We start from the raw sequence: 48,891 nt of genomic DNA on the forward strand, positions 1-48,891 counted from the left end.
TCTCGCCGGCATGTCAGGTACTACAGCCACGACTTACATATCGAGCTAAGATCGCGTCTATGGACGCACATCTGCCGGGGCATACAGCATCGACTGGTGCTGAGTGGGATGGCGCCGGAACCCATTACTGCGGATCTCCTGGCTTTCGACATCGGCGTTTGATGCGGGCCATTGGGCGGCATGCGGTGTTCATGGCGCCTCTAAGCGAATCATCGCCAGGCTCATATCCTGTTGTCTGTCACCGACCGGAAATTTCAGCCCATTCTGAACGGATTCATCCATCGAGCGCTGCGCGCCTTGGCGTTGAACGCAAAATGAAAAGCAGCGGCCTGTGGCCAATGAAGCGATTGCCCCGAGCCCCCAGGCCGATCTGCATCAGTTCCTTCGTTGCGACACGAGATCAGAAGCAAAACGGCACCGAAAAGCATGTGGCCAAGATTGCGGAAGAGACGGAAGAAATGAAGCGGCGCAGATCTCGCTTTTCTTTAGGTCTCAAATATAGAACTCCGTCTCGCAAAAAAAATTGACAGACCAAAACGGCGACTTATTTTTAAAATTGTGATGCATGTCACGTTTTTTCCTGATTTGGATGAAGTCGCAACTGTTATTGGCTCTGCGGTGACCTGGCCGATCGACATGCCCCGAGTTCTCGACTTAGCTCACCTACCTAGCCATTTGCGAATCACGTTGGCGTGATGCCGTGGCTGATGGCGACACTAGAAACCGTGGCGCCTGGTTGCAGGCATTCCTGCACGACCTGGGCCTTGAAGGGTTTAGGGTAAGAGCTTTGTTGGCGCATGGAAAACCTCGCGATCTGCGACTGTCGCGTACAGGTGCCACCCAATTGTTCATTGGGGTGTATGCCGGGACGGGGGTGGTGCTGCATGAAGAGGCATTTCTTTCACGCCCAGGTGAATCCATGACTCGGGCTCTGGCGTGGAGTGTGGGACGAGCACGATGCCTTGCAACCAATCAGCAACCTGCTGATCGGCAGGTTGCGTAAGGCTCGGTTGGATAGGTGGCGGCGACCTAGTGGCCGGCACCCAAGTGGTTCCACTCGCTATACGCCGACTTCAACATTTGTGGAAGGCAGGGAAGCTCACGCCTGATTTCGCTCAGTGCTTCAGGGCTTCGAATCCAGTCCGTCAGCCAGGCGATCAGCATCGGTCGAGTAGTGGGGCAGGGTGCTGCTTGCTGTTTAAGCTCGTCGGCTATGCACGAAATCGAGGCGGTAGTCTGATGAACGCAGACGAGCTACGTTCGCAAACGGAGTATCGCCGGAGCCGTGCTTTTGTGACGGAGAAATAGAGTGCACTTTATCGTGCTCTTGTATCATAGAATTATGGCCCGAACGGAGTTGCGCAGCGGAAAAACAGGTTGGGCACAGTATTGGTACGAAATGTGAATCCGAACTCGAAAGCCGAGGAAATCCTCGGCTTTTTGAACGACTCACGGATTTTCAAGTTGTATTACACTTCGCTAACCTTCTCCTGCAGGTGGGTATAGCTATCTACGAATCGTTTGTATTTATGCGCGCCACTTGTATAGGGAGCATATTTTTTAGGGGTGCTATCGCTGATACAGGTCGGCACTACGTCAACAATCGCATCGAAGTCTAGATCAATGAAAAAAGGCAGCGAGTAACGATCTACACCGCTGGTGTTGATGACTCGGTGCATTGTGGATATGTAGCGGTCGTTAGTAAAGGTTTGTACCAGATCGCCAATGTTGACGATGAATGTATCCGGTACGGGTGGGGCGCTGACCCACTCGCCGTCTCTATTCTGAACTTGCAAGCCGCCGTTGTTATCTTGCGACAAGATAGTAAGGAAGCCATAATCGGTGTGCGCGCCAATACCTATTTCTTTTAAGGTGACCTTTCCAAACTGCGGGGGGTAGTGCAGCAATCTCTGAATGGTAATCGGTTTTTTCTGCAGCTTCTCGAAATAGTCGGATGGCAGGCCAAGACTCAGTGCAATAGCGCTGATCAGCTTGCGTGCAAGTTTGAGCATCTCTGCATGATAGCGTTCCATCACTTGAGTGAATTCTTGGGGTGACTCTGGCATAAGGTTTGGGCCAAAGAATGGAGAAACTTTTTCTTCAGACTTTGCATAGTCGAAGCATTCTTTGAAGTCTTTAGTGTTTTTGGGGTCGACGTTCTCTCCGTACATGGGGATATACCCCCGCAACGTCGCTCCAGATTTCACGATGTTTAATTGGTTTTTGACCTCAAACGGTTGAGCGAAGAACTCCCGCGAAAGGCGATATGCGTTCTCGATTAGTGATGAGGGAACACCATGGTTCTTGATGTATAGAAAGCCAATGTTCTCACATATGTCACCGATCTGTCGCGCGACCGAGTCTACATCGCTTCCGTCGAGTAAGGGAGCGATGTCAACAATAGGGATCTCATGAAACGAAGTAGACTTGCTAGCCAAGCAGCTGTCGATAATTTGCGTCACGGTCTTTACCTCGAGCAATCGGAATTGGGTGACCGTTAGCTTCTACCTATGCGTACAGATGAGCTATAACAAAGGCGAAGAAATTTATAATTTTTTAGCGCTGCGTAAGCGGCTCGGAGAGACGCCATAGGCCTCACGAAAGCGCTTTGTGAAGTAGCTCTGGGAAGCAAATCCGGTTGCGTGGGCAATGCTGGAAATCGGTAGTGCTGTGTCTTCGAGCATCGTCCTCGCATGCCGTAGGCGCATCAGTAAATAATAATTGATCGGCGTGGTGTTCTCGTGCGTACGGAAAGCGTGTTCCAGCGTTCGCACTGTGGCACCGATCTTGTCTGCCAGGATCTCAATAGTAAGAGGTGTCTCGATGTTCGCCTCCATTATTTCGATGGCCGAGCCAAGGCAGGGTGACTTCATCCTCAGTTCCAGATAACGGCGTGCTGCCTGCACTTCATTGTGGTTTCTTATCCTGTCCTGAGAAAACTGGCGGGACACACTCAGAGCGAAATCAGCACCATGATCCTGGCCGATGATGTACAGCAACATATCTAGAGCGGTGGTGCCACCCTGACACGTGAAAACGTCATCATGTACGGTGAAGATACTCTCTGAAACCGTGATGGATGGGTAGAGCTCCTTGAAGGCTGACATCTGTTCACTGAATAAGGTACAAGCACCACTTCGCAATAGCCCAGCTTTTGCCAAAATGAAACTGCCACTAGAGAGAGACGCCAGCCTGCAGTCGGTTTTCTTTAGAGTGCGCAGTTTTGCGAGTAAAGCAGGATTGTTATAATTTGCGGCTTTCTTGTATGCGCAAATGAATAACAGATTGCACTCATCAAGTTCCCCAAGGCCGCGTGAAACTCTGATCGGAATGTGGTTTGAGGTTAGCACCTCGTTCGTGATCGGGTCGACGTCACCGCTGTAGAGATGGTAGTCATAAGCGGTGTATCCCAATAGAAGGTTGGATACGCTGAGTGCCTCGACCGCCAGTGAGAATGAGGTCAGAGCAAAACCCGGGAGCAGAATAAATCCAACGTGCCTTACTTGGGATTGGGCTTGAGGTTTATGCATGGGAGAAATTTCTCAGGCGCGGCGTTCAGATCAAGAGGGGATTTTATAAATACAGCTCACGCTGGTTGGATGCCAAGTTGACATTACTGCAAATATTTCTTATGAGCAAGGAGTTTGCCAGAGCTGGTCGCATAAGAGTATATCGGGCTTCCGCTTAAGCCAGCTACTCAGCTATAACGCTCCTTGGGACGTATGTGCTTAAACGCTATGGCATGCGGACGCTCAGTCTGGTACTCATCCGGCCCATGAGCCTGGCTCTCGTTAGTGGTGCTTCGTCATTGCATTCGCAGGTACAACATGCTTAAACGGCATGCATTCCTTTCACTTCAAGATCGTCGCTGAATCACCGTCAGCCATTCTACGGCTGTTGAGGCGCGCTGCTCAGACCTACCCCTTGCCGCATTCTGAGATGCCGATTCGCGAAGAAGTGCAGGTTTCAGTTTTAAATCTAAAGCAGCTCTGTCATCTAGCGGAGTTTTCTGCCAATGTTCGCTACGGCGCTGGTCTGAGCGTCGGATCATGTCGGGACGTTGCATGACAAACACAGAGGAAGGCAGCTCTAACCGTGGCTACCGACGGATCATTCCGTCGATGACCGCGCTTTTAGAGTTCGAAGCAGTCGCCCGTAACAGCAGCATAACCCTGGCTGCTCGGGAGCTAGGAGTGACCCAAGCTGCAGTGAGCAAACAGATTCGAATTCTTGAAGAAAACATCGGTGTTCAGCTATTCCAACGTCTTCCTCGAGGCGTGCGGATGACCAGTGAGGGGCAGACGTTGTTTGCAGTGATGTCTGAATCGCTGCAGAAGGTTGCTGCGGTGTTTGATCGCCTCTCCGAGGGCAGTGGTGAGCAGCAATTAGTGCTCAGCACCACCGCGACTTTTTCGCATCTGCGCGTTATGCCTCGTTTAAGCAGCCTCCAAGCTGCCATGCCTCATATACGCTTGCGGCTTGCCACACAGATGTTCACCGGTGATCTACGCAGCCATGATGTTGATTTGATGGTGCGCTATGGCAATGGCCGGTGGGCTGACGGTAGCGCTCTGCATCTGTTTGACGAAGAGGTCTTTCCGGTGTGCTCTCCGGCCTGGCTTGCTCGGAACTCAGTGCCGTCCTCAGTGGAGGAACTCTACGATGCGGATCTGCTCGATGCGGAGGCCACTACCGAGGGTTGGATGACATGGCCAACATGGTTCCGCGCGCTGGGTGCAAACCCTCCCAAGCTTCATTACCGACTGCACTGCCAGCTGTACACCGATACGATTCAAGCAGCGCTCCACGGGCACGGAGTTGCACTGGGCTGGGGTCGAATGCTCGATCATCTGTTAGCGTCGGGCGAGTTGGTGCGGTTGACGGATCTTGTGATAAAGCCCAAAGAAGCTTATTACTTGGTAGTACCCAAGGGGCGGGATACCACGAGAACGATTATGGGGCTTGCAGAATGGTTACGCAGCTAGCAAGCGCTGGGATCATTTGTCGGTGAGGGTTGCGTACTGCTGCCTGCGAAGTGTGTTGAACTCGATCAAAACTCCCGGTAGAGGCTCTGCGACAGGCGCCGCAGAGCTTCAGGACTAGTCGCGCAGGAAGCTACTATCGAAAGGATAGCGCGTCAGAAGCTCGTAGCCGGTTTCCGTCACCAATAGCTGGTTCTCCAATTTGATACCATCGCGTCCGCCGACCTCCCCGATATAGGCTTCGACGCAAAGCGCCATGCCTGGTTCAAGCACGCCTTCGTAACCATAGGACTCCAGATCTTCGGGATAGCGAATGCAGGGATATTCATCACAGAGCCCGACGCCATGGAACATAACGCCGTAACGCTGCTCTCTGCATGACTCAGGAAGTCGGTGGCCGTTAGCGGTAAGCTCGGTGAATTTGACACCCGGCTTGATCATCTCGATGTTATGAGTGATGTGCTCATGGGCAATCTGATACAACCGTTTTTGCTCAGCGGTTGGTGCCAGACCTCCGCAGATCCAGCTGCGTGACATGTCGACACACATGCCATACACCCCGATCAGGTCGGTATCGAAAGACAGCAGATCACCATCGTTCAGTACTCGCGGCCCTGATTCCTGGAACCAGGGGTTGGTGCGCGGCCCAGAGCTGAGAATCCGAGTTTCGATCCATTCACCCCCGCGACGTATATTGCCTGCATGGAGTACCGCCCAAACATCGTTCTCTGTCATTCCAGCGCGCATTGCCTGCTGCATTTCCGCTACGGCGGCTTCGCAAGAGGCCACTGCGCAGCGCATGGCTTTGATTTCATCCGGGCCTTTGATCACCCTGGCGAACTCAGTGACTTCCTGGCCGCTGAAGAGTTGTATCCCCAACGCGTCCAATGCTCGGACGCCAGCTAATTCTATTCGGTCTACAGCGAGGCGGCGATTGGATCCGGCGTGCTGACGTAGGATGTCGTCGAGCTGCAAAGCAAAGCGTCGTGCATGCTCATCAGTGCGATTCCCTGTTTCAAAATAGAAGAAAGAGGCCCCGCTGCGAAGCTCGTTTACGAGCGGCAAATGGGCGCTGAGATGATCACAGCCATGGAAGTCCCAGAGCACAACGTAGCCACTTGCGGCGATGAAGCAGGCACGAGCTGGGTTGTGAGTCGTCCACAGCTGCATGTTTGTAGTGTCGGTGGCGTAACGGATATTGAGTGGGTCGAACAGCAGTATCCCGCCCAAGTCGCGCGCGACAAGCTGTTCGCGAATGCGCTGCAGGCGGTACTCACGCATCGTCGGCAGATGCGGTGCTTCTAAACCCAGCGCGCTCCATTCTGCAAACGCTAGAGGAGTCGGGCCGATTTCAGTCCGGTCGTTATCGTTGACCGAGCCATCTGCCTTCAGAGCTGCGGTGTGTTGTTGAGCAGGGGCAATGCGTCTTTTATCAGGAGAGATAGAAAAGGGTGCCGACATCACAGTCTCCAAGCAATGTGTGTAGATTGCACGTGAGCGATTAAAATTCTCTTGGTGCAGAGCAAACAGAAGGCAGCCAGGCTGCCTTCTAATGTCTATTACTTGGTGGATTGTGTGGCAGCGGTTCGGGCTGCTTGAAGCCATTCGTCAAACTGTTGCCGGTGCTCAGCGATCCACTGGGTGGCATGACCACGGATAGCTTCAGGGCTTTTTTCGCCCTGCTGCATCTTCATGTTCTGGGCACTTTCATCTGCGGTGCTAATACTCATTACAGACAAGAATTTCAGTGCGGCTGGGTTTTCTTCAGCAAATTCTTTGTTCAGTACTGCACGCACGGTATCAACAGCGAAACCGAGATTTTTACCGTTGTATGTGGTGTTTACGTCATTGTTTCCGCCAGGAAGGTCAGTTCTCGGAACTTCTAGCCACACGACATCCTTATCTTCTACAAGGACGTTCGCAATCCATTGTGGTACCCATGTGAAATAGAGGATCGGCTTCCCTTCTTTATATCGAGTGATGGTATCAGCCATCAGTGCGAAATAGGAGCCCTGATTTACATGAACAGTTTTCTGTAGGTCGTATGCCTTAATTTGATGGTCAATGATAAGTTCGCAACCCCATCCTGGGTTGCAACCGGTTAGGTCTGCTTTTCCATCGCCATCCGCATCGAACAGTTTTGCGATTTCGGGCTTCTTTAGGTCGGTAATGTACTTGATGTTGTGCGCCTGGGCCGTCTTTTTGTCGATAAGATAGCCTTGCAGGACGCCCGGCATAATTTCACCGGTCTTGACCATCACATCGTCGCCCCCGGCTTGCGTGTAAAATTTCTCGTGCAAATTATCCCAAAGATGCACAGTGAAATCAGCATCGCCGTTGGCCAGCGCCATCATCATGACGCTATATTCAGTTTCTTTTGGCTCTTGGACTTTATACCCTAGTTCGCGCAATCCTTGCATGGCGATCTCGCCTCGAAAGCGCTCTTCAGCAATCGATGGGAAAATTGGAGTAATTTTCACGCCTTCACCGGGGGACTCAGGGGCAGCATTGGCGCAGATTGCGGCAGCGCCGAAAAAAAGAGCACTTACAAAATGCAGTATGGGGCGGGTAACAGTAATTGTGAACATTATGTAATCCTTAACTGAAAAGTTATGTTGTCGTTCGTGCCAATTATGCTGTTTTATGAGGGGCAGTCGGTTTTCGTTTGCTACAAATCCTAATTGCGAAGCCGATTGGGCCAGCGTTATACCATTTAAGGCTGGGATCTGAATGTGTACGGGCTCCAATAGCTTGGGTGAGACGATCCAGGAAGATGGCTAGCAACACCAGGCCAACACCTCCCACGGTGGCGAGGCCCATGTCGAGGCGACCAATCCCTCTCAGTACCATTTGCCCTAAGCCACCGACCGAAATCATGGATGCAATTACTACCATCGAAAGGGAAAGCATGAGTGTCTGGTTAAGCCCGGCCATGATGGTAGAACTCGCCAAAGGCAACTGCACCCGAACCAGCATTTGACGGGGAGTGCAGCCAAACGCGCGCGCCGCTTCGATTTTGTCCTCGGGAACCTGGCGAATACCTAGGTTTGTCAGACGCACCAGCGGGGGCAGTGCAAATACGATGGTTACCAAAACACCAGGAACATTACCAATGCCGAAAAGCATGACGACAGGGACGAGATAAACGAAAGCTGGCAGGGTTTGCATAGCGTCAAGCACTGGCCTTACCACTCGCTCAAGTCGGTCGCTTCGAGCGCACAGTATCCCAAGTGGAATGCCAATAACGGCACAGAAAAATACTGAAGTCAGAACCAAGGCGAGGGTCGTCATCGACTCTGACCAAACACCAATGAGTCCCAGTAACGTAAGGGTGATAAAGCAAAGCAAAGCCATCCGCTGTCCCGCCAGTTGCCAACCAAGCAGGCTGGACAGGAGAATGCCAATAGTGGGAGGTATGCTCTGCAGGCACCATTCAATACCGTTCAGCACATGATCGATTGGCCATCGAACGGCCCTGAAAAAATCCCTGAAGTTATGCACAAGAAAATTGAGGGTGCTGGTTACCCAGTCGCCAAGGGGGATAATGGTGGCCTGGAAGGGATCCAGAAAACTGAAATCGGACATTTCGACAATCCTCATAACGCATTTCGCCGCTGTAGCATTTGCGAGATTACATCTTTGATCGATTAATTCAGTGACTGCCCAATGTCTGCAGAAGCTGATTTTTTGAGAGAGTGCCTTTCAAGAATCCATTTCGATCCAGGACTGGTACGGGATACGGTAACGTTGCCGCGATACTTAGCACCTCATGCAAAGGTGTATCCAAGTACACGGGTTGCTGCTCATGCTGGGAATAGTGGGTGGTTAACCTGTCCGCGTCTACAACGCTTACCAACTGACCTTGATCATTCAACAAGTACCCGAATCCGATGCCCGGCTTGAACGCCTTTGGGCTTTCTATGTGGCAAGTCGCATCAGGATCAAGGCGAGCCAAGTCACCCGCTTTTAGTATCTTAGAGCTATCGAAGCCTTTGAAAAACGTTCTTACATAGTCATTGGCTGGTTGACTGATGAGTTCTTGCGGTGTGCCGATCTGAACAACCCTTCCACCTTCCATGATTGCAATACGGTGCCCAATACGGATCGCTTCTTCGATATCATGAGAAATGAAGATGATCGTACGCTTCTGCTCAGCCTGCAATTTAATCAGTTCACCCTGCATCTCACTACGGATGAGCGGATCAAGGGCTGAGAACGCTTCGTCCATCAAGAGAATTGTTGGGTCGTTAGCCAGCGCCCTAGCTAGGCCCACTCGTTGTTGCATGCCGCCGGAAAGCTGATGAGGGTAACTGTGCTCTTGCCCTGAAAGTCCAACTTGTTGCAGTGCCTCACGAGCGCGTCTCTGGCGCTCCGATTCGTTTACACCAGCAATTTCTAAACCGAAAGCGGTGTTTTCCAGGACACTCATGTGAGGCATCAAGGCAAAGGATTGAAAGACCATGCCCATTTCTTTTCGACGGACATCTATAAGCTCTTTATCAGTAAGGCCGGTAATTTCCCGGCCGTTCAGATAAATTTTGCCCGAGGTAGGTTCAATTAGACGATTGAATAGTCGAACCATTGTGGACTTTCCAGAGCCTGACAGGCCCATTATTACAAAAATTTCACCACGCTTTACTGAAAAAGTCGCGTCAAATACGCCGATAACTTGGCCAGTCTTTTCGAAGATTTCTTTCTTGCTAAGTCCGGCTTTGACCATTTTCATGGCCTCAGTCGGATGTGATCCAAATACCTTATAGATATTTTGGATTGAAAGAATTTCATCGGTATTGGTCATGACTTCCCTCCTAATTCGGTTTTAGGGGATACGGTGGCTTCGTGAGTCGAAGAACGTACAGAATTCGGGAGGCAGTACCAAAGGGGTGGCTTAGACATGGCGGCTTCCTGGGTTTTTTATTTTTGTGGCCCCAGATGGGCTTTCTTAGAATTTATGCCGTTCCGGCCTCAACGACCATCAACATTTACTCGCCGTAATGCATAACGTAGGGTTATCACTCAGTGGGAAAATTGTAGGAAGCATAGCAGTAGACGGCCGCGTCCTTGGCTAGCAGCGTATCAGTGCAACTATGTGGCCGAGCTAGGAGGAGCCCGCCGCCACCTGCGTGGGGTGGGGCGGGCGTGGTGGCGCTCCATCGGAGCAACACCGGTACTGCACTTTCAGGGCGTGCGCCCAGGTGATCTTAAAGCTTTGATCTTAATCGCTCAGGCATATCTCACGCGACCAGGACGCTTTGTCGCTTCGGCGAAACGGCGCCTCTGAACGCTCAGACAGACGCTCAGATAAAGTCGGATTCCGAATTTCATAATCGGTCTGATTATTGTCAGCCCGATGCGAGTTTTCGAAGGAGACTAATCATGAGCGTTCAGCCTGAAATTGTCCTGCCTGGACTGCTTGACGTTTCGTATTTGGAGCGGAGGTTTCGCTTAGCAGCTTGCCTTTAGTCTCAGGTGCGAGGAAATAAGTGACAATCAAACCGAATAGGCTTACGCCTCCGGCAATCAGCACCGTAGTGGTAACTCCATAGGTTTCCATGCTGATCGGGAGCAGGAAGGTGCCTGCCGCTGCGCCAACGCGTGAAGCAGCCGTAGCGAAGCCAACACCAACACCGCGAATTTCAGTTGGGAACACTTCGCCTGGATAGACGCCGGTGAGTGTTGTCGAAACCGCGTTCGCCAGAGAGAAGGTCAGGAAGCAGACAACTGTCACCACCGGCGACACGTTCCAGAAGAATGCGACAACGAACAGGGCGACGGTCGCAATGGCGAAAGGTGGGATTGCGAGTTTGCGGCGTCCCACTTTTTCGATCAGGGCCACCGCAATCAGGGTGCCACCCACGGCGATCGCATTGATAGCAAGGCCACCTGTAAGACCGTCTTTCAGGCCAAGGTGCTCCAGCACGGTAGGTACGAACGTACCGATGGCGAAGTAGGGTGTCACCAGGCAGATCCAAAATACGGAGACGAATATTGTCGCTTTGGCATATTCAGGAGAGAACAGGCTGGAAAACCCGAGTTTCTTGCCTTCGTGTTTCTTCCCAAGGTCAACCTTCTCATCGGGTGACATGTATTCCTCGGCCAGAGCGAGCGCCTCTTGTGTTCGCCCTTTGCTCATCAGCCAACGTGGAGATTCTGGAGTGCCCAGACGCGCAAGCAGAACGATCACGGTCGGGATCGTGCTTAGCCCCAGAATAACGTTCCAGTTGGCAGTGTTAGAGATCGTAAGGGCCCACCCGATGGCATACGATGCAAGATAGCCAACGTACCAGCCGACCTCTTGAATGCAGAGGAGCTTGCCACGCAGTCGCGCGGGCGCGAACTCGGCCAGCAGGGGCCAGCCGATGGCATAGTCGGCGCCGATGGCCACGCCCATAAGAAGGCGTACGGCAAAAAGTTGCCAAGCTTCAGTAACGAAGAATTGTAAGACCGACCCCACCAGAAAGATCGCGAGGTCAATCGTGAACATCGGCTTTCGGCCTATTTTGTCTGCCAGATAGCCGCCGAGGGGGCCACCCAAAAAGATGCCAATGAGAGCGGAGGCCCCTATCAAGCCTTGCCAGGCGAGCGAAAGCTCCAGGTCATTTGTGATCGCCGGCATGACAATGCCGATGGATCCCAGGATAAAGCCATCAATCAGCATGCCGCCTGAAATGAGGGTGGTAAGTTTTATGATGAACTTACGCTGTTTCTCGGACATAGCCTTCACAGGCTGTGCTGTGTGCTTGGACAAAACTACATCTCCACATTGTTTTTATCGTTGGATGATTTGAGCGCGGCTGCTTCAGCCGGCATTTATGATTTTCAGGCGCGTGGAATATTCGATGCGATGGTCGACCGGCGATGCCTTATTCACCAGAGCTGTCGCAAGCAAGGTCGCGCTAAACAGTTAGGTAAGGATCACCGCCTATGAAAGGCGGTGACCCTTAAGGTGCCGATCTCCGTCAGAACAGCACCGGTACTGCTCTTTTATGAAGCATTAATCCAAATGGTCTTGAGCTCGGTGTACTGGTCATGTGCCCAGATGGACTTGTCGCGTCCACCAAAACCAGACTCCTTGTAGCCACCGAACGGCGTGCTCACATCACCTTCACCGAAGCAGTTGACTGTTACCACTCCCGCGCGGATTTCACGCGACAGGCGCAGCGCGTTGCGCAAGCTCCCGGTGTATGCCGACGCGGCGAGACCGTAAACAGTGTCATTGGCAAGTTCGATCGCCTCGTCGATAGTCTCGAAGCTGGTCACGCTCAGTACCGGGCCGAAGATTTCCTCGACGAACAGCTTGTTGTCGCGGCCGACGTTGTCGACGATGGTCGGCTGCACGAACACGCCGTCCTCGGTCTCGCCACCCTGGACGATATTGAGCTTATGTTCGGCGGCGTATTCCAGGTACGACCTGACCTTCTCGAAGTGTGCTTTGCTGACCATGGCGCCAAGGCGGTTTTCCGGGTCGAGCGGATCGCCCAGCTTCCAGTCCTTCAGGTGCTTGGCGATCAGGCCCAGCAGCTCATCCTTGACGTCTTTGTGAACGATCAGGCGCGAGGAAGCGGAGCAGTTTTCGCCCATGTTCCAGAACGCACCGGCTGTGACGAACTGAGCCACTTCGTCGAGGTCTTCGCAGTCGTTCATGACCACGGCCGGGTTCTTGCCACCCAGCTCCAGGACGATGCGCTTGAGGTTGGACTCGGCGGCGTATTTCAGGAACAGGCGGCCGGTGTCGGTCGAGCCGGTGAAGCTGACCATCGGGATGTCCATGTGGCGGCCAATGGCCTCGCCCACTTCACGGCCACCGCCAGGTACCAGGTTGAACACGCCTGCAGGGATGCCCGCCTCATGGGCAAGTTCCGCCACGCGCAGGGCGCTGAGGGTAGTTTCCTTGGCTGGCTTTACCACGATCGAGCAACCGGCGGCCAGCGACGGGGCAATCTTCCAGGCCAGCATCAGCAGCGGGAAGTTCCACGGCAGCACCAGGCCGACCACACCAATGGCTTCACGCACCACCATGGTCACGGCAGCATTGCCGGTCGGGGCGGTGGCATCGTAGATCTTGTCGATCAGCTCGGCGTGCCAGCGGATGGTGTGGATGGTTTCCGGCACGTCGACGTTCTGGCACTCGCTTACTGGCTTGCCGCTGTCCAGCGCCTCCAGCACGGCCAGCTCGTGGGCGTTGTCTTCCAGTAGTTGGGCGAACTTAAGCAACACGTGCTTGCGGTCGTTCGGCTGCATCTTCGACCAGGTACCCTGTTCGAACACGCGCTTCGCGGCGGCCACGGCCACGTTCACGTCGTTGACGTCGCAGGCGGCGATTTCGGCCAGCTGCTTGCCGGTGGCCGGGTTGGTGGTGACGAAGGTGTTGCCCGAGATGGCATCACGGAATTCACCGTCGATGAACGCCTGGGTACGCAGTTGCAGTTCGGCGGCGAGGGCCGCGTATTGTTCCTTGCTCAGCAAATCGGCCATTTTCAGGCACCTCCAGTGATCTGTGTGATGTTGCGCTTGAGTTCGGTGACCACGCGCTGCAGCTCCTGCTTCTCGGCAGCATCCAGGTCATACAGCGGCTTGCGTACCCCACCGGTGCTCAGGCCGTTGAGGGCGCAGCCATACTTGATCGACTGGACGAACTTGCCGCCTTCGAGGAAGTCCATCAGCGGCATCATGGCGCCCATGATCTTGCGGCCTTTGTCAAAGTCCTTCTCGATCACACAGGCCTCGTACAGGGCCACGTGTTCACGCGGGATGAAGTTGGAGCCGGCGCACACCCAGCTCTTGGCGCCCCAGGCGAAGAACTCCAGGGCCTGGTCGTCCCAGCCGCACGACAGCTGGATGTTTGGGCGTTGGATGGCTAGGCGGTGCAGTTGGCCCATGTCACCAGAGCTTTCCTTGATGGCGACGATGTTCTTCACGTCGGCCACGGCGTCGAAGAACTCTTCACCCATGCTCACGCTCATGCGGCCCGGGTAGTTGTAAAGCATGATCGGCAGGCCGGCGGCGGCGTCGACGGCTTTGACGTGCAGGGCGATTTCCTGCTGGGTCGGCAGTGCGTACGGAGGGGTACCCACCAATAATGCGTCGGCCTTGATCTCCTTGGCGTGCTGGGCGAAAGCCACGGCATCTTCGGTGCGGATGCCACCGGTGCCGACGATCAGTGGCAGGCGGCCGGCCAGCACGTCCTTGGCCTGCGCGGCCAGGTCGATGCGCTCTTGGGTGGTGTGTGCGTAGTACTCGCCGGTGGAACCGCCAATGATGATGCCGTGAACCTTCGAATCGACCAGATACTCGAGTACTTCAGCGAACGCCGTCTTATCGATTGAGCCGTCCGAAGCGAGAGGGGTCACTGCAGGTGTGTATATGCCTTCGAATTTCATGATGCTGCTCCGATTGTTATCACCACAAAACACTCCATACCGGGCTGATCGCCAGGCATGAGTTAATTAGCCAAGCGATGCTGCCTGCTGGAGGTTCAGCGAGCGTGTTTCTGGGGCCAGCATCCAAGATAGGAGAAGGCCGAAAAAGGTAATGCCTGCGGCCACGTACATCGTCTGTGCAATGCCAAGTGATGCCAGCGACATTGGCACCAGGTAAGTGCCGACCGCTGCGCCAATGCGAGAGATCGAGGTGCCAGCCCCTACCGCAAATGCGCGGATTTCTGTTGGGAAAATCTCGTTTGGATAGACGAGGGTAAGAACCTGTGCGCCCCCGATGAACAATGCGTAGATAGCGAAGAATGCGAGGATCCACATCCCTGAGTTGTCATCGGACGCCCCCAGCCCAAGCAAGGCGAGGCCGGATACCGCGAAACTGTAAAGCAGCAAGTTGCGGCGTCCCACCACGTTGATGAGCCTGGTTGATACAAGGCAGCCTACAACGAAGAAGAGGGTAATCAGGATTGAACCGATCGAGATGCTTTCGCCTTTGACGTTCATCGCTGCCAGCACCTTGGGAGCGAAAGCGTAGACGGCAAAGAGAGGGACAATGCAGCACGTCCAAAAGACGATGATGAACAGCATGCGCTTGGCGTAGCCCGAGTAGATAAGGCTCCATACGCTGATCTTGTAGTTGGGGCTTTCTTCAGGAAGGTTCTTCAGAGAAAAATCATTGCCATAAACGCTTTTGACGACTTGTTCGGCCTCCTGAGTACGCCCCTTGTTCAACAGCCAGCGTGGTGACTCAGGTGTGCCTACGCGAACTATGAAAAGGGCCAGGCCAGCGACGGCCGAACTGGCCAATACCCAACGCCAGGCTTCCTCACTGCCTGTGCGCAATATCAACTCACCCATGATGTAGGCAGCCGCAGCGCCGGCAAACCATAAAATCGTGAGCATCGCGAGGCGCGGGCCGCGATACTTCTTTGGCATGAATTCCACCAGTAGCGATGTGGCGACGGGGTACTCTATGCCTACGGCAATGCCAATAACGAGTCGAAAAATAAAAATCGCTTCAGCTGAATCCGACCAAAACTGAGCGACGGAGGCGAGAATAAAAAGAATCGGGCCTACAAAAAACAGGCGCTTGCGGCCCAAGCGGTCAGTCAGCCAGCCGCCAAGAAACCCACCGAAAAAGATGCCGATAAGCGCTGAGGCAGCAATGAGACCTTCCCAAAAGCTGCTCAGGGAAAGCGATGTGGTTATTTGCGCAAGCGCCACACCGATGATGCTCAAGACGTAACCGTCGACGAAGGAACCACCGCCCGAACGTAAAGTGAGTAGCTTATGGAAGCTATTAAGCGGTACATCTTCTATTGAGATGCTAGGACTTGTCATTTTTCTCTCCTGATAAAAAACTTTTGAATGTTGGCAGCGCGACTCCGCGAGAATTGCAGTCGAGAACCATCTCAAAAATTCAGTGAGCGATGGCTTTAGTTATTGTTGTTATAATGCAAGGCTTGTCCTCGGAGCCTCAGCTTAAGCTTCAATGCCAGCTTTATATTGTCCCCACATAAGATTCAGGTTGACGCCAAGGGTTACGAATGGCTCCGGTGGGTTCGCGCAAGGGCCTGGTGACTTCAGCAGAAACTCAATAAGCTCGTTATTCTCACCCGCAAGCCAGTCAGCCATCAGTTTTCCTGTTGCCGTTCCACGCGTTACCCCTAATCCGTTGCAGCACAGAACTCCATATACGTTAGGAGCCAACTGGCCGAAGTAACCCTCATGGTTTCGAGACAACGCGAGCGCGCCACCCCAGGTGTATTGGAGGCTCACATGGGGAAGCATCGGGAACCGCCGCGTGAACGACTCACGGTGCCTTTTCACGAAGCGTGCGGCGTACTTGCTGTTGCTCCTACCGTCTGCATTGAAGCTGAAGCTATTACGAATCAGGATGCGATTGTCAGGTGTCCGTCGGACTGTTGTGCCGAACGGATCGGCTGGAATCACGCCCCAGTATGGTTTGCCGCCCAGCGCAGCCTGCTCTTCGTCGGACAAGGGGTGGGTGAGGCTGCCGTACGTGAAGACCGGGAGCATGCGGCCTTTCAGGAAACCGAAATGCATGCCAAACGCGTTGTTGCTGAGGATGAGTTTGCTGGCTGTGATAGAGCCGTTCTGGTGACGGAGAACAATCTTTTCCCCGTACTCGACATCGGTGATCGCGGTGTTTTCATACAAAACGACATTCGCTGGAAGGCATTCTGCTAGACCTTTGACGAGGGCCGAAGGCTGTATCAACGATGTCCCCGGTGTGAAAAGCGCTTTGCGGTAGAAGCGTGTGCCAATGTGTTCCGGCAATTCATCCGCTTCGATCATCTCGTAGGGTTGTCCCAGCTTATCAAGGCCGCTGCGGTATGCGTCCAACACTGCTATACCACGCGACTCAACGGCGGCTTGGTACTTGCCACAGTGCTTCATCTGACAGTCGATGTTGAACTGGCCAACCAGTTCTTTGAGAGAGTTCAGACCGAATTGATTGAGCTTCAGGGTGGTCTGCGCGATACCGATGTCGCCAATATAGTCATCCGCGCCAATATCGTGCGGCAGGTCGATGGCAAAACCTGCATTACGACCTGAAGAACCCAGCCCCACTTCTTGAGCCTCGATGAGCGCGATTTGATCACCAGGGAAATTCAGCGCGAGTTGTCGGGCTACGGCAAGACCGGTAAAGCCTGCGCCGACGACGGCCCAGCGCACGTTGGTAATGCCCTGATGGGCTGCGTGCACGCTGCGTCCTTTACTCAAGTGGTACCATCCGCAGGTAGCGTCATCCGCTGGTAATGAAGTGATTTTTGTCATTATGGGGATCCTGAAAGGTTGGCTTGAGCAAAACTCTGAAAATGATGATGGCGCAATCTCATTGAGCACTTTGAGCTAGCGTCGGCACAGCTCACCTATAAACACCGTTTTACAATCCTTAGCTGTGATAGCTAATACCTTTGTACAGTGGGTCACTTGTTAATTTCCCGCTGGCATTTCTGGTATTGCCAGCATGGTCTGCCTCATCTACATTCAACTGAACAATCCTGACTGGCTAAGTTGATAGCTAGATTTCATATCGGATCTCTTTGGACGGGGGGTGACCAAAGAAGGCTCTATATGACCGGCTGAAATGGGTGCAGGACACGAAGCCGCAGGCGATCGACACATCGAAGATCGATGCATTGGAATTCTGTATGAGTCGGCGAGCTTCAGTTATTCTGAGCTGGAAGTAATATTTCTGAGGTGTGGTGCTCAGCTGAGATTTAAATAGCCTCTGGATCTGTCGGGCTGAAAGTCCAACCAGTTGGCCAAGTTGTATCTGGCTTAATGGTTCCTCAAGGTTGGACTCCATCAGCATGATAACTTCCCGCAGCGGCTTACTCACCTTATGATGCTGATGTTTCTGAAAACTGCGATGTTTGCTCTGGTCTGAATCCAGGGTATCTAAGACCGCGTTTGCGAGTCCACTGGACGCGCCGTAACCTAACCAGCGAATCATCATGTCGAACGCACCATTCGGGGTAGCCGACGTCATTCGGTTTCGGTCGAGCTCCAAAGGTTCTTGGGATACGACGGCGTAGGGCGCGCGTTCAGCTAGAGCAGTGCGTTGCTCGGCATGTATAGCGCATCGGTAGCCATCAAGCAGCCCTGCAACGCCAAGATACCAAGCGCCGTTCCATAGGCCGCCAAGAGCGATGGGAAGCTTTGATAGCTTTTTAAGCAACGACGATAGCCAATTGGGTACAGTGCGGGCCGCCCGAAGCCCGCCACATATAACTATGAGATCCAGGTTGGACAGGCGGACGTCTGTGAGCGGAGTATCAGGACGGATTGGAATGCCCAAGTCGCTCATGACTTCAGCATGGTTGTGGCTAAACGTATGCACATGTACAGCACCTGGGCAGATTAGGTTGGCGGTTACCAACACATCCAATGCCTGGGTGAAGCAGGGCAACGAAAAATTTTCAAGTAGCAGAAAGCCCACGCGGGATGTCCTACGCTCGCTGAATTCTTGGGTAATAAAGCCCCAATTGCGATCGGCGAAGGTACGGCTGAATTCTCTTGTAATTGTTTTCATTAGGGCACCTAGCAACCCAAGCCCAACGCTTGACTAACTTATTGAACTAAAGCGCTTTGTGGTTAAAGCGGTTGATCATCACGTCGGCCTCTAGCTTATGAGCGCCCCATGACCGAGTCCAACGACATTTGTGAGCTTTTTTGGATAACTTCGCGTTATCGTTCCGAGCTGCCCCCCCCCACCTGAGACCCTTGATCTCTCGAGCCGATTGGTGCCTCTATGTTATGTCTCCGCAGGTTTCAGGGCAGGGGGCGTGCAGGGTTGTCTATGAGTTTTTCGCTGTTTTAACGTGCTTGGCGGTGGCTGGGGTTTGGTAAAAATGATCAAACATCGCATTCAGCATGAAAGTTGCACTGACGGCATCGCTACAGGCCATTCTATCCTCGTCGAACTGCCACGAGAGGTATCGCCTGCCATTTGAAATCGGGGGCTCGATGGAGAATCTACCGTCACCTGCGATAAGGCATTCATAACCGTCGGTGAGCCCAGCCGTTGCGAGATGATAGGCCCCGTTCCATATTCCTCCTAGGAGTCGGCCCACTTCAGCGGCGTTGATCAACTGCTGTGTTAGCTCCAGATTTGGTTTTAACGTGGCCTCAGAGCCGCCTATCAAAACGGTGACATCATATTCATTGAGGTGGGTATTGCTGAGCGTGATGCTAGGCGTTACCGAGATTCCTAGATTACTCATAGCTGATGAGTCCATGCCGATGGTTGTGCAGGAAACAGCATGTTCACCGAATGTTCGTTTGGCTGTTGATATAGCCTCCATTGTCGCGCCTAATGAGCCGAAATCAAATCCATCCAAGACAATTACCGCAATACTTAAATGCCTGGTTGGGCGGCAAGTGCTCCTTTTGATTGAGTCATTCATGGCAGTCAGGTCAACTCAAGTAATAATTCGAAAATTAGTTGGCGAAGATGTGCGTCAGTCCTCTGAAACTATTTTTTAACATACGGCCAGGATTGATTGATTGTCCAGCGAGGCTGATAAAATAATTGGCATAACTTTCAGTTATGTCATGGGTAATTTTTGTGCCGATGCAAGTTTTTCCGCGGCTGTGTATCATGTGGTGGAAGGCGTATGTGCAGTGGCTGAGTTGGGTTGAGGAGGGGTTAAAAGAATGTCGCAGAGGCACGTGGATCCAGATACCTTACTTCTCAAAATGCCCTCGTTGCGGGCAGTAAAAGCCTTTGTCGCTGCCGCCAAATACGAGAGCTTCACCCGCGCAGCAGAGGCCTTATGCGTATCTCAGGCGGCTATCAGCCGTCAGATCCGGGAGCTGGAGGAGTACCTTAATGCTCCATTGTTCGTTCGTGTTGGGCGAACGGTTGAGCTCACGCCTGCAGGCGCCGTTTTTTTCGATGCTTCACAGATTTCTTTCGTGAACATTGCCCAAGCTGCAGAGCGTATCAGAAATGCGCCGATCCAAAAGCACGTGCTGACGGTGGCCTGTTCACCCGCATTCTCGGCACTTTGGCTCTCGAACCATATTAAAGATTTTCGTGCTAAAAATCCGGATATTGAACTCAATCTGATTACAACTCAGAACTTCCACGCACGTGAGCCAGGTATCGAGCCAGACATCGTTATCTCAAAGTTAACTGATTTGGGCGAAGGGTATACTTTACACCCGCTGTGCCATGATATTATTTATCCGGTCTGTTCTCCTGCGTACCTGGAGCGTAACCCGGATATTACGACTTTGGAAGGATTGCGCAACTCAGATCTGTTGGATTTGAGTCCCTATGGCAGGTCGGGTGTGGCGGAACATGTCGATTGGAGTGTGTGGCTTGCTTTCCAAAACGTAGATATTGATGAACGACACTCAGGTAGTCCACCGCTTTTTCATGCGAACGACTATAACCTGATCATCAGTATGGCGCTCTCGGGTCAAGGTGTGGCTCTAGGTTGGGATCAGTTAGTTGGGCATATCGTTGAAAGTGGTCGTCTTGTACAGCCAGTCAAAGATCGGGTGACGTTGCGCAATAGTCTTCATTACTTGGCATGTCGCGAGAGTGCTATCGCAGGGGATGCTTGTGGGCGTGTCAAGGATTGGATCCTGTCGAAATTTTCCTGCTGGAAAGTCAAAGGCTGAAACTCATAACCTGTAATTATCAATTCGGCTTTGAAAATGTAGCTTGAGTGGTCGCTGGACATTGATCTAACCTTTAGCACAAGTTTTACGCTAGGTCACGCCTGCATCGCGAAGAAGTGTTGCACATATTGGCCAGCCTTCGAATGTGGCTATCTACAAGAATAATGTTTCAGTCATTTGTGTCCGTCGATAACGGCACGGTGCATGGAGGGTAATTATGAACAGCAACGAATCCGTCATTGGTCTGATCAAACAGCGCAAGCCTCGGCATGTTTTGCCTCGTGAACTGTATTTTGAGCCGGAAGTATATCGGCAGGATCTTGAACAGATTTGGCATAAAGACTGGGTCTTCGCAGGTCATACCTTTGAAATTCCAAAGGCAGGTCAGTATTTCACTCTACAGATCGGCGACTACCCTGTGGCCGTTGTACGAGGCAAAGACGGAGAGGTTCGAGCTTTCCATAACGCGTGTCGGCACCGTGGTGCGAAGGTCTGCGAGCATTCAACTGGCAAGGTGGCGAAGCTTGTGTGTCCATACCACAAATGGACGTTCGAACTCGATGGTAATTTGATCTACGCCGGCAATATGGGGGCTGATTTCGACCGCACCCAGTATAATCTCAAAACGGTGCATGTGGAGATCGTCCATACATACATCTACGTGTGTGTGGCAGAGAATGCACCGGACTTCTCCAATTTCCGTGCAGCCGTGTCGCCGTTCTTGGCTCCTCACTTCCTGGAAAATGCCAAGGTTGCATTCGAGTCCAACCTCATCGAAAAGGGCAACTGGAAGCTGGTATTCGAGAATAACCGTGAGTGCTATCACTGCGATGGTACTCACCCTGAGTTGCTCAATTCCTTCGTAGAGAACTTGTCGGTTGCAGGTGTAGGTGGCAATGATGATCCGGATCTAGTCGCGCACTGGGATCGTTGCGAGGCTGCGGGGATGCCGAGCCGGTTGAACATGGATCCGCAGGGCCGTTTCCGTATGACCCGTATCCCTCTGTCCGCCGGCGCTGTTAGCTATACAATGGACGGGAAACCTGCTGTGGCTGGTCGTCTCGACAAGAGCGGCGAACCTGATATTGGTGCCCTGCTGTACTTCAATTACCCTTCTACCTGGAACCATTTCTTGGGTGACCACGCTTTGAGCTTCCGTGTGCTGCCCATCGGCCCGGGTGAAACCCTGGTGACGACCAAATGGCTCGTACCGGAGTCTGCTGTCGAAGGTGTGGATTACGATCTGGATCGCCTCACCAAGGTCTGGTTGGCGACCAACGACCAGGATCGTCGCTTGGTTGAAGGAACCTTTGCCGGGGTCTCGTCACCGGCGTACGAGCCGGGGCCTTTCTCTGAAAACGCAGAAAACGGTGTCTGCCAGTTCGATGACTGGTATTGCTCGACCATGCTAGAGCGCCTGGAAGGACGTCCACAGTTGAAGTCGGTAGGCTAACTACACCTGCCCACAACGGCGCCTTGGCAGTCAGTGGGAAAGCACACTGATAGGCCCTCTACCAAACGCCTCGACTCGTTCGCGGCGTTTGTTCTTTTGTACTGAAAAGCAGGCTCTTAAGCCCATCAACTGCATCACCTTCTTGATGCCCAGTACCCTGATCGCCCGCTTGAGGTTGTACACAGTCAAGGTCAGTCTTATCAGCGACATCCAAAGTCAGCCAGGTGTTGGGCGAGACACTTGGGCTTGAAATGGCCATTCCTCTGGCGAGATCGGTAACAAACCGGTCTGGTTGTGTGACATCACCTCGTATGCAGGCCTTACGAACTAGCTCCGTATCTCTCGAAACGGAGCATTCTCTGCAAGGACTGGGTGGGTTGCTAGGTTCTAAAGAGGTTCGTTGGCGTCCATTTTTCAAAAGACGTTGATGGGAAGCTCAGTAATGAATCTAATCTCGTCGATGTCGAGGTAGCGATAGCCGCTAGTCGCGCGGTGGGTCGACTGTCTGAGTCGGAATGACATGTCTTTAGCAGGGCCCGACTGAATTACATAGCGGATGTCGAAGTTTCGCTCCCAGTGTTTATTGTCTTTGTCAGTGTCGTAGGTGTGTCGGGCGGTATAATAGGGATTGTTGCTGTGAGAATTGTCCATGTTGTCCCCCCTAACATACCTTGCCATAAACGACAGTCCCGGTATTCCTTGCGCTGCGAAGTCGTAGTCATAGCGAAGTTGCCAAGAACGTTCATTCGCTTCGGTAAAGGTGGCATATTGAACGGCGTTCCCGATTGTGCTGGTTCCACCCATGGTACCGAAGCCGATCCAGTCCAGAGGTTCGTCTCCGTTGATCTGCTGATGAATTAAGGAAAAAGTATGTGCCCCTTTAGTATAGGCGGTTGAAAGTGACCATGACGTATTGTTGATTGGGCCAGCAAGACTACGCCCATAATCCAAAGTGCGGTAGATGTTAAAGTCGAATGCAAAGCGTCTGCCTGGATCGATTGCATAGATGTATTTGGTGTTAGCGTAGTATTGGTGCCAGGCATCTTCAAGCTGCCCTGCATAGAGCGCAAATGACAAACTGTCGTTTTGGTAGCGGCCGCCAACGAAGCTCGCAGAATCGTAGGTGATCGCCGTACCACCTCTGCGAAGAGCATAGTCAGTTGTGAATCTGTCGTCGCTGTTGGATGAATCAACACCTGTCTGTTTAGTGTAGTGCCCGGCCTCAAAGGCGAAATGCTCGAGCTCATTGACGTTGAGTTGAAGTCCAGTGGCTGCGCTTGGGAACAGGCGCACCGTATTGATTGCCAGCACCGGCGTCATCGGCATCTGTTCACCATATTTCAACGTGCTATTGGAGGCGCGGAGCTTCACGACTCCCCCGATCCTTGAGTACACATTGCCTGGCCTCCCATCGCCGTCGATGGGTACCAAGCGCAGTCCTGCAGTACCTCCGCCGCCATCCAGTTTCAAGCCCAGTATTGCATTGGCATCGACTCCCAAGCCTATGAGGCCCGCTGTGTAGCCTGACTGGTAGTCCAGCAGAAATCCTTGGGCCCATTCCTGCGCATATCCTTTGCACCCTCGAAATGATTCTGTCCTTTTTAGCAGTGGCTAGCTGGGGCCTAGCGAGCAATCCTCCATCAGCCACCACCGATGCTATTCAGCTTAGCCGAGTGAAGCGGATGTGAGCGGCAGCAGCCTAAGCGGCATCAAGCCGCCTTCGGAAGATCACTAAATGAGAGACACCAAGCGGAGCGGGCAAGGCTGATGGAAGGTCGCCCCGCGGCAGAGACTTCAGCATACGACGATGGCTCGATTCACGAATGCCGGGCCTTGTTCTACAGTGCGTTCAACATCCGCTTCAGAGTTTGATGTTCCCACGTTGATAACAGAGCAACAGGATCCGCCCGACTACCTGGATCGACCCCCCAGCGCTGACCATCGGGACTCTCACAGCTCGCGCAGTAGTCCGGCTCATCTCCGTCATTGTAAATCGTGATCAGCCAGCCCTCTACATCGACCTGGCAATGACTGGCGTACAGCTGCTCTGTGAACAGGCGGCCTACCTTCGTCATTGTCCGGCGCCCGAACACCGCCTCTCGCAACACTTGGCAGACGTCCCGCGCCGTCAAAGCGCCTGACGGTACGTCGTGCTGGTTATGTTCAGTCATACGCTGCCTGTGTCTCTCAGTGATCAGCCATCGATAATACCCTGTGTCAAAGGGGCGCCGGAAAACACGCAGGGTAGGGGTGGTTAGTGTATGCAGTGACAGGAAGAGGTCGGAGTACAAATGTGCTCAACGGCGCTAGTGAAAGCTGTCTTGCTCCCCTCGTGCATCCAGCTGGCAGGTTGCGCTGCCTCCACGAAGGACGGTTCCGACAATGTGGCGATCTATCCCCCCTACGTGCAGCCTTTGAGTCAACTCCGGTGTCCTTCATGTATCGCCCCCGAGATCTTCGCTATGCATCCAACGACACCAGACGGACACTATTTTGTTGTCAAAGGTCAGCTCTGGCGCTGCACGAACCCTTCGCTGACTGAGCAAGAGCGGCAACGCCTTGTACATGACCTGATGAATGCTCGACGAGATGTCAAAAAGGCCAAGCGCGCTGAGGATTCGAGCATGCTCAAATCTGCGCGTGCGCGAGTGAATGCTGCCAAAGTGCGTCTGGGCGAGCGGGGCCCGTTTGGTGGGACGACGGCAGCCCGGACTACAATCGCTGTCGGGTAGACCTTTCGCCATACGCTGATTGGTACAACGCTTTGGATGCCACAAAGGGTGAGTAATGTACGTCGAAAAGACCTTCACACCTCATCAGCTATTTGAAATGGTGTGGGAGCGACCTGTTCTCATCATCGCAAAGGAAATAGGTGTCTCGGATGTGGGCTTGTCGAAGGCCTGCCGCAAAGCGGGGATCACTTTGCCTACCCGGGGGCATTGGGCCAAGCCAGTCTCAAAACGCCCGCGTCGTCCAAAGCCCCCAGCCTCCACCACGCCAATCACGTTTCACGTTCTAAATGTCGAGAAGGCTGCCAGGCTGAGGCCAGAAAATGTGATCAAAGACCCTAAAATCTTGATCGTGCCAACGGAGTTATCTGACCCCCATCCATTGGTAAAAAAATGGCTAAGTGCAGCGAGGAAGGCCAAAGAGCTCAACAATGCACTGGTATTCGACAAAACAAAGGTATTGAACTCGCACATCTCCCGGAATGAGGTGGATCGCTGCGCGCTTCTCTACGACAGCTTGATCAAAGCTAGTGAGTCGTCGGGGTACACCTGGGGTATTGGTAGTAACGGTAGCTTCGTGCAAGTCGACGGGGAGGAGCTACTGATCACGATCCAGGAACGGATAAGACGCTTCGATATTCCACCGCCTCCTTCGAAACCTTTCAAGCCTGGGCAGCAATGGAGGCCTGACGTTGCCGCGATGAGAGCGGCTCGCTTTGGGTGGGAGCCCACTGGTGTAATTTCCCTCATCGTCGACGCACGATCCGAGGTTCTCATTCAAAAAACTTGGACTGACAGCAAGACAGGGAAGCTTGAGTCGAAGCTCGGTCAGATCCTCACAGGTTTCGCTCGTATCGCTCTATCTGTGAAAGCCCAACGATCATCCGAAGAGGCTAGTCGCCGTCGATGGGCAGAGGAGGAGCGAGTGCGCACAGAGAGAATTGACCAGCAGCGTCGGTTGGACAAGCTGCGTTAAAATCTGATGAGAAATCTGGAAAGCTGGGAGCGCGCTCAGCGGTTGCGAGCATTCATCCAGGCGACAGTCGAAGCTTCGTCTAAGGATGAAGCAACTCAAATGGCATTGGCGATGTGGGTGAGCTGGGCTAGACAACAAGTTGAGCTGCTTGATCCATTAAAAATAGATATCCCGAAAGTTATTGACTTGTCCGTGGAGTTGCCGAGCTCAGAATACGGATACTGGCGCAGCAGTAAGCAAGTCGAGGACTGGTGGCCATGAATTTTTCATTTGGTTTTGAACTTCAACTGCGCTAGTCTTCTCTTAAGACTATCTACACATTACGGAGTATGCACATGTCGCGTTTGGCAGAGTTTCGTCAGCTTGAGCAAAAATTGGCAGCCCAGTTGGCTGAGCTGGAGGCTATGAAGGGCAGTAGTGAGCTTCAGAAGGAAATCGAGTTTGAGACAAAACTGCGTGATTTGCTGGCCAAGTATGGCTACAGCCTGCGTGACGTCATCAACCTGCTCGATCCTCAAGCAGGTCGACGCGCTGGCGCTCCCGTTGTCGCTGAAAAACAGGCGCGTCGTCCACGGCAAGTGAAAACTTATCGTAATCCGCATAACGGCGAAACCATTGAGACCAAAGGCGGCAACCACAGCGGTCTGAAGGCATGGAAGAAGCAGTATGGCGCTGAAGAGGTTGAGTCTTGGGTTTCCTGAGGATTGCTCATGACTTCTGAAAAACGGCCCAATGGGCCGTTTTTTTATGAAATTGGGAGATTTAGCGAACTGCACCATATTGTGCAAGCGCAATGATGGGCTTTGAAATGCTTTCTATATTAACGAGCACACAAACGGTCTCCAGGGCGAGCCCAAATTGCCCAGTATCCCCGCTTCGGTAGTCGACACTCAGGGCTTTGAGGTCACTGCTCTGGAGACAGTTCTCGCTCGCAACGTTTAACACAGGGAACCTTGGATGAATTTGCAGGCTCGTCTGCAAAGATTTGGGCACGGGAGTGTCTGAGCTGAATTGGTTAAGCGAATACTAGGTCTCTACTGAGTCGATGCGGTAACTAAGATGTTGAGGTTAAACAATTTGCTGTTGTCGATTTATTGGCGTCAGTATTTTGATTCTTATGGGTGAGATTTTTTGTGTAATGAGAAGATTTAGCAATCGATAGAGTAGAGATAGACTTGTACCATTTGAAATGGTCTGCTAGATTTGTACCCGCTTGTGGCATTTAGGTCACAAGGTGAATCACAGATTGTCAATCTCTAATTTGTGCGGCGTTAACGCCAGCCAGAGACAGAGAGCGACCGTGCGGAATCTCTTCATTGAGCACCTCCTAGCGTAATTATCATCGTGATCCTGACATTATAAGTCATCCCTAGCAGTTGCGGCCTAGTTCGTGTGACCTGTCGGTGTAAGCCGGTTGGTTTACGTGAGTGGATAGTGTGTGGAACATTAAGATTAGCCGGTGGGGTAGTTGTGGACTGCCGCCATCCTAGCCCCACCGGTTGGCTTACGTTTGGGTACAGGGATTCATGCCAAGTAGTAGCTGGTACAAAGCAAGGCGATACCTTCACTTTGATCGCCCCCTGGGAGAGAAAACTGCAACTGAATACGTCGGTAATCCCGCGAAGGTTCGTACGCATTCATTCTTTCCGTTCATTCGAAACTCCGCTCTGACCGTCAAAACGAAGTACGACGATGAAGCTAGTGTATTTCGGGATGTGAAGAAGGAGCGCCACATTTCCTACGCGGCCCACATGGATTCCCATATTTATGCGTATTACTCTTCAATTCTGAGTGCAGCCTACGAAATAAAGCTGTCGGATTATGGCTTGGATAGCTCTGTCTTGGCTTTCCGATCGCTTGAAGGCAAGAGTAATATTCACCATGCCCATGCGGCATTTGAGGAAATCAAGTCACGCAAGGACTGCAGTGTCCTTTGCTTTGACATTGAAAAATTTTTCGACAGGCTAGATCACAATTTAGTCAAAAAAGCGTGGAAGGAAGTTTTAGGGCTGGCAGATCTACCCGCCGACCACTACGCGGTCTTCAAAGCGATCACAAGGCACTCGTGGGTTGATCGGGAAAGTGCATTCAAGGCGCTTGGTGTATCTGTGCACAACCCTTCAGTGCAGAACAGCCGCTTATGTGAGGTGGCTGAATTTCGAAAACTCATTCGGGGCGATAAGCTTGTGTCCTCGAACCCTGATGCCTTTGGTATCCCGCAAGGATCGCCAATCAGCGCCATCATTTCCAATTTCTACATGCTAGAATTTGATCGTGCCATGCGCGCGTTCCTGTCGGCCTCAGGGTCTGTCTACTACCGCTATTGCGATGACATCATGGTCATCTGCCCTATCAGTCTGGAGGCAGAGGCAAAGAATTTCGTTGAGACCGAGATCAAAAAGCTTCGCTTGGACATCCAACATAAGAAAACGGATATCCAGCAATTTACCCGAAATTTCCGGGGAGAGTTGAGCGCTAAGAAAGCGATTCAGTACCTTGGTTTCATGTTTGATGGTGAGCGCACTTTCATTCGCCCGGCATCGCTTACACGCTACTACCGGAAGATGAAGGTTAAGATCAGGTTGGCCAAGAAATCGAGAGATCGAATCAATTTACTACGCAGAAAGCGCGGTGAGCCAGATCGCGATCTCTTTCTCAAGTCGATCTACAACGGCTACACCCACCTAGGTCGACGCAATTTCATTACCTACGGCTACCGAGCCGCCAGAATCATGGAATCAAAAACCATTCGCCAGCAACTGCGCTCTCACTGGAGGAAGATCCAGGCAGAAATTTCGCTCTAGCGAGAGGCTGGTGCAGACGGACACCATGACCGCGAGGCGGCTCTGCGCGTTGCTTCAGGCTAGCATGGGCGGTAGCAATGAAAGAGAGCTATGCCCGAGTATGACAGTTCAGGAGCTTGATTCCCCACAGCAGGGTAAGGGGGCTACTTCCACATCTCTATCGAGCAGCCACTGGAAGTCTCCCGCGAGCAGCATTGTTGATGTTCCGATGGGCAGGGGCGGGTGGTTATGCCGATTGGAGTTGTCTACATCATAACGAAGGTGTGAGCCTGTCCCCGGAACTACTTAAAGAAGGCTTTTGGGCAGCACAGCCACTAGGGATTCGTCAACTGAGGAGTTGCCTGAATCCTTGCAATGGGTAACGCCCAAGGGCCTCACCCATTGCAGTATTGGTTCAGCAGGAGGTCATTTAGGTCAGTGCAGGCTCGACCTTCGTGATCTGGGCTTTTAGGACTAGGTTCAGACTTAGCCGGCGTTTCGTAAGCGTCATGAAACGGCCACCCTGGACGGGGGCCGGCGATGCTGACCCCGGATTACATTTCCACATGCCTAGCACCACCACCTCATCACATGGGTTTATCCCCCTGAACCAGGCCCCTTGGGGTGCCCATACACTGACCTCTAATCCAATTCCATTATTAGCGTCATCGCCATCAATGCGGAACGGGTTCATCTGTAGGTTCATCACATTCTTTGTCGCATCGCCTTTGAGCTCAGTCCGAATGCTTTTTACCTCGCCTTCCAGTGCAATTGGGTGTTGGGTGCTGTTCTGTGAGATCGCGTGATACGCCTCCATGTGCCTGGCCGACTCGAAGTAAAATTGATCCCAACTCACCTTCACGTTGCCTTCAAAAATCAACTCCAGGTGCTGCTCGATGTCTTGATTGCTTTCGCACATGGCGCGAAGCTTCAGTGCTCGCGAGGCTGAGTTGATGTAGGCGGGGAGCAATCCAGGGTTTGAAGTGTAGGTACGCCCCGTCTGCGCCCTTGTACCATTGGGTTCTGGGTTCTTCGGAGTACCGCCCTCAAGAGCTTCCTTGATCATGACCAAACGCATCCGATACTTGTCCTGCTGGATGCTCTCGATGAGGCCTTCGGAGGACTTGGCGAGCTTATTGACCTCGTCATCCACGCCGAATGGGCAATTCGCTGCATGCGCGCCTTTGGGCAACAGCCGAAAATACCCCGGTACCAGCACGGGTTTGTCGTACATTTCCCGGGTGTGTGGGATGTTGAAGGTAACTGCCGTACTGCAATGAGAGCACTTCAAGGGTTCTGCGCCCATACCCTTTTGATAGGTATCAGCGTTCCACTCCACGCCGTTTTGGTCATTTGCGGTATTCATATTGATGCCCATACGTGCTCCTTTGGCGCGTGAAATTTCAGAAGGGGTGTTCTGCTCGGGATTGATCTTTGGTGATGGAGGCATTACGTCAGAGGACGATTTCAATGCACGCCTGGCATGTTGGAAGTTCTGGTAGCCGGACAGCCGAGAGGCCATTTCCAATGCTTCGCCGTGGGGGATGTTCAGCTCAGGGCGTCGTAAAACTGAGCTCTCTTTGTTGGGCTGTTAACGCTTGAATGGCCTGCTGCTTGCGAGGCGATGGGGCTGCAATGCCTCGCATCGCCATTTCCAGTCCTGGCAAACCTCCATCGCGCTCAAGACCTTCGATCTCTGCACGAAGGTGGTTGATGAGGTCAACTGCCGGTTTTCCGAGTTCCGCACTCAGGGTGAGCGTCATCAATGTCAGCGGGCATAGGCCCAATCGCTGACTGACCTGCTCAAGCTTGTCCAGGGTAATGCTGCTTTTGGCACCTTCAAGCTTGGAAAGGTAGGTACGACTGGTGTCTCCGAAGTCGCGTTGCGAAATATTTCGCTTGCTTCGAATAGCCTTGAGGACTGTGGCGAACGACGTTTTAAGCGTCATGTGCAGTACCTATGCTTACAGAAATGTCGTGCCCTCAGATGTCCGCGTATCAACCCAAGCTCTGCGAGGTGGTACCCGCATGCGCTTGCTAGCCCAGGCAGCGCTCAATCACATGACTTCGTACTCAAGGAGTTGTGGCTCTGCGCTACCAGGTATCTGAATGCGGAGGGCCTCTACGCATTCAAATACTGTTGGTGCATACAGTCTATACCGCTAAAATCGAAAGGAGAACATTTGTACTCCTTCCTGTCTATGAGTATTACGTGGGCATCGCCGAGCAGATGAACGCTTTGCTCGGCTTTCAGCGGAAGGCTGCTGGAGCAGCAGTGTCGGGGCTGGGCTGATGGGTAGTTCGCAGTCTAGTAAGGGAACGCTAATCTTAGGGATTTGAACCCTAGGAGAGTGCATCGAGATGGCAATACCTTACGAGCACTCGGGCGACATTCTTCTTGACGATACCTATGGCATTGCGCGAAAGCTGCATAACTCAGTTTTAAGAGGTTGTCGACGAGGGGCAGGCAGCTGGCGCTGTCAAACGCAGACGACCAGGCAAGGCTTAGAGCCATCAATCCGGTGTCGTATGCCTGCGAGAAGGACGCCCATGGACGGCTATCACCGACCGTGGAACACTCCCAGTGGCATAAAAGCGGCACGCTGAAGTGGGCTTCACCGTCGAGTGACGCGAGCAGATAAGTTGGCTGGGCATTGACTCTGGCTCACGTGACAATCGCTTTACGTGAAGCTGATACTGGGATCGAAGGAAAAATGATGAATAAGAACATTTTTGCCATCCTGGAACCGGGCAACCCGCTCATGACCCAGGCCCTTGATGCGATGAAGCGCTACTACGAAGCTCAGCAGGCCAAGCTACCCGATGAAGACGTCGAGCGCATGGCTGGAAGCCGAGGCGCTGTTCAGGACGGTAAACGAATTTCAGCAGCGGATGCTTGGGCGCCGCTTCGACACGTTGCTTTAGCGCCAATGCCCCCTTCCAGGGGGCTTCTCTAGGGGGGGCAATGGCAGGGTTTATGACAACCTATCAATTGATGCCGGCGCTTCCTTAGCTATGAAAGAGCTCGGGATTACGTTGAACCGTCTCGATGAGCGCATCTCCCGTTGTCAGGCCCGACCGGATCATTTCGGCGAATGCCTCCAAGGCGGGCAGCGACGTGTTCAAGTCCAACGTATCTCTCATGAATGCCGTTGCGATGCCTTCGAATCCGCCTGCCGATTCAGATCGGCCGCTCAGTCGTTCAAACATCTTCAGGACAGCTGCGCCACTGGAGTACTCATTGATCCCGAAGTGTTCATTAAATACCATGCCCAACGTGCCAGCGATGTGGGCCTGCTGTCGATTCCAGTCGCTCCTCAGCTCGCCTTTCTTCTCAGCGATCTCCAGCTGTTTCCGAATCTTGCCAGGAATAGTGGCCGTAGCTCGGTGATCGGTGTAATAAGACCGTGTGGATAATGCTGCTGCATCACGTGCCACCTTCCACATGATGTACCACATTTGAGCGACGCTATGCGTGCGCAACCCATGGCGGATGACGTCTTGGATTTTGACGAAATCCTCAGGGAGAATTTCCCGATTGTGAAGGTCGCACTGATCCATCAGGTACCAGGTGACATCGTCACACGCATAATCGAGCCATAGGTTGGTCAATGCCTCGGAGTTAGTGAATTGACGATCCATCATCAAGTCGAAAATTTCCTCACCGCAGCCCATGTCAGCATCTGGCGGTAGGAACAGTTTTGCTTGGTTCAGCCTGATGCGCAGTCTTCCCTCGTGAAGGAAATAGGTGTTGGGGCGAGTCCCTTCTGGTATGTCGCCTAGCACACCTTTTCCGTACAGCCCGTTGATGAAGTCACCAGGGTTGTAGGGCGTCAGGCCCGAGCAAGTCTCATGGGTGAAGCTGCCGTTCCAAAGTCGCGGCCCCACAGCGTCAAACAATGCACGTAGCAGCAGTACCACATCGTCTTCGAGTTCCAGATAGACGATGGTTTTACGTTTCATCCAATCGATGTGCGAGGCCAGTTGCACGTCCAGCTCGGCCTTTTCGGCAGCCGCGCGAGCTTGCTGCTCCCGCTGCTGCGCCTGAACGCATAGCTCACAAGGGTAGTGGGACTGGCGGGGTACCTTTTTTACGTCCGAACGCCCATCTGCCCGCATCAGGTTGCCACACTTGCAAGCGTGGTTCAGGTCGTGTGCGATGCATATTTTACGGACGTACTTAGCCAGTTGCGCGGGCTGCTTAAGCTCTCGAAACGGGAGAAGCTCTTTCAGAACTTCCAAGAATTCCCCGTGCTCGTTCATTGCCCAGTAGCGGTTGGCCAGTTCGATCTCTTCCGGATCTGTAGTCAGAAACTCAAGCTTTACTGCCATGTAAAAGCAACCTAAATGAGTTGATGGTGAGACAGTCTTCAGTGGCGTGCTGTCGGCTCTGGATTGCCTGGAAGCCCCACCTTCCGGCGTATCCGCGTCGTCAGCATTTCGTCCAGCGAACGATCAAAACACCCCCCAATTTATGCAAAACTCGACACCTAGGAAAGCGTGCAAACCAAAGATATTGTGACTTTTGGTTTTTCCCTTCTGGTGGGTTGGCACGCAAGCGTGTGTACTAAAGCCTGCTGTGCAGTCCGTCTTGACAGCTCGCCATTGGAAGGGCACATTCAGCCATCGGTAGAGCGGCTGCCGTCAGTCCTAGTTCTGTAAAACAATCGTACCGTTGCTGTGATGCTTCACCCTTCTTTAGCCATTCTTTTATAGCAGGGACTAGGACACTGCTTACCTGAAGGATTGGCCACCATGAAAAGCTCGACTTCTCCTCTCCTGCAGCACCTGCGCCATTTGGCAAAGTGTCGCCAGCGCGACCCCAAACTCCCCGAAACGCCTGAAGCTCTGGGCTTACTGGCTCACTATGGGCAGGGGCCTCTGAAACACAGCCACTGGCTTCAGCTGGTCGCTCGTGATCTCAAATTGGATTACAACGAGGTTTCCCGGGAGAGTAGGCTCTTCGAGCGCTTTTGCGATTTCAACGTGAAGCAAAAGCTTTGGCCTGCGCCTGTCAATTTCATGTACGAGCCGCTGGTCTTCGAGCGGCAGCTGGCTGCGTTGGTCGATGCAGGCAAGAACGCCATCAGCGTTTCAGAGGCCGCTACGCACCATCATGTGACTTTCGAGCGTTTTGACTTCAGCAACATGGTGCTCAGGTACGTGTTGGAGCGCACCGGCCCTGTCATGTTCTGCCTGGATGGCCTCTACGCACCTGACAGCGTGATGTGGGGCGTCTGGGGCAGTTACTGCTCTTCCTACGAGGGAGCGGATCTACGGCGTTGCAAATTCATTTCGCTCTACGTGGATCCAACCATCCTTCCTGGGGCGAACATCTTTGAGGCCAAATTCGCAAAGGCGAACCTGGAGGGCGCAGACCTGCGGCTGGCGTATCTGCGTGGCTCGGATTTCTTCATGGCCAATCTGACCAATGCCGATCTGCGAAATACAACCATCACAAGCTGCCGTTTCACTGGAGCCAGGGGGCCCGTTGTGACAGGGGATGTGGACACGGATTCTTGGATGATGCCTTGCTAACTCAGTAGAGCGAACCGTCCGAGGAGTACGGAGCAGGGAAGCTCCGTATCCCGAGATGTGGCTCCTTTTTTGAGCCCTTCTATCAAGAGAGTGCGAGGGTGCGAAGGATTGCAAGCGAGGATGGTGGCGGATAGCCATGCTGGCAATGTAGGATCCACGTTTCGTCACGGACATGGATAGCTGCGCATGGAGCTTCTAGCAATAGTTGCAGGGATAACTGCCCTCGCATTCTTCGTTCAAAGCATCAGGGCCAAGGGCCAAATCGACCAACTGAGAGCAGAGTTGGCGGCCAGGCAGAACGATCTCAAGCTCACCGAGGAAGAATCAGAGTCGTTCAAGTCGAAACTTGATCAGACGCTCATTGAGCTTGAGCGTTTCAGGAGCGTCCTCGATGCCGAAGCAGAAGCTGCGAGGATCCTGGGGGAAGCTCGATCGGAACGGAGCCAGCTCCTGCAGCAAGCCCAGGCAAAGGTGCAGGAAGCTGAAAGTCGTCTCAAGCAAGCCATTCTAAATGCAGAAGCGGAAAGGTCTCAGATCCTAAGCAAAACGAAGCTGGAGCGGGATCAGATCTTGAATCACGCCCAGTCCAGGGTGAACCAAGCCGAGACCCGGTTGCAGCAAGCCGTTGCAGATGCCGCGAAGATTGTTGCCGATGCTCAAGCGCGTGCTGAGCAGGTGGCAGGGGATGCCCTGGCTGCAATGGGCAAAGCCAAGCATTTCACTGATGCAGCCCAGGCCATGAAGAACGTGGTGGAGGGCTACGGCGACGCGTACATCGTGCCGACCTACAACCTCCTGGATGACCTCGCAGAAGAGTTTGGTTTTACCGAAGCTGGCCAGAAACTCAAGGCCGCCCGGGACTACACGCGCTTCATGGTCAAGGCGGGTAGGGCTGCGACATGTGATTATGTGGAAGCAAACCGTCGCGACACTGCAGTGCGATTCGTGGTGGATGCCTTCAATGGCAAGGTCGACTCCATCCTCTCCCGCTCCAAATCCGATAACCACGGCAAGCTTGAGCAAGAGATTCGCGACGCTGCGGCCCTGGTCAACCTCAATGGTGCTTCATTCCGCAATGCGCGGATCGCCGAGGAATACATGAACTCCCGCCTGGAAGAGCTGCGATGGGCGGTAACGGCGAAGCTGCTCAAAGACCAGGAGCGCGAGGAACAACGCCAACTGCGCGAACAAATTCGCGAGGAAGAGAAGGCGCGTCGTGAGTTCGAGCGAGCGATCAAGGAGGCCGCCAAAGAAGAGGCCACATTGCGCAAGGCGTTGGAAAAAGCCCAGGAGCAAGTTGCTGCAGCTAGTGCTGCTGAGCGAGCCGAGTTCGAAGCGCGCCTGGCGCTTCTGCAAGAGCAACTGCAAGCCGCCGAGGACAAGAACCAGCGCGCGATTTCCATGGCTCAACAGACGCGAGCGGGCCATGTTTACGTCATCTCCAATATCGGTTCGTTCGGTGAGGAGGTCTTCAAGATCGGCATGACCCGCCGACTCGAACCGCTGGATCGGGTGCGTGAGCTGGGTGATGCAAGCGTGCCGTTTGAGTTCGACGTTCACGCGATGATCTTCAGTGACGACGCCCCTGGACTGGAGAAGCAGCTCCATCGTCACTTCCTTCGAGAGCAGGTGAACAAGGTCAACCCGCGCAAGGAGTTCTTCCGTATCGGCCTTCCTGCCATCCGCGCGGAGCTCGAACAGCTGGGCGTTGAAACGCAATGGACAATGAGCGCCAAGGCCCTTGAGTTCAAAGAGACCCTGCGCATCGAGCAGCAGATCATCGAGAACCCTGCCATCGCTGCTGAGTGGACGCGCCATCAGCTTGAGGTGGAGGAAGCCATCGAGCAGTCGGAAGAAGAGGCCTTGGCCTCTGCTTAAGCGCTCTTCGATTGTGTGAATCAGTTTTCCAAGAAAGCCGAACTGGCGATGCCGCTGGTTTGGCCCCTATCTACAGGAGTTGTAAGTGGCTAAGTTTTTCTGGGTTGTCACCATCATCATGTCGCTCTTCGGCGGGCTGTTTGCGATTGTTGGTATCCATGCTGCAAATGGGGCTCCGCAAGAAGCCGCTTCGGCAGCCATTGGGCTCGCCTGCGCCGTGATCCCTTACTGCATCGCTCGGGCAATCGGTGAGATGCGCTCGCTCGATTGATAAGTAGGGCAGAGACCTTGGCGCTGAGGAGCCGCGTGAAGCTGAATTGGAAGTACTCACGTCTAAACCTCAGATTTGTCTATGCCGCATTCTTTTCAAAGGCGCCAGTGAATGAGCTCGTTGGTCAGCCGCCGTATCTCTCTGGCAGCATGGGACTTAGGTGCATAGTCCATGATCGAGTCGAAATAGCAGAAGTGCAGCGGGCTCTCATGCGCGAGTTCATTCCTTTCGTTGGCGATGCGATGCGCACCGGACAGCTCTGTACTGAGCTGTGGGAAATCAAGCGCATCGATCATTTCAAGTACGCGTTCTCGGTGCTCGCAAAAGCGGTGCCTTGCATCGACCAACCTCTGACGTTCTTCCTCGTTGATCTCAACGTAGTCACCGATGAACTCTTCCAGCTCATGACTCACGCCACCGACGTCGCAGTTGGTTAACAAGCCAAAGAGACTTGGCATAGCTTCTCGGCACTTGATTTCCCGGAGCGCAGCGACATATTTTTCAGCGGCACGCACAGACATCCAACAGTAGGTGTCGACGATCACGGCAACGAGGCTGGCGTGCCGACGAACTATCTCTGACGCGTAGTTGAGGTCGAACAGCACGTAGTCGTAACGGGCAATCAGTTCCTCCAGCGTCTCGGTCGCACGCTCTTTTCGCTCCAGAGCCTTTCTCTCTCTCTGCAGCGAGTGCGCATAAATCTCCGCTTCGTGGGGAGGTAAACTGGCGAGGAGCTCGCGCATGGCCTTACGCTGTTGCCTGACCTCCCCAGGGAAACAGATGAGATCGTGTGTTTCGTAGTAGTGAACCTGACTGACCAAGCTACCAAGTGACGGCTTCATGCCGTCATCCAGAGCGCGTTGGTAGAAAGCATCGTTGGTGACGATCGCCACCCTAAAATTTTGCTCGGCGAGGCAAGCTGCAACATTTAACGTAATCGGCGTTTTACCGACTCCACCCTTCAGTGTTGAGATTGAGAAGGCCTCGCCGCGCGGTGGCAGTTTTCCTGCTGAATCGAAGCTTGGCATCTTCAGCCCTGAGCGCGCAAAAAAACACCACAGTGCAGCCGGTGAAGGCGATCGGGCGGTCTCATTGTCTTCCCCCGTCTCCCACGCCCGCCACGTGCGGGGCTCTACCTGAGCCAGCTTCGCGGCAACCGTCACGCTGATATTTGCTTCAAGGCGTGCATTTCTAAGCTGCTTGCGCTCTTTGTTGTTCATCCTGGATCACCTGTCAGATCAGCTATGCCAAAAGGTTACCCAAAGCATGGGTGCGAAGAAATTATGAGCATTGCTCCGCTCGAATCTCCGTCAAGGACGGCTACGGAAGACCATTTCCCTAGCTCTCTTCGGCATGGTTCGGCGCGCTCTATAACCTCTCGTGCTTGCAATAAGGCTCAGTGCCACGTCAAAGCCAAGCAGAGCACGCTGCTCAAGGAGCGTGATTATGAGGTTGCCATAGAACCCTGCAACCGGCTGATGACCCAGGCGATCGGCGCACTCAGGCGCAGGCAACCTAGCACCCAGCATACGAAGTAGAGCGTTTACGATCTAAAGCAGAAGGCGTGTTCCCAGCGCGAGTGTCGCTTCACAGCATCAGGGCACCTTGTGACGGATGACGAAAGCATGAGGCGTGGATGTCGCCTCGGTAGCCGGTGAGGCCTAGGTGTGCGGGCTCCAGGAATTAGGCCAACGAACAGGTTCGCTCCAAAAAAAAGGTGCAGACTCTATACACGCTCCTGGCACGCCGGAGTCGCGGCTTGTCGTTCAGGTGCTTGGGTGTCTGGATCATCCTGAGCCATTCGTCGAATGAACGTCGCTTTGTGACCAGTACAGTTGGGTGACCGATTAGATGTAACTCATTGATGCGTGGGCAGTACAGCTGACATGTAGGGTAATCTTATTATATATATTGAGAACTTGGCGAGGGTCGTGAGGGTTTAATGGTGGCTGATGCGGTGGATTAGTTGAGGTCTCTCCGCTACGATAAGCGAAATGCAGATGGTGTGATTGCGTCTTCTAGAGTGATAGTTACCTGTGCCGCTTGGCCTTTTAATAGTGTCATTTAGCGCGGGCTCTGTGCCGTCTGTTGCTTTGCTCGAATATTGGATGTCGATCTTGGTTGGTGTCTTGAATAAGCTGGGGGGCATAGCTCATTTATATCTGCACGATGTTCGGAGTGCTGGGCTATCTGTATGTTGCTCTATTTGTTGGTGGTCAGTTCTTCACGAGGGACTAGTTCTTCGAACATAGAAATACGGAGGGCGACTCTCATGGCGATATTTTTTGAATACTCGCATCGTGAATATAGACCAGTTGTCGGTGACTCTACGAAGCTAAGAGTGGTGCTTCCGATCATTGTCACTGACCAAGGAGTGCTGCATCAATTGGTTCGTTATCTTTACCTTAGGCAGCGTAAAAGCCATACGTGGAAAGATAATTGTGTTTTTGCAGTTCAGTTGCTTCTTGATTATGTCGCCGTCAATCATGGGGCCTTTAAAAGACCGAAAGATCTTTTCACGGCATTTGCTAATGCTCTCTACACAGGCACGATCCAAGATCACCGCGACGCTTCCGGACTTTGCTGGGAGCCCCGGCAAAATGATGCTCGATGGATAATTTGGCATATTACCCAATTCACAGAATGGTTATCTAAAGTTAATGACGACGCCAATCTAAAACTCAATCCCTGGCGCGAGGCGACTCGTCATGAACAACGGCTGAACTGGGCGGCCCGGTCGCAACGCAAAGACAAGGCATTTCTCGCACATCTATTCGTAGATCGAGGTGAGTCTAATAAATCCAGAGAGGTTCGTTTCGAGTATTTACCTACTGAAAATCAAACTCCAGCCAAAGCGTTTCCGGAGGAAAAGCGGGATGAATTGCTGATTAATGGTTTTCGGCGGAGCCGAAGAGATGGGCGCGGCCAAATTGATCTTCGTAACGTGCTGATCACCATTTTGATGCACTATGGGAGCTTGCGCTTATCCGAGGCTCTCTCTCTGTGGAGCGATGATGTAACCGTTGAGGGTGGAGAGGTTATCGTACGGATTTATCACCCAGAGGCCGGGCTCGCACCTGATATGAAAACCTCTCGGGCGGCATACTTGCAGCGCCGTTACGGTCTGGAGCCTCGCAACAGGCTTGTGAAAGCAATAAACCCACTTTATCTAGGTTGGAAAAACCCCCTCATCACCGATCCCCATCGCAAGTGCTTCGGGGTTACCTTCTTTCCGACTGTGGCTGGAGAACATTTTGTCCGCCTCTGGCAGGATTACCACTTAATGCAAAGGGTAAAGCCTCAGCCTGGTGTGGAACATCCATATGCGTTTACGAACAAAAATGGACAGCCCTACACCCATCGTATGTTTCGAAAAGCACACAAACTTGCTATAGAAAGGATAGGCCTGATTTCCGGTAAGATGTTGGGCACGACTCCTCATGGCCATCGGCACGCGTATGGTCAGCGGTTCGCTGCTGCAGGCGCCACGAAGATAACAATTAAAACGGCTATGCATCATGCGTCAATTTCGTCGAGTGATGTTTACACGCAGCCAACATCTTCAGACTTCCGAAAATCAATGGTAGATTTGGAGACTAAACTTTCCGAGAAGCATTTTCCCACTGTATTTCAATGCTTAACTAGTCGAGATGAGTCATGACAGTTCCTCGTACTAATACATACTCATACCAGGAGGCAGAGACTGCAGTCATTAGGCTAGGGATAAAAAACCAAAAACAATATCGCATTCGTTATCGCGAAGATCCCATGCTGCCTTCTACCCCAGCTATATTTTATCAACATAAGGGATGGGTTAACTGGTTTGTGTTTGTAGGCAGAAGGAAGCGTATTCCACTATATCCCACGTATCAGGAAGCTCATGCTGCCGTATTAAGAATGGGCTTAGAAAAGCGTCGAGATTACATGCGGCGCCGCGGAGAGGATCCCCGTTTGCCTGCTGATCCATCTAGTGCCTATGCAAAAAAAGGATGGCCAGGTAGCTGGCATGTTTTTCTCGGGGTCAAGAGATATACCTACGAAGAAGCCAAGGCGGCATGTTTAAAACTTAAGATTAAAACAATAAATGAATATGTTAGTCGCTATCGGGAAGATCCATTGCTCCCTTCAGTTCCTTGGGTTGTGTATAGAAACGAAGGGTGGGTGGATTCGTATAGCTTTTTTGATAAGAGAAAGGGGCCGACCTATACTTACGAAGAAGCGCAGGCAGCATGCCGCCGTTTGAAGATAACTAAGACTGCAGAATACTTTATTCGCTATAAAGAGGATCCCGGCCTGCCGTATGCTCCTCATGAGGTTTATTCGGACAGAGGTTGGGTAGATTGGTATCATTATCTAGGGAAGAGACGCTTTCCGTGGTATTCATATAATGAGGCTAAGCGCGTATGTCGAGAGCTTAATATTAGATCAAACAATGATTACTGTGCTCGCTATCGCGAAGATAAAAGGCTTCCGTCTGCTCCGGAGAGGGTATACTTGGGTATTGGATGGGTGGATTGGTATGAATTTATTGGCACTAGAAAAGCTGAAGATTTTAGCTTGGACTATCCGAATATATTGGCGGATGCGGAGCGGTGGATCAAGACACAAACCTCAATACCCATCAAGCGGACAGCATTAAGATTCTTTTTAAATGGGTATGTTAAGCCGCTAGGCTTGCCTGATGAAAGTTTGTATGTGCTGCACAGAAGCAATTCCTTTGACGTGTCCTTGTATAGTTCTTTGATTGAGGAGCTAGCACCTACAGCGAAACAGTCATATAACGGTGCCCTAGTAACATTTTTTGAGTGGTTGCTGCACGAATATTGTACCGACGAGGAGGGAGATGAGCGGGTCGTGCTTCCAGAGTTTCGCAACCCTCTTTTAATAGGCATGGCAGGATACTTTGATGGGCTAGAGCGCTTGCGCCCTTCGCAGTCAGTCAAGCCAGTACTGGGCTATGAGTATATTTTGAGAGCTCGGAACTATCTGGTGCCAAATTGCGAAGCCTCTTTATTAGTAAGGCCTACTTTAAAATCTTTGGCTCATTTGCAAGGTGACTTTGACTCAAGCTCTGACTGGCTTGATGTCGATAGAAATGTAGTCGACGAGAATGATGAAAACTGCGTTTGGCGCGAGATTTCTAAATTTTATCGGAATGATGATGGATCTTCTGGCTATGTGCAGCAGTGCCAAGTCTGGTCTCCGGTGCGTTTTGTTGCACTCTACACTCTGTTACGTTTTCCGTTGCGTGGTCAACAAATACTATGGCTCGACAGTGGTGAAGCAGATCAAGAAATCGCAGTTCTCGGTGCCAATGGCGCTATTCTCTGGGAAAAAAATCAGAGCAAACTAGTATCTAAGAGGCGGCGGACTCGCCGTCCTCAAGGTGTACTGCAGCACGGAGAACACGGCGCCTTAAAGTGCTATGTGACAACCAATAAGACGGGAAGGAAGGTTGGCGGTTATGAGGTTGACTGGATACCTGATGACTTGGCATATTGGTTGATACTCTTGCGAGACTGGCAGCGCAAATATAATCCTATTTCTAAACCAACAGCCTGGACTGATATCAAGCTTCCAGCTGAAACCAATGAGAACATTTTAGAGGCTCGCGAAAGTCAATGCTTCTTGTTTCGTGTTAACGGGTCTGGTCAGCCGTTAGATATTAAGAAATGTTTTCCATTAACGCTGCCTATGATTCTTTATAAAATTCAGCGGGATTCCGAGGATCTTGCTACGTTTGAAGGTGGGAGGCGCCGCTATACCAGTAAGTATACGCCGCACAGTCTGCGCGTGAGCTTAATTACAGCTTATATTGCCGATGGGGACGCGCCGCTTCATCTTATATCGAAGCTCGTTGGTCATGCTTCGTTAGTGATGACCATATATTACACTAAGTTGAACGGTGATCAGATCCGACGTCCTATGGGTGAGGTCGAGAAGCAAGCTGCGCAGCGTTCGGCGGAACGCACACTAAACTCGATCAGGCTAAATGGGCTCTCTGCTGTCAAAGGACAGTTGATTGCAACTGACGGGAATCGTGCTCTTCTTGAATTTGGCGTCCCTAAGACGGCATGCGTTGTGTTTGATTGCGGGATCTGCCCGATGTCTGCTGCTGGTTGTCATATCGGTGGAGAAGTAATTGTCGAGCGGCAGAAGGAAGAGTACTACAGCCCTGTGGAGGCAGGATACTTAGGTCAAAAAAATTGCACTCGCTGTAGATTTTTTATTACGGGGGTTCCGTTTCTTGGTGGGTTGGTTGCACTAGCAAATGAGATCTCGCTTGAGATTAATGCCGAGAGCGCTCGTTATGTTCGTTACACTGATGAATTGAATAAACTGGAGCAGGAGTTTTACGATGCTTGTCGCGATGGCGGTCAGTTTATGCGTGAGTTGGAACGCAAGCAAGCTGTGGCAAATCAGGAGTTGAGTGCTGGGAAACTTGAAGTTTTATTGCGTGACTACGCTGCTCTCAATACTCATGTTCAAGGTTGTCTTAAACTCATTAGCCATGGAGAAGAAAACGGTGGTGGAAATGTCAGATTGATTGCTTCTGGTGAAGTGCGTGAAATTGGACTTGCATTTCAGGAGTCAGAGTCGTCATATCATTTGCTTGCTGAGATCTGTCAGAATGCGACAATCTATAAATTTTCCAATCCCTCTCGTGCCATTCCATTGATCTCTCAGGTAATTGATCGGATGGCTGAAAATAATGGGTTGCCTGCAAGCATGTTCAGGCTTACTGATGAGCAGAAGCTCGTGGTCGCTAATGAGTTGACCAATCTGTTGGTTCAACGACTGGGGTCATGGGATAGAATCGACGAGCTCTTCACAGGTAAACTTATGCTGCTCGATGTAGACGCTGAAGAACCATGCGCGGAGTGCATCTCTAGCCAGGTACAGGAAGTTCTTGCACGCCCGCATAAGAGTAAGCTGCAGGCTCTAGATCAGAGGGCTGTTCAAGGTGCCTGATCAAGCGCTATCGCCGGATGATACGTACGAACGGCTGATTAATGAAGCCAGTGATCCGCGTCGCAAGAGGAGCCTTGCGGCCATTAATATGGTCTGTCAGCTGCTGCACGAACGTCATCACCAGGACTTTACATACAAGGCAGTCGTAACCCTTGGTAGGGATCGAGGACTCCCAGTACCCAGCGAAAAAACCATTGTGAATGATTCAGGTACGCAATACCGTGAGTTGATCCAGGCATGGAGGTTATTCTCGGTAGACCACAAGGTAAAAGCCGCCTCAGTTAAGAGTGACTGGATAACGTCAATCGAAGATCCTGTGTTGCGTTTGAGTGTCACCTTGCTGGCTAAGCAATTGAACACTTTGCGGGCAAAGATTGCGAGGCAGGAGAATGCACACAATGCCCCAATATACTTAGGGGGAGCTAAGGAGGAAGGTAACTTCTGCTTAGAAAATCTCAATTTGAATGATGCTGAAATCAATGCGCTAAAGGGCGCTATAGATTCTCAAGCGCTTGCACAGCTCGGGTATACCTTTGGTGATCGCGGAGAGGTGCTAGACATCAAAGGCAAACGAATTTTCAAGCCTGGGTTTCGCGATGCTGTGGAGAAGATTCTCTCACTCCATATGACATAGGGGCATGCAGGGCCTTCAATTTGGTCTCACGGGTTCCGGTTGTTGAGAATTTCGGTTTTGACTGAAATTCGGCCTACAGGGATTTCAGGTTTACGAAACCTGGGCTTTAGGGGTTATCCCGAGCGGGTTGTGACAGCACGCTGAATGGGGCTGCGTGCGACCTTGAAGATCAGTATTAGGCGGGTACCCGTGTTCTTGGCGAGGATGCGAGCCTGCTTAGCGTTACGTCAGCACGCGCAGGTCTGCTCAATGCAGTTCACTCCTCAGGCTTTCAAACAGCCTACGAAAAGGCATGTCACCCGGCTTCACTTCCACCAGACCCACAATAATAGCCTCAAGCACATCTCATCCTTCTCTCTGACGCTTCGGAGCCAGGTTGTTAGCCTTGGTGAGAGCCATGTCGTTCGTAAATGCGCACCCAAGCTCTGGACGCCTGGAACAGCTTCAGAGTCGATTATCAACTTCTCCTCTGATGCTCATCTTGGGTGCCAGCGCTTAGCCGAGGGTCACAAGGTGGATGAGGAATACGACCTATTCATAGCGCGCTGAGCTGCGGCACTCTGCGTGTTCTGGAAGATACGTTTAGCTTGGGTGCGGCGCTGACCAGTTATGAAGGATCGCACCAAATCTGCAACTGATGGGAAGCTTTCAATGGATATTGGGGAGGGGAAGGAGGAGGGGGGAGGAGGAGGACTTCTGGGACTGTAGCTAGGGATAACTAATCGTGCCGGAGGCCATCGAACAGCTTGGTGAAGTACAAGTCGAAATCAGCCAGGAAGGCGTCCATGGTGATACAGTCTGTCAAGGCGATACCCAACAACCCCCTATACTCCCGCACCCAGCATTCCAGCGCAGCAGCCTGGCTATCGACCAGGCGCGGGCCGAGCTGCTGGTGGGCCATGAACCATTCGTGCGCCATGGTTCCAAGCGGTTTGATCTCAAATTCGCGCGCCAGGTGCACATTGCTGGTACCGACGAATCGTCCGGGAAAATCATGCTTGAGGATGTGCACCACCTCTTCCTGCACCCGGTAGGAGAAGCGCCGTCGGGTACCGAAGTCGGCCAGTTGGAAACCGGCCAGCTCATCGGCACTGGCCTCGGCCTTCAGCCAGTCGAGCTTTTGATAAAGGCGCTCGCCGACCTGCTCGATCACCACCTGGCGATAACGATAGCGGTTGCGCACCTCGCTGATGATCGCCAGCAGCGGAATTTCATAAAGGATCACGTGCAGCCACGGCCCACGCACCCGGATAGCCAGTTGCCCGGCGTCATCCAGGCCAACCTGGACATAGCGCAAGTTGAAACGGAACAGGTTGAGAAAGCGGATGAAGTCGGGTTTCAGAAACGGGAACTTCTCCAGATAGGCCAATTGATCGTGCGTGACCGTGACCTCGGCCAGTTGCTCTATCTGGTAGCGGATCTCTGCCAGGTAAGGGGACAGGTCCTCCCCATTGCGGCAACGGAACTCCCATTCCACTTCGGCATTGGGGTAGTTGTGCAGCACCGCCTGCATCATGGTGATTTTGTAGAAGTCGGTGTCCAGCAGGTTCTGGATGATGCGTGGTCCGAAAACACTCTCGCTCATGGGCGTTTTTCCTTGATCAGGGCAAGCTGGTGGTCGAGCGCCGCTTCATCACCGCAAAGGATCACACCCTCCGCCGCCAAGGCGCCACAGGCTTCGATGGCACCTGCCTGGGTGAGTGCGCGGCAGGCCGGCAGGTAAAGCAACACCTGGAAGCCCGCCTGGCGCAGCTGGCGGGCGGTGGTCTTGACGCAGTAGTCCAAGGCCAGGCCACCGACGATCACCGCGTCTACTTGCTGCACCTTTAGGTACTCGATCACACCGGTAGAACGGCGCTCGGCCAGGTCGTGGTAGCAGGCGCCGTAGGGGTGCAGGTCGGGTTCGACACCCTTCCACACGAAATAGTCGTAATCGATCGGGGCGGGCAGGCCGGGTAGCAGCTCGAAGCCCAGGGTGCCTGGGACGCAGTGGCTGACCCAGGTGAGGTCGGCGTTGGTCAGTTGCAGGGGCCGCAGCATGTGCGCGGGGTCGGCAACCACCCAGGCAGCATTGGCCGGGTGGGCGTCCTTGCTGCCCAGGCGCAGGTCGGCACGCAGGGCCATGGCGTTCAGGTCGGGGGCAATTTCATCGCCTTCGGGTACGGGCAGCTCCTGCGCCGCGTTGCTGGTGAAACCGTTCTGCGCGTCGACATCGAAACTGGCGATCTTCATGGCGGTTCTCCTTGCTGGAATGCCTATATAATTCACCTGGTGTATTATGTGTGTCAAGTCGCTTTTATTGCAGAATTTATGGTTGCTTTACTTATATGCTCTGGTGGATTATCGCGTAACTAAAGTGGGAGTTTCCGGTGAGTACAGTCGAAGTTTTGGCCAGTGTCGATATCGTCGCCTTGCGTCTGGCCCCGAGTGCGCAGCATCTGCAAGTGTTGTTGCACCGCCGTGAACGTGAACCTCACGCCGGCCAGTGGGCTTTGCCCGGGGTTATCGTCAATGGCCGCACCCCCGATACCAGTCTGGAAGCTGCTGCCGAGCGAGCGCTGCATGAGAAAACCCAGGTTGCGCCATGCTACATGGAACAGGTTGGCACCGAGGGCAATGCTTTTCGCGATCCACGTGGTTGGTCGCTCAGTACTTATTACCTGGCCTTGCTAGACCCGGGGCAGGTAGTCGAAGGCGAGCAATTGGCATTTTTCGACTTGGAACGCGTGTTGGCGCGCAAGGTGCTGTTGCCGTTCGATCACAACCTGCTGATAGAGCGCGCTCGCGAGCGGCTTGCGGCGAAGACCGTGTATAGCAGCCTGCCGCTGTACCTGCTGGCGGAGAAATTCACTGTGTTCGATGCGTTGGGGGCGGTGCAGGCGTGCCTGGGGCAGGCAGTGAACGGCACCTCGTTGCGCAAACGCCTGGAGCGCTTGCGCGAGCTGGGGTGGGTGAGTGACACCGGGGAGAAAAACCAGCCCAAATTGGGCCGGCCGCAGCAGTTGTATCAGTACACGCCGCAGGGCGAACGGCCATTCATGTTTGATCGCAGTCTGCTGCCGGAGGGGAGCTGATAGCGCCAGCACGTTTGCTGATTCAAGCAATGAACCTTATAAAAAGTGCCATTTTCAAGACCGCGAGCGCGCAGCGACTCGTATGACCTTGTCCAACTGGTGTCCTGCGCGCTGCCGCAAGGATGGTCGCCAGCGCGATTAACACAGCTTCTGTTGGTCGTGGTCGAGCTGCAAAGGTCTCGGCCAGGCGTTCGGGCTCCTGCACCCGGCCGTTTCATCTTTTGCTGCGAAAGGCCAGTACCGATCAAGCCACTGCTGCCAGCTTGGCGCTGGTCTGCCGACGACGGTAGGCACTGTCTCGGCTCGCCAGCCACCAGTACAGCGGCGAGGTGATCGCCAACCCTACCAGCCACGACAGGTCAGCCCCGTTGATGTGCTCGGAAATCGGCCCGACGTACAGCGGGGTGTTCATGAACGGTATCTGCACCACGATACCCACAGCGTAGGCGATCAGGGCCTGCGGGTTGTAGCGCCCATAGATCCCACCATCGACCTGGAAGATCGACTGGATGTCGTAGTCACCTTTGTGAATGGCGTAGAAGTCGATCAGGTTGATCGCCGTCCACGGCACCAGCACCACCAGCAGTACCAGCACCATGTCAACGAAGTGGCCGATGAAGTCTGCCGAAGCGAACACCGCTACCACGCAGCAGGCCGACAGCACGATCAGCGACAGCACTGCCCGGCTTTTGGCGGTGGGGATCCAGCGGTAGGCGAACGTTTGCACCAGGGTGATGATCGACAGCACCGCGCCATACAGGTTGAGGGCGTTATGGCTGATCACGCTGAGCAGGAACAGCACCAGCATGATCGGGCCGAGCGTGCCGGTGGCCAGCTTGACCGCGTCCATGGTGTCCATGCCGGCCGGGATCGCTAGCACGGCCACGGCGCCGAAGATGAACGACAGGCTTGAGCCCAGGGCCGAACCCAGGTAGGTGGTCCAGAAGGTCGAGCTGACTTTGACATCTGCCGGCAGGTAGCGCGAGTAGTCCGACACATAGGGCGCAAAGGCGATTTGCCACAGCGCTGCCAGCGACACGGTGGCCAGCCAGCCGGCCAGGTTGAAGCCGCCGCGGGTGAGGAAATCGTCGCTCTGCACATGGGTGAAGATGTAGCCGAAGCCAACCACGATACCGATACCCAGTACCCAGGTGCCAATGCGATTGAGCACGTGGATGAAGCGGTAGCCGATGATGCCGATGATGCCTGAACCCAGCGCACCGATGACGATGCCCACCGGTACCGGAACGGCGTCGACCACGCCATGCAGTGACTTGCCGGCAAGGACGATGTTGGAAGCGAAGAAGCCGATGTACATGACGCCGGCGATCACCACCACCAGCAGCGCGCCGAGGGTGCCGAACTGGGCGCGGCTCTGGATCATCTGCGGAATGCCCATTTGCGGGCCCTGGGCCGAGTGCAGGGCCATCAGCACCCCGCCGACCAGGTGGCCGACAAGGATGGCGACGATGCCCCATACCAGGTTCAGGTGGAACAGCTGCACACCCAGCGCGCCGGTGACGATGGGCAACGGCGCGATGTTGCCGCCGAACCAGAGTGTGAACAGATCCCTTACCTTTCCATGGCGGTCTTGCGGGGGCACGTAGCCGATCGTGTGTTTTTCTATCAGGGGTGCCGAATTGGCTGCACTGGTCATGACTGACTCCAAGGCAAGGTAGGGCATTGGGAACTGCCCGGGGGCGTGCCGGCGGTGGGCGACGCGTTCTTGTTGGAGCGATGATGAGGGGCGCGGGGGTAACGAGAAATTAGTAAATATGTGCCCATAAGCGTTAAAAAAACTAAGGCTGACAAAAGCTTAAGCGGGTGACGGTAGCAAGGAGAGTGCCAGCTGGCTGAAGGCCGTGGGGTAGAGGGGCGGCGGGTTGGCAACCCGGATCACGGTGGGCTGGGTTGGTGCGATGTGCGCGTTTTCAGGGCAGATGAAAGGTTGCCTGGGCCGGCCTCTTCGCGGGTAAACCCGCTCCTGCGACGGGCTACGTCACCT

Annotated in this window: 36 protein-coding genes and 2 pseudogenes; 16 read left to right on the forward strand and 22 right to left on the reverse strand. The window is 53.2% G+C overall.

All coding sequences use genetic code 11. The features are described from left to right. Positions 1 to 682: 682 nt before the first annotated feature. Positions 683 to 799: a transposase gene (locus ACF8FB_RS25945; protein ID WP_392512421.1), complete on the reverse strand. Its 117-nt coding sequence runs from the start codon at positions 797 to 799 to the stop codon at positions 683 to 685. Here ACF8FB_RS25945 and ACF8FB_RS25950 point away from each other — a divergent pair. Then, complete coding sequence (locus tag ACF8FB_RS25950; RefSeq protein WP_392512477.1) at positions 758 to 1,003, forward strand: hypothetical protein; 246 nt, start codon at positions 758 to 760, stop codon at positions 1,001 to 1,003. The genes ACF8FB_RS25945 and ACF8FB_RS25950 overlap by 42 nt on opposite strands. 466 nt (positions 1,004 to 1,469) lie before the next feature. On the opposite strand, the gene ACF8FB_RS25955 is transcribed toward ACF8FB_RS25950, so the two are convergent. Both ACF8FB_RS25955 and ACF8FB_RS25960 read right to left on the reverse strand, forming a co-directional pair. Then, positions 1,470 to 2,462, reverse strand: coding sequence for an isopenicillin N synthase family dioxygenase (locus tag ACF8FB_RS25955; protein WP_392512422.1), 993 nt, complete (start codon positions 2,460 to 2,462; stop codon positions 1,470 to 1,472). A gap of 84 nt (positions 2,463 to 2,546) precedes the next feature. Further along, the gene (locus ACF8FB_RS25960) at positions 2,547 to 3,530 is read right to left on the reverse strand and encodes a GlxA family transcriptional regulator (RefSeq protein WP_392512424.1); all 984 of its coding nucleotides are present in this window, start codon (positions 3,528 to 3,530) and stop codon (positions 2,547 to 2,549) included. A 534-nt stretch (positions 3,531 to 4,064) separates the two neighbouring features. On the opposite strand from ACF8FB_RS25960, the gene ACF8FB_RS25965 reads away from it, so the two are divergent. Continuing rightward, positions 4,065 to 4,985, forward strand: coding sequence for a LysR substrate-binding domain-containing protein (locus tag ACF8FB_RS25965; RefSeq protein ID WP_392512426.1), 921 nt, complete (start codon positions 4,065 to 4,067; stop codon positions 4,983 to 4,985). Positions 4,986 to 5,099: 114 nt separating this feature from the next. Here the strand turns inward: ACF8FB_RS25965 and dddP are convergent, their stop codons facing one another. The 11 genes from dddP to ACF8FB_RS26020 form a co-directional block, all read right to left on the reverse strand. Then, entirely contained in the window at positions 5,100 to 6,443 is a 1,344-nt protein-coding gene (gene dddP / locus ACF8FB_RS25970; RefSeq protein ID WP_392512428.1) for a dimethylsulfonioproprionate lyase DddP, read from the reverse strand. Between the two features lie 98 nt (positions 6,444 to 6,541). Beyond that, entirely contained in the window at positions 6,542 to 7,570 is a 1,029-nt protein-coding gene (proX, locus tag ACF8FB_RS25975) for a glycine betaine/L-proline ABC transporter substrate-binding protein ProX (RefSeq protein ID WP_392512430.1), read from the reverse strand. Between the two features lie 43 nt (positions 7,571 to 7,613). Next, on the reverse strand, positions 7,614 to 8,567 hold the full coding sequence (proW, locus tag ACF8FB_RS25980; RefSeq protein ID WP_392512431.1) for a glycine betaine/L-proline ABC transporter permease ProW: 954 nt from the start codon (positions 8,565 to 8,567) through the stop codon (positions 7,614 to 7,616). Between the two features lie 67 nt (positions 8,568 to 8,634). After that, positions 8,635 to 9,780 (reverse strand): glycine betaine/L-proline ABC transporter ATP-binding protein ProV, encoded by a 1,146-nt coding sequence (gene proV, locus ACF8FB_RS25985; protein WP_392512433.1) that lies wholly within the window; start codon positions 9,778 to 9,780, stop codon positions 8,635 to 8,637. Between the two features lie 576 nt (positions 9,781 to 10,356). After that, entirely contained in the window at positions 10,357 to 11,697 is a 1,341-nt protein-coding gene (locus ACF8FB_RS25990) for an MFS transporter (protein ID WP_392512435.1), read from the reverse strand. 269 nt (positions 11,698 to 11,966) lie between these two features. After that, positions 11,967 to 13,457, reverse strand: coding sequence for an aldehyde dehydrogenase (locus tag ACF8FB_RS25995; RefSeq protein WP_392512437.1), 1,491 nt, complete (start codon positions 13,455 to 13,457; stop codon positions 11,967 to 11,969). A 2-nt stretch (positions 13,458 to 13,459) separates the two neighbouring features. Continuing rightward, entirely contained in the window at positions 13,460 to 14,362 is a 903-nt protein-coding gene (locus ACF8FB_RS26000; protein WP_392512439.1) for a dihydrodipicolinate synthase family protein, read from the reverse strand. Between the two features lie 66 nt (positions 14,363 to 14,428). Next, on the reverse strand, positions 14,429 to 15,757 hold the full coding sequence (locus tag ACF8FB_RS26005; RefSeq protein ID WP_392512441.1) for an MFS transporter: 1,329 nt from the start codon (positions 15,755 to 15,757) through the stop codon (positions 14,429 to 14,431). A 141-nt stretch (positions 15,758 to 15,898) separates the two neighbouring features. Continuing rightward, complete coding sequence (locus ACF8FB_RS26010) at positions 15,899 to 17,218, reverse strand: NAD(P)/FAD-dependent oxidoreductase (RefSeq protein ID WP_392512443.1); 1,320 nt, start codon at positions 17,216 to 17,218, stop codon at positions 15,899 to 15,901. 247 nt (positions 17,219 to 17,465) lie between these two features. Next, a complete protein-coding gene (locus tag ACF8FB_RS26015) occupies positions 17,466 to 18,479 on the reverse strand; it encodes a GlxA family transcriptional regulator (RefSeq protein WP_392512445.1) in 1,014 nt (337 codons plus the stop codon). 265 nt (positions 18,480 to 18,744) lie between these two features. After that, on the reverse strand, positions 18,745 to 19,353 hold the full coding sequence (locus ACF8FB_RS26020) for a hypothetical protein (protein ID WP_392512447.1): 609 nt from the start codon (positions 19,351 to 19,353) through the stop codon (positions 18,745 to 18,747). A 250-nt stretch (positions 19,354 to 19,603) separates the two neighbouring features. Here ACF8FB_RS26020 and ACF8FB_RS26025 point away from each other — a divergent pair, with 250 nt between their 5' ends. Together ACF8FB_RS26025 and ACF8FB_RS26030 are read left to right on the forward strand one after the other, a co-directional pair. Then, positions 19,604 to 20,578 carry a LysR family transcriptional regulator gene (locus tag ACF8FB_RS26025; RefSeq protein WP_392512448.1) on the forward strand — a complete coding sequence of 325 codons (975 nt, stop codon included), beginning with the start codon at positions 19,604 to 19,606 and terminating at the stop codon, positions 20,576 to 20,578. A gap of 217 nt (positions 20,579 to 20,795) precedes the next feature. Then, positions 20,796 to 22,031 (forward strand): SRPBCC family protein, encoded by a 1,236-nt coding sequence (locus tag ACF8FB_RS26030; protein ID WP_392512450.1) that lies wholly within the window; start codon positions 20,796 to 20,798, stop codon positions 22,029 to 22,031. 414 nt (positions 22,032 to 22,445) lie between these two features. Here the strand turns inward: ACF8FB_RS26030 and ACF8FB_RS26035 are convergent, their stop codons facing one another. After that, a complete protein-coding gene (locus tag ACF8FB_RS26035) occupies positions 22,446 to 23,639 on the reverse strand; it encodes an OprD family outer membrane porin (RefSeq protein WP_392512479.1) in 1,194 nt (397 codons plus the stop codon). 854 nt (positions 23,640 to 24,493) lie between these two features. On the opposite strand from ACF8FB_RS26035, the pseudogene ACF8FB_RS26040 reads away from it, so the two are divergent. The 4 genes and pseudogenes from ACF8FB_RS26040 to drt2 all read left to right on the forward strand — a co-directional run bounded on the left by ACF8FB_RS26040 (position 24,494) and on the right by drt2 (position 28,540). Beyond that, positions 24,494 to 24,819: pseudogene (locus tag ACF8FB_RS26040) on the forward strand (hypothetical protein). Next, the gene (locus ACF8FB_RS26045; protein WP_392512452.1) at positions 24,819 to 25,736 is read left to right on the forward strand and encodes a hypothetical protein; all 918 of its coding nucleotides are present in this window, start codon (positions 24,819 to 24,821) and stop codon (positions 25,734 to 25,736) included. The pseudogene ACF8FB_RS26040 and the gene ACF8FB_RS26045 overlap by 1 nt, the downstream one beginning before the upstream one ends. Positions 25,737 to 26,071: 335 nt before the next feature. Next, complete coding sequence (locus ACF8FB_RS26050) at positions 26,072 to 26,437, forward strand: histone-like nucleoid-structuring protein, MvaT/MvaU family (RefSeq protein ID WP_392512454.1); 366 nt, start codon at positions 26,072 to 26,074, stop codon at positions 26,435 to 26,437. 825 nt (positions 26,438 to 27,262) lie between these two features. Beyond that, a complete protein-coding gene (drt2, locus tag ACF8FB_RS26055) occupies positions 27,263 to 28,540 on the forward strand; it encodes an antiviral reverse transcriptase Drt2 (protein WP_392512456.1) in 1,278 nt (425 codons plus the stop codon). Between the two features lie 409 nt (positions 28,541 to 28,949). On the opposite strand, the gene ACF8FB_RS26060 is transcribed toward drt2, so the two are convergent. Both ACF8FB_RS26060 and ACF8FB_RS26065 read right to left on the reverse strand, forming a co-directional pair. Then, positions 28,950 to 29,897: a hypothetical protein gene (locus ACF8FB_RS26060; RefSeq protein WP_392512457.1), complete on the reverse strand. Its 948-nt coding sequence runs from the start codon at positions 29,895 to 29,897 to the stop codon at positions 28,950 to 28,952. A gap of 175 nt (positions 29,898 to 30,072) precedes the next feature. Continuing rightward, entirely contained in the window at positions 30,073 to 30,468 is a 396-nt protein-coding gene (locus tag ACF8FB_RS26065) for a helix-turn-helix domain-containing protein (protein ID WP_392512458.1), read from the reverse strand. A 768-nt stretch (positions 30,469 to 31,236) separates the two neighbouring features. On the opposite strand from ACF8FB_RS26065, the gene ACF8FB_RS26070 reads away from it, so the two are divergent. Then, a complete protein-coding gene (locus ACF8FB_RS26070; RefSeq protein WP_392512460.1) occupies positions 31,237 to 31,476 on the forward strand; it encodes a hypothetical protein in 240 nt (79 codons plus the stop codon). A 52-nt stretch (positions 31,477 to 31,528) separates the two neighbouring features. Here the strand turns inward: ACF8FB_RS26070 and ACF8FB_RS26075 are convergent, their stop codons facing one another. Then, complete coding sequence (locus ACF8FB_RS26075) at positions 31,529 to 32,851, reverse strand: hypothetical protein (RefSeq protein WP_392512461.1); 1,323 nt, start codon at positions 32,849 to 32,851, stop codon at positions 31,529 to 31,531. A 423-nt stretch (positions 32,852 to 33,274) separates the two neighbouring features. Here ACF8FB_RS26075 and ACF8FB_RS26080 point away from each other — a divergent pair, with 423 nt between their 5' ends. The 3 genes from ACF8FB_RS26080 to ACF8FB_RS26090 all read left to right on the forward strand — a co-directional run bounded on the left by ACF8FB_RS26080 (position 33,275) and on the right by ACF8FB_RS26090 (position 36,206). Beyond that, positions 33,275 to 34,057 carry a pentapeptide repeat-containing protein gene (locus ACF8FB_RS26080; RefSeq protein WP_392512462.1) on the forward strand — a complete coding sequence of 261 codons (783 nt, stop codon included), beginning with the start codon at positions 33,275 to 33,277 and terminating at the stop codon, positions 34,055 to 34,057. Between the two features lie 186 nt (positions 34,058 to 34,243). Next, positions 34,244 to 35,935: a DUF4041 domain-containing protein gene (locus tag ACF8FB_RS26085; RefSeq protein ID WP_392512464.1), complete on the forward strand. Its 1,692-nt coding sequence runs from the start codon at positions 34,244 to 34,246 to the stop codon at positions 35,933 to 35,935. Between the two features lie 85 nt (positions 35,936 to 36,020). Next, positions 36,021 to 36,206 (forward strand): hypothetical protein, encoded by a 186-nt coding sequence (locus tag ACF8FB_RS26090; RefSeq protein WP_196172852.1) that lies wholly within the window; start codon positions 36,021 to 36,023, stop codon positions 36,204 to 36,206. A 95-nt stretch (positions 36,207 to 36,301) separates the two neighbouring features. Here the strand turns inward: ACF8FB_RS26090 and ACF8FB_RS26095 are convergent, their stop codons facing one another. Continuing rightward, entirely contained in the window at positions 36,302 to 37,426 is a 1,125-nt protein-coding gene (locus tag ACF8FB_RS26095) for an AAA family ATPase (protein ID WP_392512466.1), read from the reverse strand. A 1,052-nt stretch (positions 37,427 to 38,478) separates the two neighbouring features. Here ACF8FB_RS26095 and gmtY point away from each other — a divergent pair. The 3 genes from gmtY to gmtX are packed head-to-tail and all read left to right on the forward strand — an operon-like array spanning position 38,479 to position 43,812. Beyond that, positions 38,479 to 39,867, forward strand: a complete 1,389-nt coding sequence (gene gmtY / locus ACF8FB_RS26100) for a gamma-mobile-trio recombinase GmtY (protein ID WP_392512468.1) — start codon at positions 38,479 to 38,481, stop codon at positions 39,865 to 39,867. Then, positions 39,864 to 43,178 carry a VPA1269 family protein gene (locus ACF8FB_RS26105; protein ID WP_392512470.1) on the forward strand — a complete coding sequence of 1,105 codons (3,315 nt, stop codon included), beginning with the start codon at positions 39,864 to 39,866 and terminating at the stop codon, positions 43,176 to 43,178. The genes gmtY and ACF8FB_RS26105 overlap by 4 nt, the downstream gene beginning before the upstream one ends. Beyond that, positions 43,171 to 43,812, forward strand: coding sequence for a gamma-mobile-trio protein GmtX (gene gmtX / locus ACF8FB_RS26110; protein WP_392512472.1), 642 nt, complete (start codon positions 43,171 to 43,173; stop codon positions 43,810 to 43,812). The genes ACF8FB_RS26105 and gmtX overlap by 8 nt, the downstream gene beginning before the upstream one ends. A 721-nt stretch (positions 43,813 to 44,533) precedes the next feature. Here the strand turns inward: gmtX and pncB are convergent. Next, positions 44,534 to 45,397 (reverse strand): annotated as a pseudogene (gene pncB / locus ACF8FB_RS26115) (nicotinate phosphoribosyltransferase); the annotation flags it as partial. Then, entirely contained in the window at positions 45,394 to 46,044 is a 651-nt protein-coding gene (locus ACF8FB_RS26120) for a nicotinamidase (RefSeq protein WP_392491181.1), read from the reverse strand. The gene ACF8FB_RS26120 and the pseudogene pncB, both read right to left, overlap by 4 nt. 137 nt (positions 46,045 to 46,181) lie before the next feature. On the opposite strand from ACF8FB_RS26120, the gene ACF8FB_RS26125 reads away from it, so the two are divergent. Further along, on the forward strand, positions 46,182 to 46,886 hold the full coding sequence (locus ACF8FB_RS26125) for an NUDIX domain-containing protein (protein ID WP_392512474.1): 705 nt from the start codon (positions 46,182 to 46,184) through the stop codon (positions 46,884 to 46,886). A gap of 244 nt (positions 46,887 to 47,130) precedes the next feature. On the opposite strand, the gene ACF8FB_RS26130 is transcribed toward ACF8FB_RS26125, so the two are convergent. After that, complete coding sequence (locus tag ACF8FB_RS26130) at positions 47,131 to 48,543, reverse strand: cytosine permease (protein ID WP_012051999.1); 1,413 nt, start codon at positions 48,541 to 48,543, stop codon at positions 47,131 to 47,133. Between the last annotated feature and the right edge of the window lie 348 nt (positions 48,544 to 48,891).

Origin of the sequence: Pseudomonas sp. yb_2 (genome assembly GCF_043103905.1) — a bacterium.
Lineage (GTDB): Bacteria > Pseudomonadota > Gammaproteobacteria > Pseudomonadales > Pseudomonadaceae > Aquipseudomonas > Aquipseudomonas alloputida.

What these genes read in the sequence shown, in the direction of transcription:
- ACF8FB_RS25945 (WP_392512421.1), bottom strand. Translation starts at nt 799, where the DNA reads ATGCGCCAACAAAGCTCTTACCCTAAACCCTTCAAGGCCCAGGTCGTG.
- ACF8FB_RS25960 (WP_392512424.1), bottom strand. Translation starts at nt 3,530, where the DNA reads ATGCATAAACCTCAAGCCCAATCCCAAGTAAGGCACGTTGGATTTATT.
- ACF8FB_RS25965 (WP_392512426.1), top strand. Translation starts at nt 4,065, where the DNA reads ATGACAAACACAGAGGAAGGCAGCTCTAACCGTGGCTACCGACGGATC.
- dddP (WP_392512428.1), bottom strand. Translation starts at nt 6,443, where the DNA reads ATGTCGGCACCCTTTTCTATCTCTCCTGATAAAAGACGCATTGCCCCT.
- proX (WP_392512430.1), bottom strand. Translation starts at nt 7,570, where the DNA reads ATGTTCACAATTACTGTTACCCGCCCCATACTGCATTTTGTAAGTGCT.
- proW (WP_392512431.1), bottom strand. Translation starts at nt 8,567, where the DNA reads ATGTCCGATTTCAGTTTTCTGGATCCCTTCCAGGCCACCATTATCCCC.
- proV (WP_392512433.1), bottom strand. Translation starts at nt 9,780, where the DNA reads ATGACCAATACCGATGAAATTCTTTCAATCCAAAATATCTATAAGGTA.
- ACF8FB_RS25990 (WP_392512435.1), bottom strand. Translation starts at nt 11,697, where the DNA reads ATGTCCGAGAAACAGCGTAAGTTCATCATAAAACTTACCACCCTCATT.
- ACF8FB_RS25995 (WP_392512437.1), bottom strand. Translation starts at nt 13,457, where the DNA reads ATGGCCGATTTGCTGAGCAAGGAACAATACGCGGCCCTCGCCGCCGAA.
- ACF8FB_RS26000 (WP_392512439.1), bottom strand. Translation starts at nt 14,362, where the DNA reads ATGAAATTCGAAGGCATATACACACCTGCAGTGACCCCTCTCGCTTCG.
- ACF8FB_RS26005 (WP_392512441.1), bottom strand. Translation starts at nt 15,757, where the DNA reads ATGACAAGTCCTAGCATCTCAATAGAAGATGTACCGCTTAATAGCTTC.
- ACF8FB_RS26010 (WP_392512443.1), bottom strand. Translation starts at nt 17,218, where the DNA reads ATGACAAAAATCACTTCATTACCAGCGGATGACGCTACCTGCGGATGG.
- ACF8FB_RS26015 (WP_392512445.1), bottom strand. Translation starts at nt 18,479, where the DNA reads ATGAAAACAATTACAAGAGAATTCAGCCGTACCTTCGCCGATCGCAAT.
- ACF8FB_RS26020 (WP_392512447.1), bottom strand. Translation starts at nt 19,353, where the DNA reads ATGAATGACTCAATCAAAAGGAGCACTTGCCGCCCAACCAGGCATTTA.
- ACF8FB_RS26025 (WP_392512448.1), top strand. Translation starts at nt 19,604, where the DNA reads ATGTCGCAGAGGCACGTGGATCCAGATACCTTACTTCTCAAAATGCCC.
- ACF8FB_RS26030 (WP_392512450.1), top strand. Translation starts at nt 20,796, where the DNA reads ATGAACAGCAACGAATCCGTCATTGGTCTGATCAAACAGCGCAAGCCT.
- ACF8FB_RS26045 (WP_392512452.1), top strand. Translation starts at nt 24,819, where the DNA reads ATGTACGTCGAAAAGACCTTCACACCTCATCAGCTATTTGAAATGGTG.
- ACF8FB_RS26050 (WP_392512454.1), top strand. Translation starts at nt 26,072, where the DNA reads ATGTCGCGTTTGGCAGAGTTTCGTCAGCTTGAGCAAAAATTGGCAGCC.
- drt2 (WP_392512456.1), top strand. Translation starts at nt 27,263, where the DNA reads ATGCCAAGTAGTAGCTGGTACAAAGCAAGGCGATACCTTCACTTTGAT.
- ACF8FB_RS26060 (WP_392512457.1), bottom strand. Translation starts at nt 29,897, where the DNA reads ATGGGCATCAATATGAATACCGCAAATGACCAAAACGGCGTGGAGTGG.
- ACF8FB_RS26065 (WP_392512458.1), bottom strand. Translation starts at nt 30,468, where the DNA reads ATGACGCTTAAAACGTCGTTCGCCACAGTCCTCAAGGCTATTCGAAGC.
- ACF8FB_RS26070 (WP_392512460.1), top strand. Translation starts at nt 31,237, where the DNA reads ATGAATAAGAACATTTTTGCCATCCTGGAACCGGGCAACCCGCTCATG.
- ACF8FB_RS26075 (WP_392512461.1), bottom strand. Translation starts at nt 32,851, where the DNA reads ATGGCAGTAAAGCTTGAGTTTCTGACTACAGATCCGGAAGAGATCGAA.
- ACF8FB_RS26080 (WP_392512462.1), top strand. Translation starts at nt 33,275, where the DNA reads ATGAAAAGCTCGACTTCTCCTCTCCTGCAGCACCTGCGCCATTTGGCA.
- ACF8FB_RS26085 (WP_392512464.1), top strand. Translation starts at nt 34,244, where the DNA reads ATGGAGCTTCTAGCAATAGTTGCAGGGATAACTGCCCTCGCATTCTTC.
- ACF8FB_RS26095 (WP_392512466.1), bottom strand. Translation starts at nt 37,426, where the DNA reads ATGAACAACAAAGAGCGCAAGCAGCTTAGAAATGCACGCCTTGAAGCA.
- gmtY (WP_392512468.1), top strand. Translation starts at nt 38,479, where the DNA reads ATGGCGATATTTTTTGAATACTCGCATCGTGAATATAGACCAGTTGTC.
- ACF8FB_RS26105 (WP_392512470.1), top strand. Translation starts at nt 39,864, where the DNA reads ATGACAGTTCCTCGTACTAATACATACTCATACCAGGAGGCAGAGACT.
- ACF8FB_RS26120 (WP_392491181.1), bottom strand. Translation starts at nt 46,044, where the DNA reads ATGAAGATCGCCAGTTTCGATGTCGACGCGCAGAACGGTTTCACCAGC.
- ACF8FB_RS26130 (WP_012051999.1), bottom strand. Translation starts at nt 48,543, where the DNA reads ATGACCAGTGCAGCCAATTCGGCACCCCTGATAGAAAAACACACGATC.